This is a genomic window from Photobacterium aquimaris, assembly GCF_002954455.1.
Taxonomy (GTDB): Bacteria; Pseudomonadota; Gammaproteobacteria; order Enterobacterales; family Vibrionaceae; genus Photobacterium; species Photobacterium aquimaris.
In genome coordinates this window covers 615,891-673,561 of sequence record NZ_MSCC01000001.1, presented here as the reverse complement: position 1 = coordinate 673,561, position 57,671 = coordinate 615,891, and the positions used below count along the sequence as shown (strand labels likewise).

At 40.6% G+C, this 57,671-nt stretch carries 50 protein-coding genes (2 of these 50 cut by a window edge); 18 read left to right on the top strand and 32 right to left on the bottom strand.

From position 1 onward, the window contains the following. The 3 genes from BTN98_RS02905 to BTN98_RS02895 all read right to left on the bottom strand — a co-directional run. On the bottom strand, positions 1-71 hold the start of the coding sequence (locus BTN98_RS02905) for a hypothetical protein (protein WP_146107001.1). Its footprint begins 190 nt before the window's first position; the window shows 71 of its 261 coding nt (coding positions 1-71); it begins with the start codon at positions 69-71; the stop codon falls past the left edge of the window. A gap of 77 nt (positions 72-148) precedes the next feature. Further along, positions 149-850 carry a tRNA (adenosine(37)-N6)-threonylcarbamoyltransferase complex dimerization subunit type 1 TsaB gene (gene tsaB / locus BTN98_RS02900; RefSeq protein WP_060996961.1) on the bottom strand — a complete coding sequence of 234 codons (702 nt, stop codon included), beginning with the start codon at positions 848-850 and terminating at the stop codon, positions 149-151. A gap of 15 nt (positions 851-865) precedes the next feature. Then, positions 866-2,809: a DNA repair helicase YoaA gene (locus tag BTN98_RS02895; protein WP_060996962.1), complete on the bottom strand. Its 1,944-nt coding sequence runs from the start codon at positions 2,807-2,809 to the stop codon at positions 866-868. A 206-nt stretch (positions 2,810-3,015) separates the two neighbouring features. Here BTN98_RS02895 and purU point away from each other — a divergent pair, with 206 nt between their 5' ends. Beyond that, a complete protein-coding gene (gene purU / locus BTN98_RS02890; protein WP_060996963.1) occupies positions 3,016-3,849 on the top strand; it encodes a formyltetrahydrofolate deformylase in 834 nt (277 codons plus the stop codon). A gap of 77 nt (positions 3,850-3,926) precedes the next feature. Here purU and BTN98_RS02885 read toward each other — a convergent pair whose 3' ends face one another. Beyond that, the gene (locus tag BTN98_RS02885) at positions 3,927-4,511 is read right to left on the bottom strand and encodes a VOC family protein (RefSeq protein ID WP_060996964.1); all 585 of its coding nucleotides are present in this window, start codon (positions 4,509-4,511) and stop codon (positions 3,927-3,929) included. Positions 4,512-4,922: 411 nt separating this feature from the next. Between BTN98_RS02885 and argS the strand changes: the two genes are divergently transcribed. Further along, positions 4,923-6,653 (top strand): arginine--tRNA ligase, encoded by a 1,731-nt coding sequence (argS, locus tag BTN98_RS02880; protein ID WP_060996965.1) that lies wholly within the window; start codon positions 4,923-4,925, stop codon positions 6,651-6,653. Positions 6,654-6,750: 97 nt separating this feature from the next. On the opposite strand, the gene BTN98_RS02875 is transcribed toward argS, so the two are convergent. After that, on the bottom strand, positions 6,751-7,356 hold the full coding sequence (locus BTN98_RS02875; protein WP_060996966.1) for a DUF924 family protein: 606 nt from the start codon (positions 7,354-7,356) through the stop codon (positions 6,751-6,753). Between the two features lie 127 nt (positions 7,357-7,483). Between BTN98_RS02875 and BTN98_RS02870 the strand changes: the two genes are divergently transcribed. Next, entirely contained in the window at positions 7,484-7,918 is a 435-nt protein-coding gene (locus BTN98_RS02870; protein WP_060996967.1) for an HIT domain-containing protein, read from the top strand. A 107-nt stretch (positions 7,919-8,025) separates the two neighbouring features. On the opposite strand, the gene BTN98_RS02865 is transcribed toward BTN98_RS02870, so the two are convergent. The 5 genes from BTN98_RS02865 to znuA form a co-directional block, all read right to left on the bottom strand. Continuing rightward, positions 8,026-8,268 carry a FeoC-like transcriptional regulator gene (locus tag BTN98_RS02865; RefSeq protein WP_060996968.1) on the bottom strand — a complete coding sequence of 81 codons (243 nt, stop codon included), beginning with the start codon at positions 8,266-8,268 and terminating at the stop codon, positions 8,026-8,028. After that, positions 8,265-10,550, bottom strand: coding sequence for a Fe(2+) transporter permease subunit FeoB (feoB, locus tag BTN98_RS02860; RefSeq protein ID WP_060996969.1), 2,286 nt, complete (start codon positions 10,548-10,550; stop codon positions 8,265-8,267). The genes BTN98_RS02865 and feoB overlap by 4 nt, the downstream gene beginning before the upstream one ends. A 2-nt stretch (positions 10,551-10,552) precedes the next feature. Then, positions 10,553-10,777, bottom strand: a complete 225-nt coding sequence (locus tag BTN98_RS02855; protein WP_060996970.1) for a FeoA family protein — start codon at positions 10,775-10,777, stop codon at positions 10,553-10,555. A gap of 252 nt (positions 10,778-11,029) precedes the next feature. Continuing rightward, complete coding sequence (mepM, locus tag BTN98_RS02850) at positions 11,030-12,391, bottom strand: murein DD-endopeptidase MepM (protein ID WP_060996971.1); 1,362 nt, start codon at positions 12,389-12,391, stop codon at positions 11,030-11,032. A gap of 2 nt (positions 12,392-12,393) precedes the next feature. Further along, complete coding sequence (znuA, locus tag BTN98_RS02845; protein WP_060996972.1) at positions 12,394-13,335, bottom strand: zinc ABC transporter substrate-binding protein ZnuA; 942 nt, start codon at positions 13,333-13,335, stop codon at positions 12,394-12,396. A 161-nt stretch (positions 13,336-13,496) separates the two neighbouring features. Here znuA and znuC point away from each other — a divergent pair, with 161 nt between their 5' ends. The 3 genes from znuC (at position 13,497) to BTN98_RS02830 (ending at position 17,247) form a co-directional block, all read left to right on the top strand. Beyond that, positions 13,497-14,261 carry a zinc ABC transporter ATP-binding protein ZnuC gene (gene znuC / locus BTN98_RS02840; protein ID WP_060996973.1) on the top strand — a complete coding sequence of 255 codons (765 nt, stop codon included), beginning with the start codon at positions 13,497-13,499 and terminating at the stop codon, positions 14,259-14,261. Then, entirely contained in the window at positions 14,261-15,046 is a 786-nt protein-coding gene (gene znuB / locus BTN98_RS02835; RefSeq protein WP_060996974.1) for a zinc ABC transporter permease subunit ZnuB, read from the top strand. Before znuC ends, znuB begins: the two co-directional genes overlap by 1 nt. A 143-nt stretch (positions 15,047-15,189) precedes the next feature. Continuing rightward, positions 15,190-17,247, top strand: a complete 2,058-nt coding sequence (locus BTN98_RS02830) for a PhoX family protein (protein ID WP_060996975.1) — start codon at positions 15,190-15,192, stop codon at positions 17,245-17,247. Between the two features lie 70 nt (positions 17,248-17,317). On the opposite strand, the gene sucD is transcribed toward BTN98_RS02830, so the two are convergent. The 8 genes from sucD to sdhC form a co-directional block, all read right to left on the bottom strand. Next, positions 17,318-18,190 carry a succinate--CoA ligase subunit alpha gene (gene sucD, locus BTN98_RS02825; protein WP_060996976.1) on the bottom strand — a complete coding sequence of 291 codons (873 nt, stop codon included), beginning with the start codon at positions 18,188-18,190 and terminating at the stop codon, positions 17,318-17,320. Continuing rightward, entirely contained in the window at positions 18,190-19,356 is a 1,167-nt protein-coding gene (gene sucC / locus BTN98_RS02820; protein ID WP_060996977.1) for an ADP-forming succinate--CoA ligase subunit beta, read from the bottom strand. Before sucC ends, sucD begins: the two co-directional genes overlap by 1 nt. 154 nt (positions 19,357-19,510) lie before the next feature. Further along, the gene (gene odhB / locus BTN98_RS02815) at positions 19,511-20,725 is read right to left on the bottom strand and encodes a 2-oxoglutarate dehydrogenase complex dihydrolipoyllysine-residue succinyltransferase (protein WP_060996978.1); all 1,215 of its coding nucleotides are present in this window, start codon (positions 20,723-20,725) and stop codon (positions 19,511-19,513) included. Between the two features lie 26 nt (positions 20,726-20,751). Continuing rightward, entirely contained in the window at positions 20,752-23,583 is a 2,832-nt protein-coding gene (gene sucA / locus BTN98_RS02810; RefSeq protein ID WP_060996979.1) for a 2-oxoglutarate dehydrogenase E1 component, read from the bottom strand. 106 nt (positions 23,584-23,689) lie between these two features. Further along, positions 23,690-24,403 (bottom strand): succinate dehydrogenase iron-sulfur subunit, encoded by a 714-nt coding sequence (locus tag BTN98_RS02805; protein WP_060996980.1) that lies wholly within the window; start codon positions 24,401-24,403, stop codon positions 23,690-23,692. 19 nt (positions 24,404-24,422) lie between these two features. Beyond that, the gene (sdhA, locus tag BTN98_RS02800) at positions 24,423-26,189 is read right to left on the bottom strand and encodes a succinate dehydrogenase flavoprotein subunit (RefSeq protein WP_060996981.1); all 1,767 of its coding nucleotides are present in this window, start codon (positions 26,187-26,189) and stop codon (positions 24,423-24,425) included. After that, the gene (sdhD, locus tag BTN98_RS02795) at positions 26,189-26,536 is read right to left on the bottom strand and encodes a succinate dehydrogenase, hydrophobic membrane anchor protein (protein WP_060996982.1); all 348 of its coding nucleotides are present in this window, start codon (positions 26,534-26,536) and stop codon (positions 26,189-26,191) included. The genes sdhA and sdhD overlap by 1 nt, the downstream gene beginning before the upstream one ends. Continuing rightward, a complete protein-coding gene (gene sdhC, locus BTN98_RS02790) occupies positions 26,530-26,931 on the bottom strand; it encodes a succinate dehydrogenase cytochrome b556 subunit (RefSeq protein ID WP_060997142.1) in 402 nt (133 codons plus the stop codon). Before sdhC ends, sdhD begins: the two co-directional genes overlap by 7 nt. 391 nt (positions 26,932-27,322) lie before the next feature. On the opposite strand from sdhC, the gene BTN98_RS02785 reads away from it, so the two are divergent. Then, positions 27,323-28,612: a citrate synthase gene (locus BTN98_RS02785; RefSeq protein ID WP_060996983.1), complete on the top strand. Its 1,290-nt coding sequence runs from the start codon at positions 27,323-27,325 to the stop codon at positions 28,610-28,612. A gap of 147 nt (positions 28,613-28,759) precedes the next feature. Here the strand turns inward: BTN98_RS02785 and BTN98_RS02780 are convergent, their stop codons facing one another. Together BTN98_RS02780 and BTN98_RS02775 are read right to left on the bottom strand one after the other, a co-directional pair. After that, a complete protein-coding gene (locus BTN98_RS02780) occupies positions 28,760-29,518 on the bottom strand; it encodes a Nif3-like dinuclear metal center hexameric protein (protein ID WP_060996984.1) in 759 nt (252 codons plus the stop codon). 189 nt (positions 29,519-29,707) lie between these two features. Then, complete coding sequence (locus tag BTN98_RS02775) at positions 29,708-29,911, bottom strand: DUF2517 family protein (RefSeq protein ID WP_060996985.1); 204 nt, start codon at positions 29,909-29,911, stop codon at positions 29,708-29,710. Positions 29,912-30,037: 126 nt separating this feature from the next. Between BTN98_RS02775 and BTN98_RS02770 the strand changes: the two genes are divergently transcribed. Then, positions 30,038-30,820: a DUF1853 family protein gene (locus tag BTN98_RS02770; protein ID WP_060996986.1), complete on the top strand. Its 783-nt coding sequence runs from the start codon at positions 30,038-30,040 to the stop codon at positions 30,818-30,820. A gap of 77 nt (positions 30,821-30,897) precedes the next feature. Here the strand turns inward: BTN98_RS02770 and pgm are convergent, their stop codons facing one another. Both pgm and seqA read right to left on the bottom strand, forming a co-directional pair. Continuing rightward, positions 30,898-32,544 carry a phosphoglucomutase (alpha-D-glucose-1,6-bisphosphate-dependent) gene (gene pgm, locus BTN98_RS02765; protein ID WP_060996987.1) on the bottom strand — a complete coding sequence of 549 codons (1,647 nt, stop codon included), beginning with the start codon at positions 32,542-32,544 and terminating at the stop codon, positions 30,898-30,900. Positions 32,545-32,574: 30 nt separating this feature from the next. Continuing rightward, positions 32,575-33,120 (bottom strand): replication initiation negative regulator SeqA, encoded by a 546-nt coding sequence (gene seqA / locus BTN98_RS02760; protein WP_060997143.1) that lies wholly within the window; start codon positions 33,118-33,120, stop codon positions 32,575-32,577. A 104-nt stretch (positions 33,121-33,224) separates the two neighbouring features. Between seqA and BTN98_RS02755 the strand changes: the two genes are divergently transcribed. After that, positions 33,225-33,989: an alpha/beta fold hydrolase gene (locus tag BTN98_RS02755; protein ID WP_060996988.1), complete on the top strand. Its 765-nt coding sequence runs from the start codon at positions 33,225-33,227 to the stop codon at positions 33,987-33,989. A 327-nt stretch (positions 33,990-34,316) separates the two neighbouring features. After that, positions 34,317-34,844: a flavodoxin FldA gene (gene fldA, locus BTN98_RS02750; protein ID WP_060996989.1), complete on the top strand. Its 528-nt coding sequence runs from the start codon at positions 34,317-34,319 to the stop codon at positions 34,842-34,844. A gap of 73 nt (positions 34,845-34,917) precedes the next feature. Here the strand turns inward: fldA and BTN98_RS02745 are convergent, their stop codons facing one another. Further along, positions 34,918-35,421 carry a DUF4442 domain-containing protein gene (locus BTN98_RS02745; protein WP_060996990.1) on the bottom strand — a complete coding sequence of 168 codons (504 nt, stop codon included), beginning with the start codon at positions 35,419-35,421 and terminating at the stop codon, positions 34,918-34,920. A gap of 195 nt (positions 35,422-35,616) precedes the next feature. Here BTN98_RS02745 and fur point away from each other — a divergent pair, with 195 nt between their 5' ends. Together fur and BTN98_RS02735 are read left to right on the top strand one after the other, a co-directional pair. Continuing rightward, on the top strand, positions 35,617-36,063 hold the full coding sequence (gene fur / locus BTN98_RS02740) for a ferric iron uptake transcriptional regulator (protein WP_060996991.1): 447 nt from the start codon (positions 35,617-35,619) through the stop codon (positions 36,061-36,063). A gap of 171 nt (positions 36,064-36,234) precedes the next feature. Then, positions 36,235-37,275 (top strand): linear amide C-N hydrolase, encoded by a 1,041-nt coding sequence (locus tag BTN98_RS02735; protein WP_060996992.1) that lies wholly within the window; start codon positions 36,235-36,237, stop codon positions 37,273-37,275. Positions 37,276-37,352: 77 nt separating this feature from the next. On the opposite strand, the gene glnS is transcribed toward BTN98_RS02735, so the two are convergent. The 3 genes from glnS to nagE form a co-directional block, all read right to left on the bottom strand. Then, on the bottom strand, positions 37,353-39,017 hold the full coding sequence (gene glnS, locus BTN98_RS02730) for a glutamine--tRNA ligase (RefSeq protein ID WP_060996993.1): 1,665 nt from the start codon (positions 39,015-39,017) through the stop codon (positions 37,353-37,355). Between the two features lie 233 nt (positions 39,018-39,250). Next, a complete protein-coding gene (locus tag BTN98_RS02725) occupies positions 39,251-41,914 on the bottom strand; it encodes a beta-N-acetylhexosaminidase (protein WP_060996994.1) in 2,664 nt (887 codons plus the stop codon). A 175-nt stretch (positions 41,915-42,089) separates the two neighbouring features. Continuing rightward, positions 42,090-43,562: an N-acetylglucosamine-specific PTS transporter subunit IIBC gene (nagE, locus tag BTN98_RS02720; RefSeq protein WP_060996995.1), complete on the bottom strand. Its 1,473-nt coding sequence runs from the start codon at positions 43,560-43,562 to the stop codon at positions 42,090-42,092. A 256-nt stretch (positions 43,563-43,818) separates the two neighbouring features. Here nagE and nagB point away from each other — a divergent pair, with 256 nt between their 5' ends. Next, complete coding sequence (gene nagB, locus BTN98_RS02715; RefSeq protein WP_060996996.1) at positions 43,819-44,619, top strand: glucosamine-6-phosphate deaminase; 801 nt, start codon at positions 43,819-43,821, stop codon at positions 44,617-44,619. A gap of 36 nt (positions 44,620-44,655) precedes the next feature. On the opposite strand, the gene BTN98_RS20745 is transcribed toward nagB, so the two are convergent. Continuing rightward, positions 44,656-44,790 carry a hypothetical protein gene (locus BTN98_RS20745; RefSeq protein WP_268875307.1) on the bottom strand — a complete coding sequence of 45 codons (135 nt, stop codon included), beginning with the start codon at positions 44,788-44,790 and terminating at the stop codon, positions 44,656-44,658. A gap of 291 nt (positions 44,791-45,081) precedes the next feature. Between BTN98_RS20745 and nagC the strand changes: the two genes are divergently transcribed. The 3 genes from nagC (at position 45,082) to asnB (ending at position 50,016) form a co-directional block, all read left to right on the top strand. Continuing rightward, on the top strand, positions 45,082-46,296 hold the full coding sequence (nagC, locus tag BTN98_RS02710) for a DNA-binding transcriptional regulator NagC (RefSeq protein WP_060996997.1): 1,215 nt from the start codon (positions 45,082-45,084) through the stop codon (positions 46,294-46,296). A 131-nt stretch (positions 46,297-46,427) separates the two neighbouring features. Beyond that, the gene (locus BTN98_RS02705; RefSeq protein ID WP_060996998.1) at positions 46,428-48,023 is read left to right on the top strand and encodes a cation:proton antiporter family protein; all 1,596 of its coding nucleotides are present in this window, start codon (positions 46,428-46,430) and stop codon (positions 48,021-48,023) included. A gap of 322 nt (positions 48,024-48,345) precedes the next feature. Next, positions 48,346-50,016 (top strand): asparagine synthase B, encoded by a 1,671-nt coding sequence (gene asnB, locus BTN98_RS02700; RefSeq protein ID WP_060996999.1) that lies wholly within the window; start codon positions 48,346-48,348, stop codon positions 50,014-50,016. Positions 50,017-50,084: 68 nt separating this feature from the next. Here asnB and BTN98_RS02695 read toward each other — a convergent pair whose 3' ends face one another. From BTN98_RS02695 to htpG, 4 genes are all read right to left on the bottom strand, one after another. Beyond that, positions 50,085-51,389: an inosine/guanosine kinase gene (locus BTN98_RS02695; protein ID WP_060997000.1), complete on the bottom strand. Its 1,305-nt coding sequence runs from the start codon at positions 51,387-51,389 to the stop codon at positions 50,085-50,087. Between the two features lie 151 nt (positions 51,390-51,540). Continuing rightward, complete coding sequence (gene hemH, locus BTN98_RS02690) at positions 51,541-52,512, bottom strand: ferrochelatase (protein ID WP_060997001.1); 972 nt, start codon at positions 52,510-52,512, stop codon at positions 51,541-51,543. Between the two features lie 215 nt (positions 52,513-52,727). Further along, entirely contained in the window at positions 52,728-53,372 is a 645-nt protein-coding gene (gene adk, locus BTN98_RS02685) for an adenylate kinase (protein WP_060997002.1), read from the bottom strand. Positions 53,373-53,514: 142 nt separating this feature from the next. Further along, entirely contained in the window at positions 53,515-55,416 is a 1,902-nt protein-coding gene (gene htpG, locus BTN98_RS02680) for a molecular chaperone HtpG (RefSeq protein WP_060997003.1), read from the bottom strand. 192 nt (positions 55,417-55,608) lie between these two features. Here htpG and BTN98_RS02675 point away from each other — a divergent pair, with 192 nt between their 5' ends. After that, positions 55,609-56,487, top strand: coding sequence for a winged helix-turn-helix domain-containing protein (locus BTN98_RS02675; protein WP_060997004.1), 879 nt, complete (start codon positions 55,609-55,611; stop codon positions 56,485-56,487). After that, positions 56,478-57,026, top strand: a complete 549-nt coding sequence (locus BTN98_RS02670; RefSeq protein ID WP_060997005.1) for a regulatory protein ToxS — start codon at positions 56,478-56,480, stop codon at positions 57,024-57,026. Before BTN98_RS02675 ends, BTN98_RS02670 begins: the two co-directional genes overlap by 10 nt. A gap of 88 nt (positions 57,027-57,114) precedes the next feature. Here BTN98_RS02670 and recR read toward each other — a convergent pair whose 3' ends face one another. Beyond that, a protein-coding gene (gene recR, locus BTN98_RS02665; RefSeq protein WP_060997006.1) for a recombination mediator RecR crosses the window boundary here: on the bottom strand, positions 57,115-57,671 show its 3' portion. Its footprint extends 43 nt past the window's final position; only the last 557 of its 600 coding nucleotides appear in the window; its start codon lies off the right edge, out of view; its stop codon occupies positions 57,115-57,117.

Genomic DNA, 57,671 nt, shown 5'->3' with positions numbered 1-57,671 from the left:
GTTGAAGGGGTAACTGTAACACGTGAGGAGATAGATGTTGCTATTGGCATTATTGAAGACAAACTCATCATCACCATTACACCTAATAAAGATATAAAGAGTGACGCTATATACGCGGCACTCTTTTATATTAACTTATATTGTTAGATCACTCACGACCTGGCAATTTTTTCCAAGTCACAGTATCACGTAAGTAAACAGGACTCGCAGCTTCTGCTGCAACCATGTCACCACGGGCAAAAGCGTATTTAGCTAAATGTACCATATCTTGTGAGTCAGGATATAACACCTTGCCGACTTGAGCAGTTAAAGGAAGTTGACTTAGTAATTCAGGGTAAGCTTCCCATCCAGTACCAGCTGTTAACCATAAATTAGGATCAGCCTGTACATTTGCTAATAACACATCAGGTGCAATTACTTGCTCATTACCAATCAAAAGCCAATCACCGTCGGTTTTACGTTGGTATTGTCCCCAATAAAGTTCACCCATACGCGCATCAATTGCCGTCAACACATGCTCTGCTTGGTGTAAACGGAATGAACCTTGCGCCATCGCAGCTAAGGTAGAAACACCAATCATTGGTAAGTTAGCACCAAAGGCTAGACCTTGTGCAATACCAATACCAATGCGCACCCCCGTAAAACTACCAGGACCACGTCCGTAAGCAAGGGCATCAAGCTGCTTTAATTTAACGCCAGCTTCAGCCATTACAGCGTCAATCATTGGTAAAATTTTCGTGGTGTGTTCGCGAGGTGCATATTCACAACGAGAAATAACATCATCGCCGATCATCAGCGCGACAGAACAGTTTTCAGTTGCAGTATCTACTGCCAGAATTTTGGTGCTCATTCAAGCCTCTGAATGTTAGGTATCGTCACTTATTGATACTTGAGTATCGGTTAAGCTCGACAAAAATTCGCTAACCCCAGCAACACTACGCGTGCGCGGAATTGGCGGTAAACTTCTCAAAAATACAGCGCCATAAGCACGAGTAACTATACGATTATCGCAAATCACTAGTACCCCTTTATCTTTAGTATCACGAATCAATCGACCCACACCTTGCTTTAAGGTAATCACTGCATCTGGTACTTGTACCTCCGCAAAAGGATCACCTCCTCGCAAGCGACAATCTTCAATTCGTGCTTTTAATAATGGGTCATCTGGCGCCGTAAACGGTAATTTATCTATGATAACACAGCTAAGGGCTTGGCCTCTAACATCAATGCCTTCCCAAAAAGCCCCTGTTGCGACTAATAATGCGTTACCACGCTCAAGATACTCAGCTAATAATTTTTGTTTACTGGTTTCGCCTTGGGCTAATACTGGCAGATCAAGTCGAGATCGAAAACCTTCAGCAAGATCGCGCACCATCTGATGCGAAGTACAAAGGAAGAAACATCGCCCTTCATTGGCTGCAATTATTGGTGCTAGCATCTCAACAAGTTTATCAGCTAAGCCATAGCTATTTGGCTCAGGCAAATGTCGTGGCACACACAATAAAGCTTGAGTGGCGTAATCAAATGGACTTTCAAGCGAGAATTGCTGCTTTGGTTGCAGCCCTAAACGGTGACTAAAATGGCTAAAATCATCATCAACAGCCAGTGTTGCCGAGGTGAAAATCCAGGCTCCCTTTTGCTCTGCCATGCGTTCACTAAATTTATCAGCAACTGAAAGCGGGGTTATATTTAAACTAAATTGGCGAGGTGTACATTCATACCAATATGAATAGCCAATAATACTGGTATCAACCACCCGTTTTAAGCGTGCCTTTAACAAGGTTGCGCGCTCAAAGGCTGCGTCTAATAACTGGCTACGTCCTAAGGCTAATTTCAGCACATCATAAATTAAATCAAGCGCATCATTTAGGCGCACTAATTCACGTTGTACCGCAGGTGTTTGTGATGCTTCACGCCAGTTACCACGAAATCCAGGATCACCTAAAATAATCCGCATCTCAAACGCGGCTTGCTGTAACCTTGCTGCGGCTTTTTGCAATTGGCGCATGTCTTTAGCTTCGGTGCGATAACCAATTTCGATGTCTTTTGCCAGCTCTATTAATTGCCGACTAGATAAGTTTTGACCAAAATATTGGCTAGCAATATCAGGCATTTGATGCGCTTCATCAAAAATAAACACCTCAGCTTCAGGAATCAATTCACCAAAACCATTGTCTTTCATTGCTAAGTCAGCCAGAAATAAATGGTGGTTAACTACTACCACATCCGCTTCCATCGCTTTACGACGTGCCTTGACGACAAAACAATCATCAAAAGACGGGCATTCACGGCCAAGACAATTGTCATTGCTTGAGGTGATCATGGGGATCGCTGGGCTATCTTCGGCGATATCTTCACATTCGCCAAGATCACCGGTTTTAGATGCTGATGACCACTGTCGAGTCTTAATTAATAAACTTAGCATCACGGGATCAGAATGATCGCCATGGCTTTCGGTTATTTGACGGCTAAGGCGATCAATACATAAATAGTTTGAACGTCCTTTTAATAACGCCACTCGCCCTGTAAATCCCAATGCGCTCGCCATTAATGGTAAATCACGATGAAATAATTGCTCTTGGAGGTTTTTTGAACCAGTACTAATTATGGTTTTCTTACCGCTGACTAATGCGGGTACCAGATAGGCAAATGTTTTACCTGTGCCGGTACCGGCTTCAACCACTAATTGTGATTGCAACTTGATAGCATCAGCCACTGCTTTAGCCATATCTATTTGAGATTGTCGAGCTTGAAATCCGGGAATGGCCTTATCTAACGCACCACCAGCGGCAAAAAACTTAGCTATCATTCACTTCGCACTATTGGTTATTTATACAGTATCAATGGCTCTATTATGCCTATTTTATTAGCTCGCGACCAGTTATCTAAAATGCTATTTCGCACCAATGAAACAGCACATTCAATAAACTATTTGACCCCAACATAGAATAAGCGTAATAGTGATAAATTATGATTTTTAGGCTCTGCACTGCGTTGCCGCCATCAGGAACACATATGGAAAAGAAAACACTATTAACGGAATGCCCTGATAATATGGGTCTTATCGCCAAAATTACCAATATCTGTCATAAACATCAGCTCAACATTATTAATAATAAAGAATACGTTGATAACGCTAAGAACCACTTTTTTATGCGTACCGATCTTGAAGGCTATTTCAATGATGAGACCTTATTAGCAGATCTTGATCGTGCTTTACCAGCAGGAAGTAAACGTCGCTTAATTAGCTCTGAGCGTAAGAAAATTGTCATTATGGTGACCAAAGAAGCCCATTGCTTAGGGGATATTTTAGTAAAAACCTTTGATGGTTCGTTAGATATTGAGATTGCGGCAGTGGTCGGTAACTACGATAAGCTACAAGATTTAACTGAAAAATTTAATGTGCCATTTCATCATGTATGTCATGAAGGGCTCACGCGTGAGCAACATGAAACCCAATTACTGGCAGCCATACAACAATACTCACCCAATTATGTGGTGCTTGCAAAATATATGCGGATTCTTACGCCGAATTTTGTTGCTCAATTCCCACATAAAATAATTAATATCCATCATAGCTTTCTACCTGCATTTATTGGTGCTAAACCTTATCAACAAGCTTTTGAGCGTGGTGTAAAAATTATTGGTGCTACCGCCCACTTTGTCACTAATGATCTCGATGAAGGGCCTATCATTACTCAGAACGTGATTCCAGTTGATCACACGTTTAGTGCTGAAGAAATGGCAAAATCTGGGCGTGATGTTGAAAAATCAGTACTCAGCAAAGCATTGGGGTTAGTAGTTGATGATCGCGTCTTTGTGCACGGAAATCGAACTGTGATCCTTTAAATAAACAATCCAGAAATAAATGCCACTGCTTTCTTTAACGGTGGCATTTTTTGTTTAATTGACAGCAACCGACTAGGTTACTGTTGCTCACTCGCAATCACTGCTGCTAAAGAGTGTGAATGTAATTTAATGCAGATATTATCTTTTTTAAAAGCATAAGTCGGATTTGGCAAGCGTTCATGCTCTCCTGCTGGAGAACTGGCTTTAACCTTAATACCTTTGTTCGCTAACTGCTGCCAATCTAATGTTGGAAAAGTGGTATTGATAGTCTGTTGTAATTGTTCTATCGACATTGCATTACCTGGAATAACAAACTCAACGTGCTCCCACCCCTGCTGTGGATAGACCTTATCACTTGGATAAGGTAACTCTAACGCCTCAATAGTCCAATCTCCGACTTGAAGCGGCTTATCAAAACCAATAACCACAATCGGACGCCCATTAATGAGCGTCTTTGACCATTCAGTACCATAAGCTAACCACGCCTGATGCAGCTCCAGAGCAATATCCCGTGAATTAACTCTTAATGCAATATGATCTGCTGTGTATTCTGAAAGCGAAATTCCGATCTCATTAGCTAACTGAATAATGCGATTCATAAACAAGGGTAAATCAGCTAGCATTTGCTCAGGATCTAAGCCTAATTGTTTCAAACTTTGCATTTTGTCTCTCCAACCACGTAACATTTAACAAACAAGCGCATAATTACTCAGACTTTTCGCATTACCAATAGTTAAACTACCACGAGGTAGCCCTTATCAGGGCTGAATTTTGGCTTTATTTTAGTCTATTTGAAAAACTTTTAAAAAAATTGCTTACAATCTCTTTTTCCAGTTGCCAAAGTACCTAACTATGTGGGTATTATTAGGGTAACGCACGCTGCCTATTCAAGATATTGGTGTTTAAACAAAATTAACACTACCATCAAAAAATACTCACGTAGCTTTGGCCGCTTTTGAGTTAAGCAAAAAACACTTTAGCTCCGTGAGTATTTTTGGCGGCATATTTTGCTATACGCAGACGTTTTTGCCACATATATATGATTGGCGTTACAAACGATTAAGGAACAGCGAGTGAATATTCAAGCACTTATTAATGATAAAGTATCACAAGCATTAGAAGCTGCAGGCGCACCTGCCGGTAGTCCAGCAGCAGTTCGTCAGTCAGCAAAAGCACAATTTGGTGATTACCAAGCAAACGGTGTTATGGGTGTTGCTAAAAAATTGGGCATGAATCCACGTGAATTCGCTCAAAAAGTTATCGACTGCTTAGAACTAGACGGTATTGCTGAGAAAGTTGAAATTGCAGGTCCTGGTTTTATCAATATCTTCCTTGATAAAGCATGGCTAGCAGCGCGCGGTGAAGAAGCACTAGCAAGCGATCGTCTAGCTGTTGATACTGATGAAGCACAAACTATTGTTGTTGACTATTCAGCACCTAACGTTGCAAAAGAAATGCACGTTGGTCACTTACGTTCAACAATCATTGGTGATGCCGTTGTACGTACCCTAGAATTTTTAGGTCACAATGTTATTCGTGCTAACCACCTTGGCGACTGGGGTACCCAATTTGGTATGCTTATCGCTAACATGGAACGTAAAGAGAAAGAAGGTAGCGATGTTTCAATGAACATCAGCGATCTTGAAGGCTTCTACCGTGAATCAAAAGTGCTTTATGATGAAGATGAAGAGTTTGGTGTAACTGCACGTAACTTCGTTGTTCGTCTACAAAGTGGTGACGAGTACTGCCTAGAGAAATGGCGTCAACTTGTTGCAATCACACTTAAGCAAAACCAACGCAACTACGACCGTCTAAGCGTATCATTAACAGATGATAACGTAATGGGTGAGTCAATGTATAACGACATGCTTGCACCTGTTGTTGCAGATCTAAAACAAAAAGGTCTAGCAGTAGAGAGTGATGGCGCAACCGTTGTTTTCCTTGACGAATACAAGAATAAAGATGGCGAGCCAATGGGTGTTATCATCCAAAAACGTGATGGCGGCTACCTATACACCACCACTGATATTGCTTGTGCTAAATACCGTTACGAGCAACTTCATGCCGATCGTGTACTTTACTTCATTGACTCACGTCAGCACCAACACCTAATGATGGCTTGGTCTATTGTACGTAAAGCAGGTTATGTACCTGAAGAAGTTTCTCTAGAGCACCACGCATTTGGTATGATGCTAGGTAAAGATGGTCGTCCATTTAAGACCCGTGCTGGCGGTACTGTACGTCTTGCTGATCTTCTTGATGAAGCAGAAGAACGTGCTAACAAGCTAATCGAAGCAAAGAACCCTGAGCTAAGTGCCGAAGAAAAAGCAAAAATTGCGACAACAGTTGCAATGGCTGCGGTTAAGTACTCTGATCTTTCTAAGCACCGTACTACAGACTACATCTTCGATTGGGACAACATGCTTGCATTTGAAGGTAACACTGCACCGTACATGCAATATGCATACACTCGTGTAGCATCTATCTTCAAGCGCGCAAATGTTGAACTAAAAGATCTAACATGCCCTATCGTTATCAATGACGAAAAAGAGCAAGCACTATTGTCTAAGTTACTTCAGTTTGAAGAAGCTGTTCAGTCTGTAGCGCGTGAAGGTCAACCACACCTAATGTGTACTTACCTGTTTGAACTTGCAGGTCTGTTCTCTAGCTTCTACGAAGCATGTCCAATTCTTAATGCAGAAGAAGGTGTTAAGCAAAGCCGCTTGAAGTTAGCACTATTAACTGCTAACACGATTAAGAAAGGCTTGGATCTACTTGGTATCGAAACACTAGAGCGTATGTAATTAGCATGTAGTGTGATAGCTGTTTATGATAATAGATAGCTGGATAATAAAAAGCCTTCATTCGTGAAGGCTTTTTTAATGGTACTAACATCACTGATTATTGACCGAAACGTAAACCACCATCATGTAGCCAAGTTAATTCTTTTTTGGTCGATAACCGTCCTTTGACTGCATTGCGATGTGGAAAGCGCCCAAATTCTTTAATCACTTCAAAATGGCTATTAGCAAAGTCATAAAAACTATCAAACACCGCAATATTCTCAAGTTGTACATTTTTACGTAATAGATCAAATCGAAACACACTTTCTTCTTGATCTTCTAAATCTTCAGAATGCTCTAAGGGTAAATAAAAGAATACCCGTTCAATGGCTGTAAGTTCAGCATCTTGATTAAGAGCCAAACCTCGCTTACAAATAGCAAGTGCTAATAAATCATACCTAAAGGCAGCATTAAGTCCGCGATAAATATTACGTGGAAATTGATCCAATAGAATAATTAATGCCAGACGTCCTTGTGCAGTATCACTCCAATGATTAAGTTCTCCATTGCCAGCCATACTTACCCAAGGTTGAAACGTAGAGGTGATTTCAACATCAACCTCAGTAGCCCCTAAAAACCATAGTGCATTTTTATTTTCACGGGTTACTTCGCCGTTTAGCTCACCAAACCAGTAATCAAGAATAAATTGATACTCAGTTACCATTTAAGCCCCCCATTAATACACTTTAACTACGTTTTTATAGGATAATACCAATTGCGCCAAATTAAGCTTACTATAATAAATATTGCTCAAGCTTGTGAGCTAGAATGTACTGTTAAGGAATAATTACATGAGTTTCACTCTTCATCCTCGATTAATGGCAGATACAACGGTACTTGGTGATTTACCTTTATCACGCGTATTACTGGTAAAAGAAGCCCTTGGTCCATGGCTTATCTTAGTGCCTCGTTATGATGCGCTACGTGAAATCCATCATTTATCAGAGCAAGATCAACAACAACTTATGCGTGAATCATCAGCAGTGGCGGCTTTGTTAGAGCAAGACTATCAAGCTGAAAAAATTAATATTGGTGCGCTTGGTAATCTTGTGCCTCAACTTCATATTCATCATATCGCTCGTTTTAGCAATGATATCGCATGGCCAGGACCTATTTGGGGTAATACCCAAGGCATTCAACGTAGTGAAGAGGTACAACAAGCGCTTGCTGAAGAATTACGTCAAGAACTGAGTAATATCGCAGGTTTTAGCATCATTAACGCTTAATCACAGTGTTAAATTAGCATAGCTGTCACAGTTACGCTGCTGATTGATGATATAAAAATAGAGATAAAAAAAGCAGCCCGTAGGCTGCTTATTAAGAACACATTGTATTAGCGCATAACAGTTACAGATAACTCATTTGCAGCTAAACATCGATACCACACATCTTTGGCGGTTTGACAACATTGAGTGCTATCACAGCCAACCAATTCTTTGCCAATAGCGCCTTTTTTGACCCACACAGCAAGCATGGCATCGACACCATCTTCTGACATACCAAAATGGGTAGCAAGCTGGTTACGACTTACTCGACCATGATCTGCAATATACTGTTTTAATTGTTGTAAGATCATTCAAACAATAATCCTTCTAAATGAGATTGCTTTTTACCTTGGCGTTTCATCAGCAAGTATATGCCGACATTAATCACAATGAAGAATGCTATCCAGAACGAACTACTGGCTGGATGCAAAGCAAAGTCTGCAATCTGATAGAACAATGATGCAAATGTATATGCCAATAACATTGTCCACCCGGCAATAAAGCCAGCAAATTTCTTACCAAATTCACGTACATATGCACCCATTGCTGCCGCACATGGTGTATAAAGTAGAATGAAGATGAGGTACGACATTGCTGCAGCACCGCTCACAAAGCGTGACTGAATATTACCGTAAACAGATTGATCAACACCTTGCTCTTCCGCAACCGCGGTTTTATTTTCAAGATCGCCAACTTCAATCCCCAAAGGATCACTGAAGCTTAACGCGGATAAATTATCGCCAATAGAGGCAACAGCTTCTTTTAAACTACTAACAAGATCATATTCTTCACTTTTACTAGCAATAGCAGGCGCATAAAGGCTGTTTAATGTTCCCACTACCGCTTCTTTAGCAAAGATACCAGTAATAATACCCACCGTTGCAGGCCAATTATCAGCTTTAACACCAATCGGCTCTAGAACAGGAGTCACTACTTGTGCTGCATGTGATAACACAGATTTTGGCGTGTCTTCATTACCGAATGAACCATCAGTACCAAGAGAGTTAAAGAAACTTAAAATCGTTACTACAACCACAATTGTTTTACCTGCACCAAATACAAAACGCTTTAGTTTCTGCCATGTTTTAATGACCACGTTACGTATTGTTGGTAACTCATAATTTGGCATCTCCATGATAAAACTATCACTCGTACCAGGGTAAAGTGTGTTGCGCAGAATAAGGCCTGTCATTACTGCGGCAACAATACCTAAAATATACAGAGTGAAAACAACATTCTGACCATTATCAGGAAAGAAAGCGGCTGCAAATAATGCATACACTGGTAAACGCGCACCACATGACATAAACGGTGCCATTGCCGCTGCAAGTTTACGCTCACGCTCTTGTTCTAACGTACGTGTTGCCATGATGGCGGGCACATTACAGCCAAAACCAAGCACCAGTGGAACAAATGCTTTACCCGGTAAACCTACTTTTTGCATCACTTTATCAAGTACAAAAGCGGCACGTGCCATATAACCAGAGCTTTCCAGCACAGCAAGGAACAGATATAAACAGGCAATCACAGGAATAAAGGTCGCAACGGTTTGAATACCACCACCAATACCATTAGCAATAATTGTCACTAACCAAACCGGTAAATGGTTATCTAATAGATAATGACCGCCATCAACCAATACTGCACCGAAACTAATATCAAAAAAGTCGATAAATGCACTACCAATGTTTATAGCAAACATAAACATTACGTACATTACTAAGAAGAAAAATGGGATACCAATAGCACGGTGTAATAATACGCGGTCAATCTTATCAGTTAGACTATGGCTTAAACGGCCTTCCTGACGACGTACTTTCTGACATAATTGATGTAAAAACGTATAGCGCACATCAGCCACTTGAATATCAGCATCAACTAATTCAATCAGTTGGCTACGAATAGCACACGCTTGTTGTTTATGTTCTTCTGATAACGTGTGAATCACTAAGGTGTCATTTTCTAAAACACGAATTGATTGTGCCCGCGCATTTAACTTTTCATTTTGAATAAATAATGGCTTTAACTGTTCAACAGCCGCTTCAAAATCATGACCATAATCCAATGAAAAATCTGAAACAACCATGCCTTGAATCAGCATTTTATGTAACTTTGATTTAAACTCGCCAATGCGTTCCATATTATTGGCAGATAATGCAACAACAGGACAACCCAAAGCTTTTTCTAATGCTTTAAGATCTAACACTTGTTGCTGACGTTTCAATACATCCATCTTATTAAGTACAACCACCATCGGTCGACCTAATTCACGCAGTTGTAACGTCATGTATAAACTGCGTTCAAGTGATGATGCATCAACAACGTTGATAATAACGTCAGCAGGTGTTGTTAAAATTGCGCGTGACGCGATAGCTTCATCAAGGCTGTTAGCATCGTTTGCACTGTCAAGGTTATAAATACCAGGCAGATCTGTCAGAGAAAAATCATCGCCATTATGCTGATAATGACCAGTCTTCTTTTCAACCGTCACCCCAGCCCAGTTACCTACTTGCTGTTTTGCTCCCGTTAATCCATTAAATAACGTTGTTTTACCGCTATTTGGATTACCCACGGTAAGGATGTCATATTGCATTACTAAACCTCAACTTCAATGTCTTCAGCAATTTTTTTACGAAGTGCAATATCAACACCTCGAACTCGAACCTGAAGCGGATCACCTAAAGGAGCTAAACGGACAACAGTAATTTCTGTGTGTGGTAAAAGACCCATCACCATTAATTTTTTTCGCGTTACAGCTGGCAACGCAGACATATTAATCACTGTACCGCTGTGACCACACGACATATCTGACAGTTTCATAACTAAACGTCTACCTTAATAAGAATTATTTTCATTACGATGTAGCGAAGTTTACACTTTGATACGAAATTAGTCTTGTCTTAAATCAATTATTCTATGACTGATTTAAAACAATATCTTTCACTTATCGAATGAAGGGTTTCGATACAAATAACCAATAAATCTACATTGTTACTCATTTTACGTTGTTTTTTACACGCATAAAAAAGCGTACCTTTCGGTACGCTTTAAGAACAAATAGTTATGTTTATTTTAACTCGACATCTGCGCGGTTAATTGTTTTTTATATGCTTTAACATTACGCATAAACTGAGTTCGAGTGCTACCTCTTAACGGTTCAGCTTGCGGTAATGGTACTTTCATTGCATTAACTGGTCGCCCGTTCTTTATTAGCTCAAAATGTAAATGAGGGCCTGTTGAACGTCCCGTATTACCACTTTTTGCAATACGTTGCCCCATTTTGACTTTATCGCCTACTTTGACTTGCCGTTTGCTCAAATGCAAATAACGCGTCATGTATTCGCGTCCATGTTTAATCACAATATAATTACCCGCTAACGGATGGTAACGTGATTTAACCACCACACCATCACCAGCAGCCAAAATAGTCGTACCAACAGGCACAGCAAAATCAGTACCATTATGTGGCGAACGACGTTTGGTAATTGGATGCAAACGATTAGGATTAAATGACGAACTAATTCGATATGACTTAAGCGTTGGTACGCGTTTAAAACCACGATTTAAACTGCGTCCATCTTGATCATAAAATTGATCATCAGCACCACGAGCAATAAATATAGAATGTCCACGGCGTTGGCTTTTATAATAAAAGGCATTCATTTTGCCTTTGCCAACCGCTTTACCATCAATAAATTCACGATCTAACACCACCCCGAATGAATCCCCTTTTTGAGCATCACGGCCAAGGTTCATCTTCCATTGTAATGCTTTAACCACATTACCTATTTGTGTTGGTGTTAACCCTGCATCACGTGCTGAATTGTAGAAACTACCGAATACTTGCCCTGTAAGTACAACTGGCTTAATAACGCCTTTCTGTACAACTTCTTTATAGCTGTAACCTTTTTTACCGAGCGTATAAGTGTCAGTTACTTTTTTACTACGAATAATACTCAGTGATGTCAACTTACCATCGCTATCAACATCCCATTCTAATGTTTGACCAACACGCAACTGTTGTACTGATTTATTAGCATCAATTAAACGGTACATCTCTGAGATTGGTAAACCATATTGAGAAAATATAACCCCTAAGGTTTCGCCTGATGCGACGCGGTGTTTTGATTCAGTTTCAGCATGGGCCTGTACTAATTGCCGCTCAATTTCATCCTTTGGTGCTTGAAATTCAGGATCATTTTGATCTAAAGACGCACCCATTGGTTCACTATCAGGTTCTGAAACCTCTGAGGGAGTAATATTAACCGGCACTGCAATTGGCGCAGGTTTTTTAAATGAGGGGATATGTATTGTATGTTTCGATGGCTGCCATGCAATAGCAGCCACCATTAAAACTGTCGTTGAGAATAACGCTATTTTATGTTGCAGCGGTAACATCTTCAATGATGCCACCGCAGCGATATAATATTTCATGATTAATTAAGACACTTACTAAATCGTTGTCCAAGTTCATTAAGAAAACGGACATACCCTCCCTTGCCCTCAACGATATCAGTTGCCATTGGGTCAAGAGTCCCTATTTTAACATTCGTTCCTTTAATCACAGATTTCACAACAGCAGGTGAAAACTGTGGCTCACTAAAGACACATTGTGCCTGATTATTCGTTAACGCCTGACGAATAGATAACAATGTTTTTGCACCTGGACGACGATCAGGTTCAACCGTAAAATGACCAAGATTATCAAGCTTAAATTGTTGCTCAAAATAGCCATAGCCATCATGAAAAACGTAATAACCTTTATTATTTAAAGGCTGTAATTGTTTATTAAGCTTAATAACCGCTTGTTGAACATCTGTAGTGAATGTAGAAAGATTAGCTGTATATGTGTTTTTATGCAACGGGTCATACTTGATCAATGCCTTAGTTATGACATTTGCTGCTTGTATTGCTTGATCTGGTCCCAACCATAAATGAGGATCAATACCATTATGTTCGTGGTGATGGTGACCTTCATGTTCAGCTGCCGCACTATGATCGCCATGCTCATGCTCATGCTCAGCATGTGACTCATCTTCAGCATAATAACGGAAATTAATTCCTTGCTGTTTACTGAGCGCAATATTTTCAGGTTTTGAATCCATGGTTTTCGTTAAAAAGGATTCTAACTCTGGACCGATCCACACAACCAAGTCGGCCTGCTTTAATTTTTTCACATCTGAAGGACGTAAGGCATAATCATGGGGGGATGAGCCTGCAGGAATAACAAACTCACTGGTTGCTGCGCCTTGAGTTAATTCACTAACAATCAAATTCAGTGGCTTAACCGTTGTAACCACGTTAAAAGTATCATCAGCAAACGCTGAACTAGAAACAACAATAGCAGTAGCGCAACATAAAGAAGTTAGACGGTGCATGATTTCCCCATAAAATGTGAACGGTAAAAAATTATTGATTATCAGCAAAGAAATTTTTCTCAATTGGCTATAATCAGCGCGTATTAACAGTAACACAACTATCTTAGCGATGTTATAATATAACATCACAATTATGCAAATTCTTATTTTAAGCACGCTTTATGACAACATTAGTAGAATTACAATCATTAACCGTCGCCTTTTCTGGCCGTAACGTTCTAGATAATATTGCGCTCAAATTAGAACGAGGTGAAATTACAACGCTTATTGGTCCTAATGGTGCTGGCAAATCAACACTTGTAAAAGTGATAACAGGCTTGCAAAAACCAACCTTAGGTAACGTTGTGCGTCTAAAGGGAATGCGCATTGGTTATGTACCACAAAAACTACACCTCAATGATACTTTACCACTTTCTGTTGATCGATTTATGCGATTAGCGGGGCGCTATTCTGTTGAACAACGACGTGAAGCACTAACAATGGTAAATGGTGCTCACTTAATCGATAGCGACATGCATCGATTATCTGGTGGTGAAATGCAACGCGTATTATTAGCGCGTGCATTATTACAAAAACCAGATTTATTAGTGTTAGATGAACCCGTACAGGGGGTCGATGTTACAGGCCAATTAGAACTTTACCGTCTAATTCAGCAATTACGCGACTTACTTAACTGTACCATTTTAATGGTTTCGCACGATCTTCACCTTGTGATGGCTAAAACGGATAAAGTGATCTGCTTACAGCATCATATTTGTTGTTCTGGTAGCCCATTTAGCGTGACTAATCACCCTAAATATATTGCATTATTTGGCCGTCAAGCCAGTGACCAACTAGCGTTATATCAACATCAACACAACCATCAACATGATGATTCAACAACACCATCAACATGCTGTAATAATCATCAGGATAATAAAAAATAATGATTGAGTTTTTACTTCCAGCGTTAATTGCTGGTATTGGGATCGCCCTATTAGCCGGCCCTTTAGGGTCTTTTGTGGTATGGCGCAAAATGGCTTATTTTGGTGATACCCTTTCACATGCGTCATTACTGGGGATTGCATTAGGCTTTTTATTTAATATTAATTTAAATTTAGCGTTAGTTATTTGTTGTTTAGTGCTCGCGGTTATTTTAGTGACCTTACAAAAACAACGCTATGTTGCGACCGATACTCTGCTTGGCATCTTAGCCCATAGCGCATTATCTCTTGGTTTAGTGGCAGTCAGCTTTTTAGATCATGTTCGTATCGATTTAATGTCTTATTTATTTGGTGACTTACTGGCGGTAACCACTAATGATTTAATGTGGATTTACGGTGGTGGCGCTATCGTATTAGCGCTACTTATTTATCTATGGCGCCCACTGCTATCAATGACAATCAGTGAAGAAATGGCACAAGTCGAGGGCGTAAACGTCGATTTAATGCGATTATTATTAATGCTGATGGTCGGTATGGTGATTGCAGTTGCGATGAAATTTGTTGGCGCATTAATTATTACGTCATTGTTAATTATTCCAGCAGCAACCGCACGTCGATTTGCCAATAGTCCAGAGTCAATGGCCGTTATTGCCTCTGTTATTGGATCGATTTCAGTGGTGCTCGGCTTAGCGATGTCATGGCACTATGACACACCAGCTGGCCCTTCTGTAGTCGTATCAGCAGCAGCATTATTTATGCTTAGCCAGCTAAAACGCACGGCACGTTAATCATTAAAATCTGATATGGGTAGCTGACAAGATTATTTAAATATAAATGTCATAATAATAGACAAATTCTGTCACTACCCGTCTTTACTCTTTTCCTGCTCACACATTAAATCAATAATGACTGAACACAGGAAAGTAAAGCTATGAGTAAGGAAACGTTCGACCCTACCCGCTACAATACCAGCAATAACAAAGCATTTGATGATGTACTACAGGCAAATTTTCAACGTCGAAGCATCCTAAAAGGCGGCTTAAGTATGGGGGCAATGACTGCACTTGGTGCATTAGGTGTTGCTGGTTGTAACTCATCCAGTCCAACAAAAACAACTGCAAAGGTAGCAGATCGTTCTCAAGCTGTATTAAATTTTAATTCTATTTCAGGCTCATTAACTGACGCCGTTTCTATTCCTTCCGGTTATACCGCACAAGTATTAGTTCCTTGGGGAACACCATTGAACGCTAGCGCCAATGCATGGAAAAACGATGGTACAAACACCAGTGGCGATCAATTAAATGCACTAGGTATGCACCATGATGGCATGCATTTCTTTCCTTTGAACCAACAATCTACTGATGGATTACTTTGTATCAATCATGAATACATTGATCAGCAAGCACTGCACCCAAACTGGGACAAATACGCTGAAAGAGCCAAAGATGTACGTATAGATATTGATGAGATCCGTAAAGAAATCAATGCTCATGGTATTTCTGTGGTGCGGATTCAACTTGAAAATAACCACTGGAAATTAATTGACAACGATCCACTAAACCGTCGCTATACAGGTGCGACAGTAATGGATTTATCTGGCCCTGTTGCTCATACTGAACTCACTACCACCCGATTCTCACCTGATGGTAGTCAGGCTCGCGGTACCCTTAACAACTGTGGTAACGGTTATACGCCTTGGGGGACTTACCTTACTTGTGAAGAAAACTGGCCGGGCTATTTTACTAACACCGGAATGCGAACTAAAGAGCAAGATCGTATTGGTGTTTCAGGCGTCGGTAAATATCTGCAAGGCCGCTATAAATGGGAAACGTTAGCTGGTCATGATGACGAACGTTTGGATGAATTTGGACGTTTTAATCTGGCACCGACAGGCAATTCATCGCTTGATGATTACCGCAATGAAGCTAATGGCCATGGCTACATTGTTGAAATTGATCCGTATACTAAAAATTCACGAGCGAAAAAGCGTACTGCATTAGGGCGTTTTCGTCATGAAGGCTGTACCTTTGGCAAACTCGAAGCAGGCAAACCGGTGGTGTTCTATTCTGGTCATGACTCGCGTTTTGAGTATTTATATAAATTTGAGTCAAACGCGCTATGGGATCCCGCCGATGCATCACCATCAAATCGCTTAGATATTGGTGATAAATACATGGATGACGGTACGCTTTATGTTGCTCGCTTTAATGAAGATAGCACCGGAACTTGGTTACCATTAACGCTTAATAGCCTAACAATGTCGGGCGATACCCTTGCTTCACAGTTTAATTCATTAGCAGAAATCATCGTTAATACCGCTGGCGCGGCGGACTTAGTTGGAGCAACGCCGATGGATCGCCCAGAATGGTCCGCCGTTGATCCATTTACAGGCTCGGTTTATCTCACCCTGACTAATAATACCAAACGTAAAGACAGCACTAACCCAGCTAACCCTCGCCTGAATAATAAATTTGGTCATATTATTCGTTGGGATGAAGGTGAAAGTCCTACAGAATTTAACTGGGATATCTTTGTTTTTGGCTCACCAAGTGATGGTGATGAGAAAACTAACCGTTCCGGTTTAACCGACCTGAATCAATTTGCTAGCCCTGACGGCTTAGCCTTTGATGCACGTGGAATTATGTGGATTCAAACCGATAATGGTGCCGATGAAGTTGAACAATACACCAATGATCAAATGCTAGCAGTTGTACCATCACAACTGCTAGATGAAGATGATAAACAAGTGGTGATCTCTAGTTCAAATCAAACCGAATTAAAACGCTTCTTTGTTGGTCCAAATGGCTGTGAAGTCACAGGTTTTACGATTAGTCCTGATTACAAGTCATTGTTTATCAATATTCAACACCCAGATAACTGGCCTTATAGTGATGATGCGACAGAAGCAACACCGAGTGGTACAGAGGTTCGCCCACGCTCATCAACCGTGGTTATTCGTCGTGAAGATGGCGGTGAGATTGGTGTTTAAATTTCTGCATTAGCAACTAACAAAAAGCCCTGCATTTGCAGGGCTTTGATTTTCAATAGTTAAATCTAAATTACCAGTTAGTCACTTCGCGTAATGCTTTACCAATATCGGCTAAGCTTTGCACCGTTTTAACCCCAGCCGCTTCCAATGCTGCAAATTTTTCATCTGCAGTACCTTTACCACCAGAAATAATGGCACCAGCATGACCCATACGTTTACCCGGAGGCGCTGTCACACCTGCGATATAAGATACAACTGGCTTAGTGACATTATCTTTAATGTAAGCAGCCGCTTCTTCTTCGGCGGTACCACCGATTTCACCAATCATTACAATCGCTTCTGTCGCTGGATCTTTTTCAAACATTTCTAGAATATCAATGAAGTTTGACCCCGGAATTGGATCGCCACCGATACCCACGCAAGTTGATTGACCAAAGCCTTCATCGGTCGTTTGTTTTACCGCTTCATAGGTCAATGTGCCTGACCGTGAAACGATACCTACTTTACCCGCTCTATGAATATGACCTGGCATAATGCCAATTTTACATTCATCAGGAGTAATAATTCCAGGACAGTTAGGGCCTATCATTCGTACACCAGCCGCATCTAAACGTACTTTAACATCCAACATATCTAAAGTTGGTATGCCTTCAGTAATCGTTACAATCAGCTCAATACCAGCATCAATAGCTTCTAGAATCGCATCTTTACAAAATGGTGCAGGCACATAAATGACTGTAGCAGTAGCACCCGTTGCTTTGACCGCATCACGGACGGTATTAAATACTGGTAAACCTAAATGAGAGGTTCCACCTTTACCCGGTGAAACACCACCGACTAATTGAGTGCCATAAGCAAGCGCTTGCTCTGAATGAAATGTACCTTGTCCACCGGTAAAACCTTGGCAAATGACTTTAGTCTGTTTATTAATAAGTACTGACATTATTTACCCTCCGCGGCAGCAACGACTTTCTCTGCGGCTTCAGTTAGCGAAGTTGCAGCAATAATATTGAGACCACTATCAGCCAGCTTTGCAGCTCCGACTTCAGCATTATTACCTTCAAGGCGCACCACTACTGGCACTTTTACACCCACTTCAGCAATCGCACCAATAATACCTTCAGCGATAAGATCACAGCGAACAATACCACCAAAAATATTCACTAAAACTGCTTTAACATTGCTATCTGAAAGAATAATTTTGAAGGCTTCTGTCACCCGTTCTTTGGTCGCACCGCCACCAACATCAAGGAAGTTTGCTGGCTGTCCACCATGAAGGTTAACAATATCCATAGTACCCATTGCCAAACCAGCGCCATTGACCATACAACCGATATTACCGTCAAGGGCAACATAATTAAGTTCCCATTGTGCTGCATGAGCTTCACGCTCATCTTCTTGAGATGGATCATGCATTTGGCGTAATTTAGGCTGACGATATAATGCATTTGCATCAATATTAATTTTACCGTCCAGACATACTAACGTGCCTTCTTGAGTAATAATTAATGGGTTAACTTCAAGCAGCGCTAAATCACACTCAGCAAACATATTGCCAAGCCCGAGGAATATTTTAGTAAATTGCTTAACTTGATCGCCTTGCAAACCCAGTTTAAACGCTAATTCACGTCCTTGATAAGGTTGCGGGCCAACTAAAGGATCAATGGCCGCTTTATGAATAAGATGCGGCGTCTCTTGTGCAACTTTTTCAATTTCCACACCACCTTCAGTCGATGCCATGAAAACAATACGTTGTGAACTACGATCCACAACTGCACCAAGATATAATTCATTAGCAATACTAGAAGCTGCTTCTACCAATACCTTAGTCACAGGTTGACCTGTAGCATCCGTCTGATAAGTTACTAAATTCTTACCCAACCAATGTTGAGCAAATTGTTTAATGCCTTCTTTATTGTCATGTAATTCAACACCGCCAGCCTTTCCTCGACCACCAGCATGAACCTGACATTTTACAACCCATTTTTCACCGCCAATTTTACCTGCTGCTGCTGCTGCTTCTTGTGGGGTATCACAAGCATAGCCTTCAGGCACAGGTAAACCGTATTCAGCGAATAGTTGTTTTGCTTGATACTCGTGCAAATTCATAATGTTCTATCCGTTTTTATCCCTTTGGGACTTGTTAAATCCATTTGAGATATTCTTTGATATCTCTTCATCATTGTCCATGTTTACTGTTCCCTTTACAGAGAAGAAAGTTAACCGAATAATGAGCACTTACACGGCTAACTCTTTTTGGTACTTATACGTCCAGTAATAGACGTGTTGGATCTTCAAGTAACTCTTTAATTGTCACTAAATAGCCAACAGACTCACGACCATCAACTAAACGATGATCATAAGAAAGTGCCAGATACATCATAGGTAGAATTTCAACTTGACCATTAACAGCCATTGGGCGGTCTTGAATTTTATGCATACCTAAAATTGCAGCTTGCGGTGGGTTAATAATCGGCGTTGACATTAACGACCCAAACACACCACCATTGGTGATAGTAAAGTTACCGCCAATAAGATCATCAACAGTTAACTTGCCATCACGGCCTTTAATTGCCAAGTCACGAATGCCCTTTTCAATTTCAGCCAAACTTAACTTATCACAATCTCGTAACACAGGGGTAACTAAACCGCGTGGTGTTGAGACAGCAATACTGATATCAAAAAAATTATGATAAACAATATCATCACCATCAATTGACGCATTGACTTCTGGATAACGCTTCAATGCTTCAACAACGGCCTTAACATAAAAAGACATAAAGCCAAGACGAATACCATGGCGCTGCTCAAACACATCTTTATATTGTTTACGCAGATCCATGATTGGTTTCATGTTAACTTCATTAAATGTCGTTAACATCGCAGTGCTATTTTTGGCTTCTAATAAACGCTCAGCAACACGTTTACGTAAGCGTGTCATCGGTACTCGTTTTTCACTGCGATGCGCTAACGGTGGCTCAATTTGAGTATCAACACTCTTGGTGACAGCTGGCGCTTCAATCGCTTGTTTCAAGTAGCTATCAACATCTTCACGAGTGATTCGACCACCAACACCTGTACCTTTCACTTTCTCAGCGGCTACGCCATGCTCACTTAATAAACGGCGAACAGCTGGACTTAACGCTTCACTATTTTCTTCATTTAACGAAGCAGTATTACGTTTGTTGGGTGACGATTCAGCATCAGTCAATACCGCAGAGGTTGGCTCACCAGCAACAGCATTAACTTTGATTTTACCAATCAATTGCTTGGTTAATACCGTTGTACCTTCAATTTCAAAGATAGCTTCTAAGACGCCATCTTCAGGTGCCGGTACTTCAAGCACAACTTTATCCGTTTCAATATCAACCAAGACCTCATCACGAGAAACAGTATCGCCTGGTTGTTTATGCCATGTGGCTACAGTTGCATCGGCAACAGATTCCGGAAGATCTGGAACCAGAATTTCGATTGTCATATCGGTATTGTCCTTTTGTTCTCGTTCTAATTATTAGAATGGTCTTGAGATTCAATAGTTAATGCGTCTTCAACTAACGCTTTTTGTTGTTTCAAATGTACAGACATATAGCCTACAGCTGGTGATGCTGATGCTGGTCGGCCTGCATAACGTAAAAGCGATCCTGCTGGTAATGCAGAATAGAAGTTATGCTGGCTAGAATACCATGCACCTTGATTTTGAGGCTCTTCTTGACACCATACAAAATCAGTAACATGGCTATAATCAGCGATCGCAGCTTCAACATCTTCTTTTGGAAATGGATATAACTGCTCAATACGCACAATAGCGACATCAGTTTGTTCATTTTTACGGCGTTGTTCTAATAAGTCGTAGTACACTTTACCAGAGCAGAACACCACCCGCTTCACCTGCTGTGCTGGCAGTTCATCAACCTCACCAATTGCAGCCAAGAAAGTGCCATTAGCAAGCTCATCCAATGTCGATGTACATAGCGGATGACGTAATAACGACTTTGGCGACATCACAATTAATGGACGACGCATTGGGCGTACAACTTGACGACGAATCATATGGTAAACTTGCGCTGGCGTTGATGGCACCACCACTTGCATATTTTGTTCGGCACATAATTGTAAGTAACGTTCAAGACGTGCAGATGAATGCTCTGGACCTTGGCCTTCATAACCGTGTGGCAATAACATGGTTAAACCACACATACGACCCCACTTTTGCTCACCAGAACTAATAAATTGGTCGACCACCACTTGCGCACCATTGGCAAAATCACCAAATTGCGCTTCCCAAATCGTTAATCCACTTGGCTCTGCGGTTGCATAACCATATTCAAACGCTAATACCGCTTCTTCAGATAACACCGAATCAATCACTTCAAATGGCCCTTGACCATTATGAATATGAGTTAACGGAATATAGGTACTGGCATCTTGTTGGTTATGTAACACGGCATGGCGATGGAAAAATGTTCCTCGACCTGAATCTTGACCTGTAATACGAATACGATGACCATCATCAACCAATGTTGCATAAGCTAAATTCTCAGCCATACCCCAATCAAGGGCTTTTTCACCAGCAATCATCGCTAAGCGATCGGTATAGATTTTTTGAACTCGGCTTTGCAACTGATGACTGGTTGGATACTGACATAAACGCATGCCTAACTCTTGTAGACGCTGCTCGTCAACTTTACTCTTCCAATCAACAGTCCAATCGTGACCTAAGTATGGTGCCCAATCAACTGAGTGCAGTTTCATTGGTCGCCACTCTTTAACTACACACTCACCACGATCTAATGCATCACGGTATTCATTAACCAAACCGGTTGCGACATCTAACCCAAATGCACCGATTTCAGTTAAATAATCAGCATATAACTTACGTGGAGTTGGGTGCTTTTTAATTTTTTGATACATCAATGGTTGCGTAGCTGTAGGCTCATCAGCTTCGTTGTGCCCATGACGGCGATAACATACTAAATCAATCACCACATCACGTTTAAACTCATGACGATAATCAAATGCAAGTCGAGTTACAAAAGCTACCGCTTGCGGATCATCAGCATTAACGTGGAAAATCGGGGCCTGTACCATTTTAGCGATATCGGTACAATATTCTGTTGAGCGGGTATCTTGAGGATTTGAAGTAGTGAAGCCAACTTGGTTATTGATAACAATACGTACGGTACCGCCAACGCTATAACCACGGGCTTGCGACATATTAAAGGTTTCAGCAACAACGCCTTGGCCTGCTATTGCAGAATCACCATGAATGGTAATGGGTAATACTTTATCACCAGTATCATCACCTAAACGATCTTGACGAGCACGTACAGAGCCAACCACTACCGGATTCACAATTTCAAGGTGTGATGGGTTAAAAGCTAAAGCTAAATGAACATCACCACCAGGAGTTGCAAAATCGGCAGAGAAACCTTGGTGATATTTCACATCTCCCGTACCCCAACTTTCACCGTGTTTACCTGCAAACTCATCAAATAAATCTTGCGGTTTTTTACCTAACACGTTCACTAACATATTTAGGCGGCCACGGTGAGCCATACCAACGACGACTTCACGTACACCTTGTGAACCTGCATGACGAATTAACTCTTTCATCATTGGAATCATGGCATCGCCACCTTCTAATGAGAAGCGTTTTGCACCTGGGAATTTCGCGCCTAAATAACGTTCAAGACCTTCTGCTGCGGTTAATTCATCAAGAAAACACAATTGTTCATCGGCAGTAAACGAACCTGTACCCATGACCGATTCAAGCCGTTGCTGAATCCAACGTTTTTCTTCGGTGTCGGTGATATGCATATACTCAGCACCAATTGACCCACAGTAGGTCTTTTTTAGTGCTGCATATATTTCACTGAGTTTCATGGTTTCTTGACCAATCGCAAATGAACCGACATTAAATGTTTCATTAAAATCATCGGTGGTTAGCGAGTGAAATTCAGGATCGAGATCGGCAACATGATCACGTTGCCATAACCCTAAAGGATCAAGGTTAGCATTTTGATGACCACGAAAACGATAAGCATTAATCAGCTGTAATACTTTAACCTGCTTTGCATCAACATCAGGATCGTTAACAACAGCACTTAAAAAATTGGTTTCTTTTGCTAAACGTCTAAAGTAATCACGTACACGAGAATGAGGTTGCTCAATAACTACGTCATTAACAACCGGTAAATCGACAAAAACCTCTCGCCATTGGGTATCAACTAACTCTGGATCGCTAAGATACAACTCGTAAAGATCTTCTATATAAGTTGCGTTGGCGCCAGCTAAATGTGAAGACTCAAGCCATGCCTTCATAACGCTATTCTGCATTATTTTCCCTTAACTACTAATTTATCGCCATTGGCATCGGTTTAATACCGAGCATTCCCGTTAGCGAGCCTGCAAACTGCATCGACTCACTAACATATCGATATTTTTAAACTGCTCGTTTAAGCAGCATCGATTTTATGTGTCCAATCGCTTTGGTCGGATTTAATCCCTTAGGACAGACATTTACACAGTTCATTATGCCATGGCAACGAAAAACACTAAATGCATCATCAAGATCAGATAATCGTTGATCGGTTGCAGTATCACGGCTATCAATTAACCATCGATAAGCCGCCAATAAGCCAGCAGGGCCAATAAATTTATCTGGGTTCCACCAAAATGATGGGCATGCTGTTGAACAACAAGCACACATAATACATTCGTATAGCCCATCTAACTGAGCGCGATCTTCTGGCGCTTGCAAATTCTCTCTTGCAGGCGGCAACGTCGCATCATCAATTAAAAAGGGTTTTACTTTAGCGTAGTTACTATAAAACTGCTCCATATCAATGATCAAATCACGAATCACCGGAAGCCCTGGCAATGGACGGATCACAATGGTATCGCTATGCATTAACGCAGATAACGGCGTAATACATGCTAAGCCGTTTTTACCATTCATATTAATACCATCAGATCCACATACACCCTCACGGCAAGAACGACGGAAAGACAAACTTGCATCTTGTTCTTTAAGCAAAATTAACGCATCTAACACCATCATATCTGAGCCATCTGGCACATCAAGTTGGTAGCCTTTCATGTGCGGAGCATCATCAACATCTGGGTTATAACGGTAAATTGAAAAATTCAGTTTCATCGCTGTTGTCTCCCATTAGTTAATAAACACGCGCTTTAGGCGGAAATGCTTCACGATGAATCGGCGTCATATTGACAGCTCGTTTTGTCATCGTTTCCGTTTCAGGGTTATAAATCGAATGACATAACCAATTCGCATCATCGCGTTCAGGGAAATCAAACCGAGCATGCGCGCCACGGCTCTCTGTACGGTAATTTGCAGCAATAGCCGTTGCCATTGCCGTTTCCATCAAGTTATCTAATTCTAAACACTCAATTCGCTGAGTATTAAACTCTGTTGAGGTGTCATCTAATCGTGCATGCTGTAAACGTTCACGAATAGCTTTAAGCTCTTCTAGCCCAGCAGCCATTGCCTCCCCCTCTCTAAATACCGAGAAGTTATTTTGCATGCAGGCTTGCAGATCTTTACGAATTTGAACCGGGTCTTCACCTTCTTGAGTGTTATTCCAACGATTAAGACGCGCAAGAGAAGCTTCAATATCAGCTTCAGTTGCTGGCATTGCTTCTGCTTGAGCAGCTAAGGTTTCACCAAGGTGTAAGCCTGTTGCACGACCAAAAACCACTAAATCAAGTAACGAGTTACCTCCTAAGCGGTTAGCACCATGTACAGATACCGAGGCGATTTCACCGCAAGCAAATAGGCCTTGAACTTCTTCATCTATGCCTGCTGCATTTTGTTTTAATGCTTGGCCTGACACTTGAGTCGGTACGCCCCCCATCATGTAGTGACACGTAGGAATAACCGGAATCGGCTCTTTAACAGGATCGATATGAGCAAACGTGCGCGAAAGCTCACAAATGCCCGGTAGGCGCGATTCAAGTACGTCTTTACCTAAATGATCAAGTTTTAACTTCAAGTGTGGCCCCCATGGACCATCACAACCGCGTCCTTCACGGATCTCAACCATCATCGATCGCGCCACCACATCACGACCAGCTAAATCTTTAGCATTTGGTGCATAACGCTCCATAAAGCGCTCACCATCTTTATTAAGTAAATATCCGCCCTCACCACGACAACCTTCAGTAACTAATACACCAGCACCCGCAATACCTGTAGGGTGGAATTGCCACATTTCCATATCTTGCATTGGCACACCGGCACGCAGTGCCATACCGACACCATCGCCAGTATTGATATGAGCATTAGTCGTTGATGCATAAATACGCCCTGCACCTCCCGTTGCTAAAATAGTGGCTTTAGCTTTGAAATAGCACACTTCACCTGTTTCCATGCACAAAGCAGTACAACCTAAAATAACGCCGTCTTGGTTTTTGACTAAATCAAGTGCATACCACTCAGAAAAAATTGTGGTTTGATGTTTAATATTCTGCTGATAAAGGGTATGTAATAGTGCATGACCGGTTCGGTCTGCTGCCGCTGCAGTACGCGCGGCTTGCTCACCACCAAACTCTTTTGACTGGCCACCAAATGGACGTTGGTAAATACTACCGTCATCAAATCGAGAAAAAGGCAATCCCATTTTTTCAAGTTCAATCACAGACTTGGGGCCATTTTCACACATGTACTCAATCGCATTCTGATCACCAATATAATCAGAACCTTTGACGGTGTCATACATATGCCACTGCCAGTTATCTGGGTGTGAATTACCCAGCGCAACAGTAATACCGCCCTGCGCAGATACAGTATGAGAACGGGTTGGGAACACTTTTGATAACAAGGCACATTTAAGACCTTGCTCTGAAATTTGTAATGCGGCGCGCATACCTGCACCACCTGCACCGATCACTACGGCATCAAATTCACGAACTGCAATGCTCACTACACACCCCACACAATCAAGAAACCTGAAAATAGGTAGATAAATAAAATCGCAACAATAACAAACTGAATGCACGCTCTTAACGCGGCGTGTTTTATATAATCAGTAATTACTTGCCATAAGCCAATCCACGCATGAATTAAAATCGATCCTAATGCTAGTAGCGTAAAAACTTTGGTCGTTAGTTGACCAAAAAAATCTTGCCACGATGCAAAGGTTATTTCTGGGCCAAAAGAAAAGAACCCCACTAGATAAATGGTGTACAACGTTAGAATAATGGCTGTGGCACGAATTAAAATAAAATCATGTACACCATTACGTCCAACAGAAGAAACATTGGCTACCATACTAATACTCCTGAAAATACCGATAATATTGCCACAATGACAAAACTTACCTTGGTACTAGCAAGGCCCGTTTCCATTTCTTCAAAATAGCCAAGATCCATCAATAAATGACGAATCCCAAAAACGATATGATAGAGCAGAGCGGTTAGAATCCCCCACAGTACAAATTTCACCAACCAACTATTGGTAATACTAGCTGCGGTAGTGAAACCGTCGGGGGAAGACAATGATAAGTTCAATAGCCACAATAAAATGGCAATAGAAACGAACGTAATCACGCCTGAGATTCGATGGAGGATTGACGCTATCGCTGTTAAAGGAAAGCGTATTGTTTGTAGGTCGAGGTTGACAGGTCTAGGCTTCTTTACTTTCACATTTTGCTCACTCAGCTTCATTAGAAGCATTTTATTTTTTATTAAACTCTTTGATTATTTCTATAGTGAGCCATCAATAAACCGTTTTAAAAATGCTACGCTATAATTAAAAGCAAAGTGTTGAGCAATATAATCGCTTTGTCTTTCAACCGCATTTCCTTCGCAGCTTGTTAACAACATGTCACCCATATAATAACCAAATGTCAATACAACTATACCTAGCGTAACATTTAAAAACAAACTTACTTACATAATAACAAACGCAAACCTCACAAAAACAACACAAAAATATAAAAGTTATTAACAAGCGCACATTGGTGAACACAAAAATTGACAATTGGCTCACCTAGCGGTACAACAAATATACATCCGCTTCGGATTCAGGATTATACAAATAACAAAGGAGATTGTTATGGCAGATAAGAAAGCTACTCTTCATATAGAAGGGAAAGCACCTATCGAACTGCCGATTATCGAGGGCTCAGAGGGCCAAGATGTAATCGATGTGCGAAAACTAGGCGCAAACGGTTTTTTTACATTTGATCCAGGTTTTCTAGCAACTGCCTCATGTGAATCTCAAATCACGTATATTGATGGCGATAAAGGAATTCTGTTACATCGTGGTTTTCCTATCGATCAATTAGCCAACAATGCTGATTACTTAGAAGTTTGTTACGTTCTCCTTTATGGTGAAGTACCAACACGTGCTGAATACGAAAAATTTCGTACCACAGTTACCCGTCATACTATGGTTCATGAGCAAATTGCCAGTTTCTTCCATGGCTTTCGCCGTGATGCTCACCCTATGGCAATTATGTGTGGCGTGGTCGGTGCATTATCAGCGTTCTATCATGATTCATTAGATATTAATAATGATCTTCACCGTGAAATAACGGCTTTTAGACTACTATCAAAAATGCCAACCTTGGCAGCAATGTGTCATAAATACACCACCGGCCAGCCATTTATTTATCCGCGAAATGACCTTGATTATGCTGAGAATTTCTTGCATATGATGTTTGCTACACCGTGTGAAGAATATGAAGTTAGCCCGGTCGTATCACGTGCAATGGATAAAATTTTCACTCTTCATGCTGATCATGAACAGAATGCATCAACCTCAACGGTGCGTTTAGCGGGCTCTTCTGGCGCCAACCCATTTGCTTGTATTGCAGCTGGTATTGCTTCACTTTGGGGACCTGCACACGGTGGTGCTAATGAAGCCTGTCTCAAAATGCTTGAAGAAATTGGTAGCGTAGAAAATATTCCAGAGTTTATTGAACGAGCCAAAGATAAAGATGATCCATTCCGCCTAATGGGCTTTGGTCATCGGGTATATAAAAACTACGATCCACGTGCAACTGTTATGCGTGAAGCATGCCACGAAGTGCTTGAAGAGCTTAAAATTGATGATCCATTGCTTGATGTTGCTATGGAACTTGAACGTATTGCGCTGTCAGATGAATACTTTGTCAGTAAGAAACTTTACCCAAATGTTGATTTCTATTCAGGTATTATTCTTAAAGCCATTGGTATTCCGGTATCAATGTTTACGGTGATTTTTGCAATGTCACGTGTAATTGGCTGGATTGCGCATTGGAATGAAATGCACAGTGATCCAACTAACCGAATTGGTCGTCCACGTCAGCTGTATACCGGTTATTCACAACGTGAGTTTAAGCCACTTCACGAACGTGAGTAACTGAGGTTCGAAGGTTCGAAGGTTCGAAGGTTCGAAGGTTCGAAGGTTCGAAGGTTCGAAGGTTCGAAGGTTCGAAGGTTCGAAAAATATAAAGGTTGAGACTAGATCTCAACCTTTTTAATACAATCAATAAGTTAAAATCATTCGTTATACGGGATTATTAATATCTATAAATTCAACCGCAAAACCATGTTCTTTCGCTAACCACTCACCGAGTGCTTTCACACCGTAGCGCTCTGTTGCATGATGCCCTGCTGCAAAATAATGAATACCTAATTCACGCGCAATATGGGTTGTACGCTCTGATACTTCACCTGAAATAAATGCATCGCAGCCTTGCTGTACTGCAAGTTCAATATAATCTTGACCACCACCAGTACACCAACCCACTTTTTTGATTAACGCTGGTGCATTATCGCCAATATGTAATGGTTCACGTTGTAATGCCATTGCAATCCGTGCTGCAAATTCTTCGCCTGTTAATGGAGTATCAAGATCACCATAAATCGCAATTGAGCGCGGATTACCAACTTCTAACCCACCGATAACACTCAAACCTAAACGCTGCGCTAATTGAACGTTATTACCTATCTGTGAGTGAACATCTAGCGGCAAATGGTAAGCATAGAGATTAATACCATTTTCAATTAACGCCTTAATGCGACGATATTTCATACCTCGAATTTCAGCAGGCTCACCTTTCCAGAAAAAGCCATGGTGAACTAAAATTGCATCAGCACCTTCAGCAACAGCACGATCAATCAGAGCTTGGCAAGCAGTCACACCCGTAATAACCTTCGTTATCTCAGTCTTACCCTCTACTTGTAATCCATTAGGACAATAATCTTTAATCAGCTGTGGTGATAAAAAGTCATTCAACAAAGCTTCTAATGCCAGGTTATTCATTGTGCATCCTTTTAAATAACGTCATGTTATTGATTCAACAACACCCTATATATTCAAAAAATATCAGCCTTTAATGACAATCTCAATCAACAAAACCAATCAAATGCTAACTCATGCATGATATGGAATACAAAAAAAGCCGCCATCGGCAGCTTTTTCAACAAGATATTGTCATACTGAGTCAAACCACTAACGGCGCTGAGTACCACAATCAAGTCGTGATAACCACAATGGTTTAGTGCTAGTCTGTGACCAACAACGATACATATAACTGGTTAACCGTGTACGTTTATTCACTGGCATACAAAGCAGGACCGGCAAACACACTAATCCTAATAAAACCGTATAAACACGACGAGAAATAATATTCGCCACTGAAAACTGCGTGTACATTGCTAACTCCTGACCCGATAAACCTAGTGATACTTTAATCCAATAAATGAAAGAATACTACAAAAATTAGGTCAATCATTAGTCAAAAACAGCAAGGAAAACGTTTACCTTGAGAGGTGTGTCAATATGTTACAAAAACATGGTATTAATCATCAAACCAATGCCGATTTTAATGCGCTACTAATAATGCCCAATATTGTTACAAGCTGTCATTATAGTATCAGTGACCACTGGTTGCAGAATTTTGCCAAACGAGCCGTTATTCCAACCGATGTCAGTTATCACGGTAACACTCGGTTAGGTTTTTATTATCAGTGGTTATGGCAACAATTAATTATTCATCACCCCGATTACAGTCTTATTGGTGAAGAAATCCAATTACAATCACAGCAGACTGTCGGTGCACTTGATTTTTTAGTGCATAACCATTGCAGCGATGAAATCGAACATTGGGAAGTGGCGATTAAATTTTATCTCAGCTTTGAGCATCAATGGCCAGGCCCCAATGCTAAGGATAATTTAGATAAAAAAGTGAATCGAATGGTTGATCATCAGCTTCAACTTACCGACCATCCTGCCTTTCAGAGTCTCAATTATCCATACCCAACCCAACGCCGATTAATTATGCAAGGGCGGTTATTTACGGCTTGGCCCGATTCACACTCAGGCTCAGATATGCCCATAAATCCGACCAGCCTTAAAGGCCGTTGGTGCTATTGCTCACAAGCAACTGCATTAGATTTAAAAATACTTAAAAAACGCCAATGGATAGCACCGCCGCTATTTTCTCAATTAACCACTCAGCTTAATGTGACAACAATAGATGTTCCCACCCAAGCCGTAGACGCAAATAATAAATTATGGTTTATTGTGCCAAATCATTGGCCACAGCATAATCGTCAGCTATAAAAAAACGCCCGAGTTCACTTTAATAACCAAGTGAACTATGGGCGTTTTTTCGTCTTTGGTATTGCTATAATGCTAAATTATAAACCAGCATCACTGAATACTTTGCTAACGATATCTTGTGCTTCTTGCTCGATAAGGGCTAAATGCTCTTTACCTTTAAAGCTTTCACAATAAATTTTGTAGATATCTTCAGTACCTGATGGACGTGCCGCAAACCAACCGTTTTCAGTGGTTACTTTCAAGCCACCAATCGCTGCACCATTACCTGGCGCATGCGTTAGTCGAGCAAGAATAGGCTCACCAGCAAGTGTTGTTGCTGCAACCATTTCAGGTGACAACTTACTCAATACAGCTTTTTGTTCTTTATTAGCAACAGCTTGTAGACGCGCATATTCTGAACTACCAAATTTAGCAGCAAGCTCATCATAATATTGTTGTGGATTCTTACCTGTTACCGCAGTGATTTCTGCTGCTAATAAACATAAAAGAATACCATCTTTATCTGTTGACCAAGGCGTGCCATCTTGACGTAAGAAAGAAGCACCTGCGCTTTCTTCACCGCCAAAACCTAAACTGCCATCGTATAGGCCATCAACAAACCATTTAAAGCCAACAGGCACTTCAACAAGTTCACGGCCTAATGCTGCCACAACACGGTCAATAATAGCACTTGATACCAATGTTTTACCAACAGCAACCTGATCACTCCAGCCACTACGATGGCGGAATAAGTAATCAATACATACTGCAAGATAATGGTTTGGATTCATCAAACCTGCCGGCGTAACAATACCGTGGCGGTCATAATCAGGGTCATTACCAAAAGCAAGATCGTAGTTATCTTTATAAGCCAGTAAACCTGCCATCGCGTAAGGTGATGAACAGTCCATACGCACAACACCGTCTTTATCTAATGACATGAAACGGAATGATGGATCGATAGACTCATTAACTAGAGTTAAGTCTAGTGCGTAGTGCTGTGCAATTTGACGCCAGTACTCAATACCTGAGCCACCAAGAGGATCAACACCTAACTTTAAGTTTGCTTTTTGAATTGCTTCAATATCAATAACATTAGCTAAGTCAGCAACATAGGGGGCAACAAGATCTTGCTCTACAACAAGATCTGACGCAAAAGCATCTGTAATTGAAACACGCTTTACGTCAACCATGCCGTTAGCAATAATGTCGTTTGCACGTTGTTCAATCGCAGTGGTTAATTCACTTTCAGCTGGGCCACCGTGAACTGGATTATATTTAATGCCGCCATCTTGTGGTGGATTATGCGATGGAGTAATGACAATACCATCAGCTTTGTCAGCATATGCTTTATTATGACAAAGAATCGCATGTGAAATGCCAGGTGTTGGTGTGTAACCTAACCCTTCTTGAACCACGACTTTAACATTGTTCGCCACTAACACTTCTAATGTTGAAGTGAATGCTGGTTCAGATAAAGCATGGGTATCCTTACCTAAAAATAGCGGGCCAGTTAAACCATTAGCTAGACGAACTTCAGCAATCGCTTGAGCAATAGCCCAAATGTGGTGCTGATTAAAGGTACCTTTGTCTGCTGTACCGCGATGTCCAGATGTACCAAATGCTACTTTTTGTAGCGGATCGGTAATATTTGGCTCAATCAGAAAATAATTAGCAACAAGTGCTGGAATATTATGCATATCTTCTTGCTGAGCGCGTTGACCCGCACGAGGATGGATTGCCATTGTCTTATCCTTGTAAAAACTCAATAGTGATTATATTTCACCACAAACCTTATCAATAATATCAGAACTGAAGCCCATCTTCGTCATTAATTGGTCAATCATTTGACGCTTTCGGTCAGTATTAGTATTAGTGATTACCCAAAATGGCGTTGTTGGGATTGATTTAGGCTTGGTTGTTTTACCACTTGCAAGCAACGTTTCTTCATCATGAGCAAAATAAACGCGTGTACGCCCTTTAATGGCTGCCGCTTCAGCAAAGCCGTCAGCATCAATGCGATAAAGAGAAGATAAGATCAGCATAAAACGGCCAATTGCTTTTTCTTGCGCTGCAAATTCATCAGAAATTAGCACAGTACGCATTTCTTTAACGCGATCCATGGTTGGTTCATTACCAGCGTCTCGACTCACAACGATGCCTTTAGGACGAACAGGCATCACAACAGCAACCTCTGGCTGCAATTGTTCTTCTGGCACCATAAGCAAGCGACGTAAAATATCAGAAGCGCTTTCACCAATGTGTTGAGTTTGGCTAGCAATAAAACGATATAGCTCTTCGTCTACCTCAATAGTCTTCATGGTATTATTCATTATCATTCCGTTTAAAATTCTGGGTACGATTATAGCCTGATCCGAGGTTATACTCTATGGTAAATACCACACCTAACTAGAGAAAATAGCCAGTGAATCTTCATTTTCGTGCTGAAGGCAAGGGTAAAACGATCGTTTTGATCCATGGTCTGTTTGGCAGCGCAGATAATCTTGGTCTTTTAGCCCGAGAATTAAAACACTATTACCAAGTGATCAGTGTCGATCTTCGCAACCATGGATTATCTCCTCACAGTGATCAATTTAGCTATGCTGATCTTGCACAAGATATTATTGAGACTCTCGATCATTTAGCCATTGATCAATTTGATGTTATTGGTCATTCAATGGGAGGAAAAGTCGCAATGACATTAGCATCAATAGTGCCTACACGAATTAACCACCTTATTGTTATTGACATCGCCCCCGTTACTTACACGGAACATCGCCATCAAAATGTCTTTAATGGTTTACGTGAAGTCAATCTTCACTCGATAACTAAACGTTCACAAGCTGAAGACTATTTAGCACGTTATGTTGATGATGCTGGTGTGCGTCAGTTTTTATTAAAATCATTAGCGAAAACCGACACTGGTTATCAATGGCGATTTAATGTCGAGGGGTTAATAGCCAACTACGCCACCATTATGGGCTGGCAACCAGCATCACAACCATTCACCGGCAAAACATTATTTATTAAAGGCCAATTGTCTGATTACATTGAGCCTCAATACCGCAGTGAGATTATGGCGCAATTTCCACACGCTAAAGCACATGTGGTTGCTAATAGCGGCCATTGGCTTCATGCCGAGAAGTCAACCACGGTTAATCGAATTATTAGTCAATTTTTAGAGCAATAAACGCAAATAACAGCTCATTAAAATCAGCCGTTAACTATAGTAGAGTACAAGAGTAATTATTAAATCCCGTACTCTACTGTGATATAGTGCGTTAAGTTTGATAGCTTTCACTGATCTGTAATGCGATTTAAACAGCCTATAAGTAAGCTGACGCTATTAATGAGATGCTATCACGCCTTACTTAGTCAAGGGCAACAATAACCAGTGATAATATTTGGGCGAAAAAACACCAAATCGTCATCAAACATTAATTATCATTGCGTCATTTATACTGATTTCTGTAAACTGCCAACAGCAGTTAACAATTTAATATGGGTAATATCTACTATGGCGAGCGTTGGACTCTTCTTTGGTAGCGACACAGGTAACACTGAAGCTGTCGCTAAAATGATTCAGAAGCAACTAGGTAGCAAACTAGTTGAAGTAAAAGATATCGCAAAAAGCAGCAAAGAAGATATCGACAACTTTGATCTGATACTACTAGGTATTCCTACTTGGTACTACGGTGAACCACAGTGCGATTGGGATGATTTCTTCCCTGAGCTTGAGCAAGTTGATTTCTCAACCAAGCTTGTTGCTATTTTTGGTTGTGGTGACCAAGAAGATTATGCAGAGTACTTCTGTGATGCGATGGGTACAGTGCGTGACATCGTTGAAGGCAAAGGCGGCACAATTGTTGGTAATTTTTCAACAGCTGGCTATGAGTTTGAAGCATCAAAAGCATTAGTTGATGATGCAAACTTCGTTGGTTTATGTATCGATGAAGACCGTCAGCCAGAGCTAACAGCTGCTCGTGTTGAGCAATGGGTTAACCAAATCTTTGATGAAATGTGTCTTGCTGAACTTGCTGACTAAGCATCGTTCCAACACACCAATAAAAACGCGCTTTGATAGCGCGTTTTTTATTGCCTTACAATCGTTACTCAGCCTACTCCATTTCAATATCAGCAGATGGTTCACACATTTGTGAACGGTATTGCGGCTTTTTCCTAACGTATAATATTCGTGTAACTTGCGCCACAACCTCATTATTTGCTTTGGTCACACTGACACGAAACTCTGGTAAATATTTACGTCCTTCTGCTGTTGCCGCAATAATCTCGGTAATACAAGATTGTGAAATAACAAACTCAGCAAATAAATCCCCATCACCAGGGCGTATAAAATCGATATGTGCTTGCTTATCCCAGACGAAATAATGTTTACCCAAAATTCCCATCAACATCAGTGAATAAACAGGATCGGTTAACGAAAAAATACTGCCGCCATACTGGGTTCGATTGGCATTTTTATTCCACCAGCGCAATTTTAATTGTAAACGTACATAACGAAAATCATCACTAATAAACAATATTTTAATACCAGCGCCCCAAAATGGAGGCCATAAGTTTAACGCTAGCTTAACCAAACTCGGCTTATAGTAATCAAACAAGGCAATACTCCATACAAGCTGGTATGATGAGTTAATTTATCACATAATATTTACAATATTGCAAACTAAAGAAAAGTGACACTTCTGCTAGATAACTGACCTTTTAAGGTTTATTGTTATTGTTGCGTCACTTATAATGAATCTAAATGAGAAAGACTACTGCTACATTTTGCAGGTAGCCAACAGGAAAATCGGATGTCAGATAATAATCACGCGCTCAAGCAAGCAGGTCTTAAAGTAACACTTCCTCGTCTTAAGATTTTAGAAGTGCTTCAACAACCTGATTGCCAACATATCAGCGCTGAAGACCTGTATAAAAAACTCATCGATATCGGTGAAGAAATTGGCCTTGCGACGGTTTACCGTGTCCTTAACCAATTTGATGATGCAGGCATTGTGACGCGTCACCATTTTGAAGGTGGTAAATCAGTATTTGAATTAGCCACTCAACATCATCATGATCACCTCGTTTGTCTTGATTGTGGAAAAGTAATTGAATTTTCTGACGAAATGATTGAGCAACGCCAAAAAGACATCGCGGCACGCTTTAATGTTCGTCTAACAAACCATAGCTTATACCTCTATGGTCATTGTTTAGATGGCGACTGCAATGCCGATGAAACGTTGCACGATGAAAAATAACAATGATTAGTTATTTTCACGCTAAGAACCAGTGAGCAATATCACTGGTTTTTTTATATTAAGCAAAAATAGAGACCCAGCTCACCATTCAAATAACGTTACAATTGACCACGTGACAACCACTGATTAATTACATATATATCAATTATTTAATTATATTGAGAATTAATCATGAAACCGCATTCACTGACTATCGCTTTAATTTCAGCCTTATCGTTAGGCTCTATCTCTTCTGCTGCTAATGCTTGCACCCGTGTTTTATGGCAAACCCAAGATCAAGGTACCTTTGTCGCCCGTACCATGGATTGGTCGGAATCAACCCAACCAACATTGGTTAACTACCCTAAAAACAGTGAATACTCTACTCACCTCAGTAAACTCAACAATATTAATGCTAAGTATGCTGTTACTGGTATTACCGCCTACGGCATTCTGCTTGACGGCCTAAACTCACAAGGTTTAAGCGGTAACGTACTTTATGATGGTGGTATGGATTTAGGAATAGCCGATCCACAACAAAAAGTAGGCGCAATAACTTACTTACGCCATTTACTGTCACAGTATAAAAACGTCAATGAATTAGTTACAGCAATTAAAGATAGTGCTCCAATTGAAGAGTTAATCAATGGCATTCCAGTACGTATTGCACTGCATATCTCATTTCAAGATCCAAGTGGTGATAGTGCCATTGTTGAATGGCGTGATGGTAAACCACAAATTTGGCATGGTAAGCAATATACCGTACTGACTAACCAGCCAGGATATGATCAACATCTTGCAAATGTAAAACGTTCGCAGCGAGGTTGGGGCGAACAAGCTCAGCAATGGAGCCAAACGAACCTTGGTACTGGTGGTAATACCAATCCTGAAGATCGCTTTATTCACACCACTTATTTTTCAAAACACTTACAACAGCCAACCAGTGTCATTAACGGTATTCTAAAACTAGATTCGACCATGTTCCGTATTCCCCATGATGCCCCCAACCGCCCTATCAATGGCAAAATGGCTGGCTATGCAACGGAATACTCAGTTAATACTCATTTACAATCAGGTCAAACCTTTATTCGTTACCAATGGGGCGATACTTACACTCAATTTAACTATGACGTTAAAGCAATTCAACAATCACAAAAATTGATCGACTTTAATATTGTTAATAATGACTTAGCCGGTGATATTACCCAAAAAATCATCATTTCAGGAAAGTAAATCACAACTAAGCTGCATAAAAAAAGCACCTATTCCATCACTGAAATAGGCGCTTTTTAACAAAGATTAATAACTAATTAGTCACCAATCTTTGCCCAAGTATCACGCAAGCCTACTGTGCGGTTAAACACTAGGTGGTCTGCAGTTGAATCTTTATTGTCAGCACAGAAGTAACCCATACGCTCAAACTGGTAAGCTTTTTCTGCTTCTGCTGCTGCCAATGCCGGCTCAACAAAACCATTTAATACCGTTAGAGATTCAGGGTTAATCACTGATACGAAATCTTCTGCAGCACCAGGGTTTGGTACAGTAAATAGGCGATCGTATAAACGAATTTCTGCTGGAATACCCGCTTGTGCAGATACCCAGTGAATAACACCTTTTACTTTACGACCATCTGCTGGGTTTTTACCTAGCGTATCTTTATCGTAAGAACAGAAGATTGTTGTGATATTACCTTCCGCATCTTTTTCAATACGATCAGCTTGGATCACGTATGCACCACGTAAACGTACTTCTTTACCTAATACTAAACGCTTGTACTTCTTGTTCGCTTCTTCGCGGAAGTCTTCACGTTCAATGTAAAGTTCACGGCTAAATGGCACTTCACGCGTACCCATCTCTGGCTTGTTCGGGTGATTAGCGACAGTCAGTACTTCAGTTTCACTGTCAAAGTTTTCAATAACAACTTTAACAGGATCTAAAACTGCCATTGCACGTGGTGCATTTTCGTTTAGATCATCACGAATACAAGATTCTAGTGAGCTAATTTCAATGGTGTTGTCTTGCTTAGTTACACCAATACGCTTACAGAATTCACGCATAGAGCCAGGTGTAAAGCCACGACGACGTAAGCCAGAAATGGTTGGCATACGTGGGTCATCCCAACCATTTACTAACTTATCAGTCACTAATTGGTTTAGTTTACGCTTAGACATCACAGTATATTCAAGGTTTAGACGACTAAACTCATACTGGTGTGGAATGCAATCGATAGTGATATTTTCAAGAACCCAATCGTATAGACGACGGTTATCCATGAACTCAAGCGTACAGATAGAATGCGTAATACCTTCTAACGCATCAGAAATACAATGCGTAAAGTCGTACATTGGGTAAATGCACCACTTATCACCAGTTTGGTGGTGAGTCGCAAAACGTACGCGGTAAATAACCGGATCACGCATAACCATAAATGGTGATGCCATGTCGATTTTTGCACGTAGACACATCTTGCCTTCTTCAACTTCGCCATTCTTCATTTTTTCAAATAAGGCTAAGTTTTCTTCAACGCTACGATCACGGTAAGGGCTGTGCTTACCCGCTTGCGTTAACGTACCGCGGTATTCGCGCATTTGCTCAGGACTTAGCTCATCAACATACGCTAAGCCTTTATTAATTAATTCAATGGCAAACCCGTGAAGCTGATCAAAGTAGTTTGATGAGTAACAAATCTCACCACTCCACTCAAAGCCTAACCAGTTAACATCATTTTTAATCGACTCAACGTATTCAATGTCTTCTTTCTCAGGGTTAGTGTCATCGAAACGTAAGTTACATTGACCCTGATAGTCCTGAGCAATACCGAAGTTCAAACAAATAGATTTCGCATGGCCGATATGCAGATAACCATTTGGTTCTGGCGGGAATCGGGTATGTATGCTTGTATGTTTGCCACTGGCTAAATCCGCATCAATAATTTGGCGAATAAAGTTAGATGGACGAGCTTCAGATTCACTCATCTATTACACCTCGTGTACTTACAGGATTGAGAATTATGTACAGTCCATCAATATGAACTATGACTGCACACTATACCTTAATGCTGCTATGCAAAAAATCAAAAACACCGTTATCATAGACAATAGTTGTTGATTTCATAAATAACGCGCAATAAAAAGCCGACGATGGTTATCCCATCGTCGGCAATTAGCCAGATCAGACAGCGATCTGGTCTTATACTATCGTCACTAGATTATAGTGATGTAACACGACTGAAACGCTTACCGTCACCACTTACAGCACGGATTTCAACTTTACCCGTTACTGTTGGTTGTGCTTTTGCATCATAAGTGTTCCATGTTTTACCAGCATCTGTAGAGTACTGTAGTGTAAGACCTGGCATGCTTACGTTCATCGCAAGTTTACCGTTTTCAATCTTAGCACCAGGTACTGGTACACGGTACTGAATACCAGCAGCATCTAATTTAGCTAGCTCACGTTGACCTAATACGTTAGCAAAACGCTGCCATTCATCATGAAGTGCTTTTTTGTTTACTAGCTTAGAGTCTTGAGAATATTCAACACCTACTTGGTATTCATTTTCCCACTCACCTTTATGCCATGCACGCTCTGCTGCTGCTAGAACACGTGGGAATACCATGTATTCGTACTGCTCGTCATTACCAACAGTCTCACTCCAAAGTTGAGCTGATAGACCGTGGAAACCTTTTGACTTCACCGTACCTTTACTTGCAAAACCGTTACCATCACGATCAAGTGATGTTTCAGCATTTTGCGGTAAGTTCTCTGGTGCAAAACCAAACATCTTACGGGTATCTGTTGCACGTGTTGCCCAGTAGTAGCCACGCTCTGATGGGTCTACTTCGTATGGCATATCCATGTAAACATAATCAGGGTTAGAAACGACTACATCGTAGCCTTTATCAGCCCACTCGTATGCAGATGCACCGCCGCCCCAGTATAGAACGTCCCAGAAGTTTACACGTACATTATCAGTTTTAAACGCTGTTGAATCTTTAGAGTACTTCAAGCCATCTTGCCATGCTTGGAAGTTCTCAATACCTTTACCGTTAACCACTTCACTTACACGCTCTGCAAAGTAGCTTGGTAGACGGTCGTAATCACTAACCACACCTTCTGCGATCAATTTCTGACACATTGGTGATTTCTGGTATGGCTTATCTTGCTTAGATTGGTCAATAGAACCTGTCCAAGCAGTTTGATCAGCAGCATTAATATCTTGGAACCCAGCATTTAGCTTGATATTTTTCGCTTCATCACCACCGAAGTGCCATGTATTTAGCGGCATACCCGCTTCTTTGTGCATTGCTTGCATTTCAGTGATAACTTTATCAACGAACTTTGCAGAAGAATCCATACATGGGTTAATGAAGCTACGCTTATCGTAGAACTGTACCGTGGTTACGTTTGATGTATCTTGTGGATCCATCAAACGGTACTCATTCGCTTCATCCATTTTGCCTTCAGCAGCTAGACGCTTGTAACGCGCTTCCATTGCTACTACTGCTGCACGTGCGTGAGCTGGCATATCGATTTCAGGAATAACTTCAATACCACGTGCTTTAGCGTACTTAAGAATATCTAAGTAATCTTGCTTGCTGTAGTAACCAGAACCATCGTTATCAGATGTTGGACCAGAACCTAGTTGTGGTAGTAGACATGATGTCTCAGATAGATCGTGACAACGCTTGCCGCCAATATCTGTTAGCTCTGGTAAACCTGGGATCTCTACACGCCAACCTTCATCATCAGATAAGTGGAAGTGGAATTTGTTCATCTTGTACGCTGCCATTTGATCTAGCGTACGTAGAATAACTTCTTTTGAGTGGAAGTTACGACCTACATCAACCATTACACCACGGTAATCAAAACGTGGCGCATCCGTTACTTCTAGTGTCGGAATGCTGTTTTTAGCACCAGTGCTCATTAGCGAGATAAGTGACTGCATACCATAGAATGCACCTTGGTCATCAAAACCAATAACCGTTGCACCTGCTGGTGTTACATCTAACTTATAAGCGCCAGCAATTTGTTGATCTTTAGCAAACGAACCTGGTAGTAGGCTCACTTTTACTGGGTATTGACCTTTAGTATTAACACCTAATACATCAAGACGCTCATTCACTGCAGCCATCATATCAGCAGGTAGCGTAAAGTTGCTGATTTTAATACCGTTTGCTAGTGAAACAGTGTTACCTGTTAGCTTAGTGCTTAATGGCGTAGGAACAATCGTTGCTGCCACTTCTTCTGTTGCTAACACATTAATATCTTTGTTCTTTTCGAAACGCGTTTCTGCAGTTGCAAGCACGTTATTATCGGCTTTAACACGCTTGAATTGGTCACCTTTAAGTGGCACTAGGTAATCAGCAGGGTTTACTGAATCAGTGCTCTTAATAGTTTGTGGTGCAGCATCACCAGACGTTACATATGCACGTGGCATATAATCGTTTTCAAATAGCGTCCAGTATTCACCGATGTAAGGAATAACAACCTTCTCACCTTCTGCAAAACCATCAAACTTTTCAGTTGGCTCTAACGTATGAAGGTCACCTGTTACGTGTGTAACTTTAAATTGGTCGTTTTGTACTTCTAGAATTTGACGAATGCTGCTGAAGTAAATTTTCCAGTCAGTACCCGTCACTGCTGGACCATTATTTTCCAGCGTCAAATTAATTAGATCACAAGATGCCCACTCTGCGCCTAGCGTCTTACACTGTAGGCCTTCTTCTGCACCGTGCTGAGTAACAATTTCATAAGTAACATCAAGGTTATTAGCTAATTTTTTAACAACCTTCTCATCATCATTTCCTTGTGTTGCACAACCAGTTACTGCTAGTGCAATGAAAGATGCTAACGCCGTAAGTTTAATAGTCATGAAATATTCCTTTCTCCCGATATCCCTTTAAATGAAGGGAAAATCTATATAGAGCCCAAAAGTTGGGTACTCAAAATGCCGGTCTTGATATCTTACAACTAAAATATCAGGACCGGTCTAATTAAAAGTGTTGCGGTATTGAGTGTGTCGCTTAATTACTTAAGAATTTAAATAATTATGGAAGTTTTACTGCTGATAGGTCTTCTGATGCTGGGATTTTTTTCATTTCGCCAGCAACAATTTCAGCTAGAGGGCCAAGGATAACTTGTAGGTTATTTGTACCTAATTTAACCACACCCATTGCACCTAGCGCTTTTAATGTCTTTTCATTCGCTAGACTACTGTCTTTTAGAGTAAGACGTAGACGCGTAATACAAGCATCAATATTTTCTAGGTTACCGTGACCACCTAGCGCTTTTAAGTATTGCTTCGCTAGTTCACCAGTTTCAGCAGAACCTTTAGCTGATGATGTGTTATCTTCTTCGTCGTCTTCACGGCCAGGCGTTTTAAGATTGAACTTAACAATCGCAAAGCGGAAGATTCCGTAGTAGATACCAAAGAATACGATACCTTGAAGAATCAGCATGTACCAGTTCACTGCTAGTGGGTTACGTGCAGACAATACCATGTCAACAAGACCTGCAGAGAAGCCGAAGCCTGACATCCAGTGCATTGAAGCTGCAATGTATACTGAGATACCTGCTAATGCTGCGTGGATAACATATAGTGGCGGAGCTAGGAACATGAATGCGAATTCTAAAGGCTCAGTAACACCTGTGAAGAATGATGCAAAACCAGCAGCAATTAATAATGACGCTGTACGCTCTTTATTCTTAAGCTTAGCTGTGTGATACATCGCTAACGCTGCACCTGGTAGACCAAACATCATTACAGGGTAGAAACCAGCTTGGTACATACCTGTTACGCCTGGAACACCTTGACCGCTAAGGAAGTTAGGGATGTCGTTAATACCAGCAACGTCAAACCAGAATACTGAGTTCAATGCGTGGTGTAGACCAACAGGAATCAATAGACGGTTAAAGAATGCATAGATACCAGCACCTGCAGCGCCTAGACCTTGAATGCTTTCACCAAAGCTAACTAGACCGTTGTAAACAAGTGGCCATACGAACAGTAATACTGCCGCAATCACAATACCTGCAACAGAGGTTAGAATTGGAATCAAACGCTTACCACTGAAGAATGCTAATGTCTTATGCAATTCAACATTTGAGAAGCGGTTGTAGATTTCAGCAGATACGATACCAACCAAGATACCAACAAACTGGTTATTAATCTTCGCAAAAGCAGCTGGAACAGCACTTGCGTCGATACCTTGAATCATTGCTACTGTTGCTGGCGATAGCAATGTAGTTACTACGGTGTAACCTACAAAACCTGCCAGTGCAGCTGCACCGTCTTTATCTTTAGACATGCCGTATGCAACACCAATTGCAAACAATACTGACATGTTGTCGATAATTGAAGAGCCCGCTTTAATTAAGAATGCTGCAATTGCAGAGTTAGCACCCCAACCTGACGGATCAACCCAATAACCGATACCCATTAAAATCGCCGCTGCAGGAAGTACTGCAACTGGCACCATTAGTGCTTTACCTACTTTTTGAAAATATCCAAGAATATTCACCCTTAGTTCCCCCTATGGTTTTCTTAGATGCGATGGTGATAGCTTTTTTTTGCCATCTCTTTTTGTCCTTTGCAGTTTATGAATTTTATTTCGCTCCGCAAATTAAAACATCATCATTTGTGATCTTAATCACCGACCGAGGTTAGAACTGAGTGATTTTGCTAGCTCGATCATAAAACTTATTTTATCATTCGAAACAAAGGCGCTATGCCGCTCAGATTTTTCCTGTTTTAACTATCTTCAAAGAGGTGTCAACGTGAGACTAATCCCGCTTAATAACGCTCAAGATGTTGGTCTATGGTCTGCTCGCTACATTGCAGATCGCATCAATAAGTTCCAACCGACAGCAGAACGTCCATTTGTATTAGGTCTACCGACTGGTGGTACACCTCTCGCAACTTATAAGCGTCTTATCGAGCTATACCAAGCTGGTGAAGTAAGCTTCAAACATGTTGTTACTTTCAACATGGATGAATATGTTGGCATGGCAGCTGATCATCCAGAGTCATACCGTAACTTCATGTATAACAACTTCTTCAACCATGTTGATATGCAAGAAGAAAACATTAACCTGCTTGACGGTAATACAACTGATCACCAAGCAGAATGTCAACGTTATGAAGATAAAATCAAAACCTATGGCCGCATTAACTTGTTTATGGGCGGTGTGGGTAACGATGGTCATATCGCATTCAACGAACCAGCATCATCATTAGCTTCTCGTACACGTATCAAGACGCTAACCCATGAAACACGTATTGCAAATTCACGTTTCTTTGACGGCGACATCAACCTAGTACCTAAGTACTCATTAACAATTGGTGTTGGTACGTTATTAGATTCTGAAGAAGTAATGATTCTGATCACTGGTCACAACAAAGCACAGGCGCTACAAGCCGCTGTTGAAGGTTGTGTTAACCACCTATGGACAGTTTCTGCACTTCAGCTTCATCCAAAATCAATGATCATCTGTGATGAATCATCAACTCAAGAACTTAAAGTGAAAACAGTTAAGTACTTCCAAGAGTTAGAAGCAGAGAACATTGCACACATCTAAACAATGACAACGGTCATTGTGTAAACGGCATTAATATTAAATGTTAGCCGTCATCATAGATGAACAAACGCCGTCTTCTTGATGGCGTTTACTATCACAAACAGCATAATTATCACTATTGACAATACTGTCATGGCCTACGGTTCGATAATTAGCGATATTCACTCCCATCCACTTCCCATAACTAGCTTCCTGTCTTTTTACGTGACCAATGCCACAGCCCAAGCAAGCACTGACAACGATTACTTTATTTTTATTTATAAGAAAGTATATTACGATGATGTATCAACAATCACAGTACACCCATAAATTCGGCACGAGTAATCATCAAAATTAATAAAAAACAGTGCCGTACGATACATATTAAGTCGCGCTTTGATAAAGACGATAGATAATGGTGAAAATCATAAAAATCATCATCAAGCGATAATTATTAACGGTAAATACGAGCAGAACTAAACTATGACAGGCGGACAAATTGGTAACGTTGATCTGGTCAAGCAGCTAAATAGTGCTGCTGTATACCGACTCATCGACTTGCAAGGCCCTATTTCTCGCATACAGGTTGCTGATATTAGCCACCTAGCCCCTGCAAGCGTCACTAAAATTACCCGCCAATTATTGGAGCGCGGCCTGATAAAAGAGGTGGCGCAACAAGCTTCTACTGGTGGAAGAAGGGCAATATCTCTGACAACAGAGTCAGTCGATTTTCACTCTATCGCAGTACGCATTGGCCGAAATTACATTGAAATAACCCTTTATGACCTCAGCGGTAAACATATTACTGGTGCGGCTTACCCATTCTTATATTCAGATCAATATGTATTAGCTGAAGGCCTTATCAAATATATTCAAGAATTTATTGATAATAACCAGAATGTAATGAAAGAACTGGTGGCATTTGGCATTATCCTTCCAGGGCTTGTTAACCCCGAAAATGGCACCGTCACTTATATGCCCAATATTGACGTGCATGATTTTGAGCTAGCTCATATTATTCAAGACACCTTTGATATTATTACTTTTGTTGGTAATGACATTCGAGGCCTAGCATTAGCTGAACACTATTTTGGTGCTAGCCGCGATTGTAAAGATTCAATTTTAGTCAGTATGCATAATGGTACGGGTGCTGGCATTATTGTTAATGGTCAAGTATTTCTAGGCCAAAACCGTAATGTTGGCGAAATTGGACATATTCAAATAGATCCCCTAGGTGATAAATGTCAATGCGGTAATTTTGGTTGTTTAGAAACCGTCGCCTCAGATCCTGCGGTCATCAAACATGTACAACAATTGCTAGATCAAGATTACCCAAGCAGCTTACAAGCACTTGAAGAACTAACAATGCTCGCCATTTGTGATGCAGCTAATAACGGGGATGAGCTTGCAATTCAAGCACTACTTAACGTCGGCCATCACCTTGGTAAAGCGTTAGCGATGACAATTAATTTATTCAACCCTCAAAAAATCATTCTGGCGGGTAATATTACTCAAGCCCAAGCAATTGTATTACCGGCAATACAGCGTTGTGTTGAAAATCAATCTTTAGCAGCGTTTAATCAAGATTTACCGATTGTCGCGTCAGAGTTATTTAATCAGCCAACTATAGGTGCTTTTTCAATGATCAAACGCGCGATGTTAAACGGCGTATTATTACAACGTTTACTGGAAGATTAATCATCAATTAAGCCTAATTTAGGTAATAAAATCATCACATTCAAAGGGGGTTAATCACATTCGATTAATCCCCTTTGTGCTATCATCGGTATTATTTTTATACACTATCTTGCAAGGATGTAGTTTAAGGTATGGAGTTACTGTATATTAGCGCGGCATTTCTGGCTGGTTTCATCGCTCTCCGTTGTAAATTACCGCCGCTGGTTGGATTTTTAGTTGCCGGCTTTGGGTTAAATAGTTTTGGCTTCCATTCAACGCCAGCGCTAACCACGTTAGCCGATCTTGGCGTTACGTTATTATTGTTCACCATTGGTTTAAAACTTGATGTAAAAACGCTACTCAATAAAGAAGTATGGGGGGGCGCAACCCTACACAATTTATTATCGACTGCATTATTTACATTATTTTTAGTCATACTTAAACAATTAGGCTTAACGATGTTTGCCGAAATGGCATTCAATCAACTGGTACTGATTGGTTTTGCTCTATCATTTTCTAGTACTGTATTTGCGATCAAATTACTGCAAGAAAAAGGCGAATTAAATGCTAAATATGGCACCGTCGCGATAGGTATTCTGGTTATGCAAGATATTTTTGCGGTGCTCTTTCTCACGATATCAACAGGAAAGATTCCAGATATCACCGCTCTTGGTTTGTTTGCCCTGCCTTTATTACGCCCATTATTATATAAAATTCTTGATAAGGCCGGTCACGGTGAAATATTAGTACTTTATGGCGTTATATTAGCGCTGGTCGCAGGAGCTGGATTATTTGAAATAGTCGGCATGAAACCAGATTTAGGCGCTTTGCTATTAGGAATGTTAATGGCTGGCCACCCTAAAGCCTCTGAAATGGCTAAGTCACTTTTTAATTTCAAAGAGTTATTATTAGTCTGTTTCTTTCTAAATATTGGCCTTGCTGAGTCACCAACCCTTAATGGCTTTTTAATGGCACTGGTATTAATGCTATTACTGCCACTGAAAGGGATCCTTTATTACGCGGTTTTCCACTTATGCCGTTATCGGGTTCGCACCTCAATGCTAGCCACCTTAACCTTATTTAATTACAGCGAGTTTGGGTTAATTGTCGGTGGCGTTGCTTATAAAATGGGCTTATTACCCGGCACTTTTTTAGTGGCGATGGCAATGGCGGTCTCATTATCATTTTTATTAGCGGCACCACTGAATAGTATGAGTAATAAACTCTATACTGAAGCCGCTAAACGCTTAAAAGAATTCGATCCTGAACGGCTTAATAGCAATTATAAACTAATTGATTTTAATCATGCCAAAATAGTTATTTTAGGCATGGGTCGCATTGGCTCAGGCGCCTATGACGAACTAGAAAGCCGTTATGGCAAACAAGTACTTGGCATTGAAACCCGCACAGATTCGGTAGAACTACATTGTAAACAACAACGCAATGTAATTCATGGCGATGCAACCGATCCTGATTTTTGGGAACGGACGATTAATAATAATAACATTGAGCTTATTCTATTAGCGATGCCCAATGGAACTGCCAATATTTATGCCCTTGAGCAACTAAAAAGCCGCCATTTTCATGGAAAAATAGCTGCTATAGCTAAATATGACGATGAAGAAACTCAATTACATCAACAAGGTGTTGATGCTGCCTTTAATATTTATAACGAGGCAGGCAGCGGTTTTGCACGTGATGTCTGTGAGCATTTACACCTTCAAATAGCCACCATTAAAACCGATTAAATTACACTTCAAAAGTTAGATATTTCGCAGTGAAAAATAAACAGTAGCGCTCCTACTGTTTATTTTTAATTAAAAAACTGTTACAAAATAAATATTATTCATTTAAAAGCGATTTAAATGAATAACATTCACCATGCGGGCTTTATTTAAATTGAATTGAAATAAATGATTGCAATTGATTAGTGAATACGTAATTTTAACAAACAGAAGCGAAATAGAAGTGGCAGCAACATCAATTATCATAATGATAACTTCCCTGCTACATGATACATTTCCATTAATTATGGATAATTAAAAAGATAACATTTGGAGCGGTATTATTATGTGTTCAGTATTCGGTATTCTAGACATTAAGAGTGACTCATCAGCACTTCGTGCAACGGCGCTTGAATTATCAAAAAAAATGCGTCATCGCGGTCCAGATTGGTCTGGCATCTATGCTTCAGACAACGCAATCTTAGTCCATGAACGTTTAGCGATTGTTGATCTTAATAGTGGTGAACAACCACTATATAACGCAGATAAAAGTCATGTATTAGCCGTCAATGGTGAGATTTATAATCACAAGGAACTACGCGCTGAATTTGCACCTGACTACCCTTTCCAAACTGAATCTGATTGCGAAATTATTTTAGCGCTTTACAAAGAAAAGGGACCTGAGCTACTCGACTACCTTAACGGCATTTTTGGTTTTATTCTTTATGATGAGCAAGAAGACGCTTACCTTATTGGTCGCGACCACATTGGTATCATTCCGCTTTATCAAGGTTATGATGAGCACGGTAACTTTTATGTCGCTTCTGAAATGAAAGCACTGGTTCCTGTATGTAAAACAATCAGTGAATTTCCTCCAGGTACTTATCTTTGGAGTAAAAAAGGTGAGCCAGTTCGTTATTACAAACGTGATTGGATGGAATTTGATGCTGTTAGCCAAGCGAAAACCGACAAAGTTGCATTAACAGAAGCACTTGAAAGTGCCGTTAAACGTCAACTAATGACCGATGTACCTTATGGGGTATTACTTTCAGGCGGTCTTGATTCATCGGTTATCTCTGCTATCACCAAGAAGTTTGCCGCGAAACGTATTGAAGACGATGAGCAATCACAAGCATGGTGGCCAACATTACACTCATTTGCGATTGGTCTTGAAAATGCACCTGATTTAAAGGCTGCTAAAATTGTTGCAGATGCGATTGGCACCGTTCACCACGAATTAACTTATACCGTCCAAGAAGGGTTAGATGCTATTCGCGATGTGATTTACCACATTGAAACCTATGATGTAACCACCATTCGTGCTTCAACACCGATGTACTTAATGTCGCGTAAAATCCGCGCGATGGGAATTAAAATGGTGTTGTCAGGTGAAGGTGCTGATGAAATCTTTGGCGGTTACTTATACTTCCACAAAGCACCTAACGCTAAAGAATTCCATGAAGAAACAGTACGTAAACTATTAGCGCTTAACATGTTTGATTGTGCTCGCGCTAACAAATCGATGGCAGCATGGGGTATTGAAGCACGCGTACCGTTCTTGGATAAAGAATTTTTAGATGTCGCGATGCGCATTAATCCAGAAGATAAAATGTGCGGCAACGGTAAAATGGAAAAACACATTGTTCGTGAGTGTTTTGAGCATTACCTTCCAGAAGCGGTTGCATGGCGTCAAAAAGAACAATTCTCAGATGGCGTTGGCTATAGCTGGATCGATAGTTTAAAAGAAGTTGCTGCAGCAAAAGTGACCGATCAGCAGTTAGCAACCGCAGCATTCCGTTTCCCTTACAATACTCCAACAACTAAAGAGGGTTATGTCTACCGTGAAATTTTTGAAGAGCTATTCCCACTAGAAAGTGCAGCAAAATGTGTTCCTGGTGGACCATCGATTGCATGTTCTAGTGCTAAAGCGATTGAGTGGGATGAGAGTTTTAAAAATGCAGCCGACCCATCAGGTCGTGCAATTGCTGCGGTTCACAACCAAGCTTATACAAAATAGATAAACTGCAGTCATAAAAAAACCGCCACGAATGATGGCGGTTTTTTTTTGTTAATGACAATATGCCATTAACGCTCCCAGTAAGCTTCTTCTAAGCTATCTTCACGCTCAGGTAGACCGCGAGAAAGACGAGGAGAATATTGGGCTAATACTTCATAACTTACACGATTTGAATATAAACAAACTTGTGAGAATGATGAATAGGTCAGGAAAGAATATTGGTGCTTACTTGAATTTGGCACGTTTTCTTTATGGTAACGGTTAGCAGACATATCATGCAGTAATGCTGAAAGTGCACCATCACCTGCTCCGTTAGTATTTTTAATGCGCTCAGGACCGCCCATATAAGGTGCAATGTGTGAATATGCCTTAATTGGATTCTCACATGCAGCTTTTAGCATTGGTCGGCTAAATTCATAACGGTTAAATTCAGCAATATCACCAGGAAGTAATGGTAAGCTGGTTTCACGCTTAGCATTATCTTCAGTGTAACCTGCGGTGTACAAACCGACAGGACCTGCGGTACACAATACAAGATCAACCCATTCTAGAGTTTTATCTGCTGCAACTAACGGATCAGACTCACCCGTTAACGCTTCACCTTCGTCTTCGTTCATTGCAACCACAGTCACATGATCACGTAGGAAATCACGCCACCATTGTGGATCGTCTTGAATAACGAATTTAGTACCGAGGGTTAATACTACAGGCACATCATATTTTTTAGCGAATTCAATTGCTTTCATTGTTGCTGCTGGCATTGGATCGCCAGGCTTACAACGAACAAGGTATGCTGTTAGAACAAGAGCTGATGCATTTTCAAACACACACTCAGGAATACTCTCAGGCTTAAGTTGGTTCATGTTACCTTCGTTAATCGCGAAAGTACGTTCACCATCTTTAGAAATCAGCGCAAAACAACGGCCAATTGGACCATTAACAGGCTGAAGATAGTTCATATCCATACGGCTTGAGGTATTACAAAGATAACGGTAAGCATAACTACCAATTTCAATGTCTTTACTCATCACACCCAATAGTACCGATTTATCATCAGCTAATACTGAGTAGTTATGTAACGTGTTACCGATAGTGCCGCCAGCAAACTCATGCGTCACTAAATTGTTTTCTTTTAGCTCATTATAAAGCGCTTCGGCTTTTTCATCGGTAATCACCAATGAATGACCTTTACTTAACTCATAGCGTTCCAGGAATTCGTCATCCACATAGGCTTCAATATCAACCAATGTCTGATCAATACCCACCACATGAGTACGTGTTAAACGCTTCTCTACCTTAGTTTGACTTAAAAGTGGATCGCGAGCATGTACGGGAAAATAATGCTTAGATTTTCGTTGTCCTGGAAATTTCATGTCAATGGGCTATCAAGTTGTAAATTTTGCGAATTCTATCACAGAATTTGACACATAAAAGCAAAAGCTATCATCGGTTTTGCGAATAACAACCAAAAATAGCAACGCAAACGTTATCGTAAAAAGTATAGCAGTCATTACGAGCTCAAATTTACCACCCTTGTGTATGTTGCTTAATCAAACTTTCCATCATTAAAATATGTGCAGAGCTGTCATTTAAGCATGGGATCAAATTAAACTCTTTGCCACCTGCTTCCAGAAAAACCTCTTTACACTGCTCAGCAATCTCTTCCAGTGTTTCAAGGCAATCAACCGAAAACGCTGGGCACATTACATCTAAGCGCTTAATACCTTTTTCTGCCAATGATTTGATGGTGGCTTCAGTATAAGGTTTCAACCATTCTTCACGACCAAAAATAGATTGATAACTCATGCTCATTTTTTCACGAGCCATATTAAGCGATTGAGCTAATAGTACTGTTGTTTGATGACAGTGCTCTGGGTACGGATCACCATTATCAGCATAGCGTTGCGGAATACCATGATAAGAACAAAGTAGATAATCAGATTGGCCGTTCTGTGCCCAAAACGTGTCAACAGACTGCGCTAACGCAGCAATATAATCAGGGTGATCATAATAATGATTAATAAACCGCAATTCTGGTAACTCGGGAGTCTTTTTTAAATCTTTCGTGATACGATCAAAAACAGCTGCAGTGGTTGTTGCTGAATACTGTGGGTATAACGGTAACACAACGATGCGCTTACATCCTTGTTGCTGCAATTGTTGTAAGCCTGATTGAATACTCGGCTCACCATAGGTCATGCCTAATACAACGGGAACATTAAGTGTTTGTTGAAGTGTTTGTTGCTGACGACGAGAATAAACCATTAATGGTGAGCCATCCTCCATCCACACGGATTGATATAACTTAGCCACCTTAGGCGAGCGAATCGGTAAAATAACACCATGTAAAATTGGACACCATAACCAACGTGTCATATCAACCACACGTTTATCATGTAAAAAGTCACCCAGAAACTGCTTTACCCCCGCGGTTGTTGGCTCAGAAGGTGTTCCAAGATTTACTAGCAATACCCCATAGTTATTATTTATTGTCATCGGTATATGTCCTTTTATCATTCGTTCGCGACCGAAGATTATATTATCTTCAGCAAGGTGATCATACAATCTCGTAACCAAAATCACTCAATTGAACAACGATCGTGATATTGTCCTAATATTAAAACCAAAAAAACGAGCATTACCAATAGGTAAGCCCGTTTATTTATATCGTTATTAGCTATGATGAGTCATTAGCTAATTGGCAAAGCTATTTATGCTAATGCTTTCTCAAGCTGAGCACTTACTTCAGCAACAGGTAAAGTACCATCAAACTTAAGGTACTTAGTGTTACCAGCAGCAGCTTCTTTACCGTAGTATTCGATAAGAGGTGCAGTTTGCGTATGGTATACGTTTAGACGTGCACGAACAGTTTCTTCTTTGTCATCTTCACGAATAACAAGATCTTCACCTGTTACGTCATCTTTACCTTCAACCTTTGGTGGGTTGTAAACAGCGTGGTAAGTACGACCAGAAGCAAGGTGAGCACGACGGCCCGCCATACGCTCTACAATCACATCATCAGCAACATCAAATTCAATAACGTAATCAACAACAACGCCATTTTCTTTAAGGCCATCAGCTTGAGGAATTGTGCGAGGGAAACCGTCAAGTAGAAAACCTTTTGCACAATCTTCTGCAGTGATACGCTCTTTAACAAGACCAAGGATGATATCGTCAGATACAAGTTGACCTGCATCGATCACTGATTTTGCTTGCTTACCTAGTTCAGTGCCTGCTTTGATTGCAGCACGTAACATGTCACCAGTAGAAATTTGAGGAATACCAAATTTTTCCATGATGAATTGAGCTTGAGTACCTTTACCTGCACCTGGAGCGCCCAGAAGGATAATGCGCATTGTGTTCCCCTTTAAAATAGAGTGGAAATTTGCAAAAAACTGAAAATACACTGATTAGCGCTCAGTCGCAAGCTTGGCACTATGACCAAGCCGCGATTGAATGATTTATCAGAATAGTCTGTGACTTTGATGGTTTAATTGGTTATTTAACCAACAACTTGTTTACAGCCGCTAAGAACTGTGAAGGATCATCCATGGTGCCGCGTTCAGCAAGCATTGCTTCACCAAATAGTAACTCAACCCAACGGCCAAAGATTTCTTCATCGGCTTCGTCAGCCATTTGCTTCACTAGGCTATGCTCTGGGTTTAACTCAAAGATGTACTGCACTTCTGGCGCTTCGTGGCCCGCAGCTGCAAGCAATTTCGCCATTTGTGTGCCCATTTCGTTTTCGTCTGTCACCATTACTGCTGGCGTATCATGCAACTTAAACGTTGGACGTACTTCTTTAACGCGATCACCAAGGTAAGCTTTAGTGCGCTCTGTTACTGAAGTAAATTCTTTTTCAGTTTCTTTTTGCTTTTCTTTTTCTTCTGCATTATCAAATGAAGACAGATCAAGATCCGCTTTGGTGATTGCTTGGAACTTCTTACCATCAAATTCAGGTAAGTGGCCCATTAGGTATTCATCAATACGATCGTACATCAAAATAACTTCTAAGCCTTTAGCACGGAATTGCTCTAGGTGCGGGCTGTGTTTTGCTGCATTAAAGTTATCTGCAGTTAAGTAATAGATCTTATCTTGGCCTTCTTGCATACGGCTAACATAGTCAGCTAAAGAAACCGTTTGATCTAATGACTCATTTTCTGTTGATGAGAAACGTAGCAATGACGCAATTTTTTCACGGTTACTAAAGTCTTCCGCTAGACCTTCTTTTAATACCTGACCAAACTCTTTCCAGAATGACTGGTATTGCTCTGGCTCATTTTTAGCCATGCGCTCAAGCATTTGTAGTACACGTTTAGTACATGCTTTGCGTAGTGCTTGAGTGATTTTGTTATCTTGTAGAATTTCACGAGATACGTTTAGCGGTAAATCATTTGAGTCAATCAAACCACGTACAAAGCGTAGGTAAGTTGGCATGAACTGCTGCGCATCATCCATAACGAATACACGCTGAACATACAATTTAAGTCCATGTTGACCATCACGATTATTTAAATCCCACGGTGCTTTTGATGGAATGTATAACAAGCTAGTGTAATCTTGCTTACCTTCAACACGGTTATGGCTCCATGTTAGTGGTTCAGCGTAATCATGGGCAACGTGAGTATAAAATTCTTTATATTCTTCGTCACTAATATCAGATTTATTGCGAGTCCATAATGCTTGCGCTTTGTTAATTTGATCCCATTTAGTACCAGTAACCTCGCCTTCTTCATTTTTTTCTTCAGCTTGAATGAAAACTGGAATACCAATGTGATCAGAATATTTACCCACAATCTCACGTAAGCGATAATCATCTAGGAATTCTTGCTCATCTGCACGCAGGTGCAAAATAATGTCAGTACCACGCGTTGCTTTAGTGATTGTCTCAATGCTGTAATCACCTTCACCTGCAGAGGTCCAGCACACACCTTCATCAGCAGCAACATCTGCGCTACGTGTATTCACAGTCACACTGTCAGCAACAATAAATGCTGAGTAGAAGCCTACACCAAATTGACCAATCAGTTGCGAGTCTTTGGTTTCATTCTCATTTAACTGTGCAAAAAATTCTTTGGTGCCTGATTTCGCAATAGTGCCTAAATGCTCAATCGCTTGTTCACGTGTCATACCAATACCATTATCACTAATGGTTAAAGTACCCGCTTCCTTGTTAATTGATAGCTTTACACATAAATCAGCATCATTGCCGTATAAATCGGTTTTTGATAATGCTTTAAAGCGTAATTTATCTGCAGCATCCGATGCGTTAGAAATCAATTCACGTAAAAAAATCTCTTTATTAGAGTAAAGTGAATGAATCATTAGATGCAGTAGTTGTTTTACTTCTGATTGGAAACCACGTGTTTCCTTTTTATTATCAACTGTTTGCTCGCTCATTTCGACTCCAAAAAAAATTATGAGTAGTATATAAAGATAAATATGGTCAAACTGTATGATTTCAACCTAAAATAACATGTTTTTTATTTTTATATTTTTTGAGTTGTGGTTATATATTTTTATATTCAGACAACATTCAGAGCAAACATATAATAATATTGTTCATATAAAACCCTTGGCAAGGCTAAATCAATGACAACAAATGCAACTAAGTATTTGATTGGAAATCGTTTTATTTTCGATCCTAATGACAACAGCTTAATAGATAAATGTGATAATAATGAATTAACTCGACTTGGCAGTAATGAAAGTCGAGCGTTAAGTCTGCTCATTGAAGATCCTAGCCTAATTATTACTCGCCAACGAATTCATGATTATGTATGGCGTGAACAAGGTTTTGAAGTCGATGATTCTAGCCTTACGCAAGCAATTTCAACCTTGCGTAAGGCTTTAAAAGACTCAACTAAATCACCAGAATTTGTTAAAACTGTGCCTAAACGTGGCTATCAAATGATTGCCAGCGTGGAAAACTACATCTGTCAAAAAGCACCACTAGACGCGACAGTTGATATCAATGAGCCTGCGGTTATTTCGATGCCACCAGAGTTTGAGCCCGTGCTCTCTTCACCACGTAAAGAGGCATACCGTAACTTTTCAACATCTGAATATTACCAACAAGCCCAAGAGCAAACAGCAACCAAAGCAACCTTGATTTCTTGGAAAGGTTGGCTAGCGCTGATCATTGCTTTTATATTACCGATTCTTGTTAACATCAGTATGCCACCCAAATCTGCAGCGTTTACTCCTTTATTTGATGTTGACGGGGTAATGCTTTATACCCCAAATAATAATCCAGATATAAAACAATGGCATAGCATGATAAAAACCTGTGTTAGTAATTATCTGCAATACCATAAAAATCCCAATCAAAAACCATTTGAAATTATTGTTACAGGTGGCCAAAACAACCAATTGTATTTAAATTACTTGCATAGCAGTAAGGTACCAGCAGAAAACGTTACAGTGCGTTTACTCACAAGTGATAAGGATAATTCGAGCTTATGTCGCTAACCGCCTCCAACCCAATAACGCGTTTATTACGCCAATATTGGCCATTACTGATTTTAAGTAGTTCGATGGTGATTTGCTCATGGGTCTACTTTTCAACAGACTATAAACAACAGCAGTTGTTGATGTCGCGAGAATGGCAAAGTACCACCATTAGTCAGATAGAATCATTACCACAAGATTCTCTACAAGCGCTTCGTAAGGTAAAACAAAGCAGTAATATGGTATTTTTACCCAATCATACCTACTCACGGATCACCATACTTGAGCTTCATAGTGATGAGCCACGACCATTAACGATTCATATTTCAGAATCAGGACGTTGGGATGTCAGTGGCGGCTATTTACTGACTGAACCGTTAGAATTTAAAGATATCACTTCTGGTTCAAACCATGATTTTGATAGTAAGCAACTCAATATCATTAAGGATATCTTTAGAATGAATGCACAAGAAAGCCGTCGTATTGACGTTATTAATGAGCATACATTACTGCTTACCAGCCTCACTCATGGCTCAAAAGTATTATTCTCGACCAAATAAGTTTTAATAAATTCATCATTATTAAATAGCAGCCAATAAAAAACCGCGTCCAAAGAACGCGGTTTTTTTCTAGCAATAATAACCATAGTTACAATCGCTGTCGTCCAGCAAGAGAATGCGACAACGTGGTGCCATCAACTAACTCTAGCTCACCACCAACAGGGACACCATGAGCAATTCTACTCGCTGGCACGCCATATTCATGGCAAAGTTCCGCAATATAATGTGCTGTTGCTTCACCCTCAACGGTTGGGTTGGTGGCTAAGATCAATTCACTAATTGCTTCTTTCTGCAACCGAAACTCTAGCGTATCAAGGCCAATATCTGCAGGTCCAATACCATCAAGTGGTGATAAATGGCCCATTAATACAAAGTAACGCCCTGAAAATTGTCCCGTTGCTTCGACTGCTACAATATCTGCAGGGCTTTCAACCACACAAATAATGCCGTTTTCTTTTCGACGAGGATTGTCACAAATCGCGCAAACATCATCTTCAGTAAACGTACGACAATCACGGCAATGACCAATCTCAGTCATGGCTTGATTTAGCGCATCAGCCAGCTGTAAACCGCCCTGACGATTTCGTTGTAGCAAATTAAAAGCCATACGTTGTGCCGACTTAGGACCGACCCCAGGCAGACAAC

What these genes read in the sequence shown, in the direction of transcription:
- tsaB (WP_060996961.1), bottom strand. Translation starts at nt 850, where the DNA reads ATGAGCACCAAAATTCTGGCAGTAGATACTGCAACTGAAAACTGTTCT.
- BTN98_RS02895 (WP_060996962.1), bottom strand. Translation starts at nt 2,809, where the DNA reads ATGATAGCTAAGTTTTTTGCCGCTGGTGGTGCGTTAGATAAGGCCATT.
- purU (WP_060996963.1), top strand. Translation starts at nt 3,016, where the DNA reads ATGGAAAAGAAAACACTATTAACGGAATGCCCTGATAATATGGGTCTT.
- BTN98_RS02885 (WP_060996964.1), bottom strand. Translation starts at nt 4,511, where the DNA reads ATGCAAAGTTTGAAACAATTAGGCTTAGATCCTGAGCAAATGCTAGCT.
- BTN98_RS02875 (WP_060996966.1), bottom strand. Translation starts at nt 7,356, where the DNA reads ATGGTAACTGAGTATCAATTTATTCTTGATTACTGGTTTGGTGAGCTA.
- BTN98_RS02870 (WP_060996967.1), top strand. Translation starts at nt 7,484, where the DNA reads ATGAGTTTCACTCTTCATCCTCGATTAATGGCAGATACAACGGTACTT.
- BTN98_RS02865 (WP_060996968.1), bottom strand. Translation starts at nt 8,268, where the DNA reads ATGATCTTACAACAATTAAAACAGTATATTGCAGATCATGGTCGAGTA.
- feoB (WP_060996969.1), bottom strand. Translation starts at nt 10,550, where the DNA reads ATGCAATATGACATCCTTACCGTGGGTAATCCAAATAGCGGTAAAACA.
- BTN98_RS02855 (WP_060996970.1), bottom strand. Translation starts at nt 10,777, where the DNA reads ATGAAACTGTCAGATATGTCGTGTGGTCACAGCGGTACAGTGATTAAT.
- mepM (WP_060996971.1), bottom strand. Translation starts at nt 12,391, where the DNA reads ATGAAATATTATATCGCTGCGGTGGCATCATTGAAGATGTTACCGCTG.
- znuA (WP_060996972.1), bottom strand. Translation starts at nt 13,335, where the DNA reads ATGCACCGTCTAACTTCTTTATGTTGCGCTACTGCTATTGTTGTTTCT.
- znuC (WP_060996973.1), top strand. Translation starts at nt 13,497, where the DNA reads ATGACAACATTAGTAGAATTACAATCATTAACCGTCGCCTTTTCTGGC.
- znuB (WP_060996974.1), top strand. Translation starts at nt 14,261, where the DNA reads ATGATTGAGTTTTTACTTCCAGCGTTAATTGCTGGTATTGGGATCGCC.
- BTN98_RS02830 (WP_060996975.1), top strand. Translation starts at nt 15,190, where the DNA reads ATGAGTAAGGAAACGTTCGACCCTACCCGCTACAATACCAGCAATAAC.
- sucD (WP_060996976.1), bottom strand. Translation starts at nt 18,190, where the DNA reads ATGTCAGTACTTATTAATAAACAGACTAAAGTCATTTGCCAAGGTTTT.
- sucC (WP_060996977.1), bottom strand. Translation starts at nt 19,356, where the DNA reads ATGAATTTGCACGAGTATCAAGCAAAACAACTATTCGCTGAATACGGT.
- odhB (WP_060996978.1), bottom strand. Translation starts at nt 20,725, where the DNA reads ATGACAATCGAAATTCTGGTTCCAGATCTTCCGGAATCTGTTGCCGAT.
- sucA (WP_060996979.1), bottom strand. Translation starts at nt 23,583, where the DNA reads ATGCAGAATAGCGTTATGAAGGCATGGCTTGAGTCTTCACATTTAGCT.
- BTN98_RS02805 (WP_060996980.1), bottom strand. Translation starts at nt 24,403, where the DNA reads ATGAAACTGAATTTTTCAATTTACCGTTATAACCCAGATGTTGATGAT.
- sdhD (WP_060996982.1), bottom strand. Translation starts at nt 26,536, where the DNA reads ATGGTAGCCAATGTTTCTTCTGTTGGACGTAATGGTGTACATGATTTT.
- sdhC (WP_060997142.1), bottom strand. Translation starts at nt 26,931, where the DNA reads ATGAAGCTGAGTGAGCAAAATGTGAAAGTAAAGAAGCCTAGACCTGTC.
- BTN98_RS02785 (WP_060996983.1), top strand. Translation starts at nt 27,323, where the DNA reads ATGGCAGATAAGAAAGCTACTCTTCATATAGAAGGGAAAGCACCTATC.
- BTN98_RS02780 (WP_060996984.1), bottom strand. Translation starts at nt 29,518, where the DNA reads ATGAATAACCTGGCATTAGAAGCTTTGTTGAATGACTTTTTATCACCA.
- BTN98_RS02775 (WP_060996985.1), bottom strand. Translation starts at nt 29,911, where the DNA reads ATGTACACGCAGTTTTCAGTGGCGAATATTATTTCTCGTCGTGTTTAT.
- BTN98_RS02770 (WP_060996986.1), top strand. Translation starts at nt 30,038, where the DNA reads ATGTTACAAAAACATGGTATTAATCATCAAACCAATGCCGATTTTAAT.
- pgm (WP_060996987.1), bottom strand. Translation starts at nt 32,544, where the DNA reads ATGGCAATCCATCCTCGTGCGGGTCAACGCGCTCAGCAAGAAGATATG.
- seqA (WP_060997143.1), bottom strand. Translation starts at nt 33,120, where the DNA reads ATGAAGACTATTGAGGTAGACGAAGAGCTATATCGTTTTATTGCTAGC.
- fldA (WP_060996989.1), top strand. Translation starts at nt 34,317, where the DNA reads ATGGCGAGCGTTGGACTCTTCTTTGGTAGCGACACAGGTAACACTGAA.
- fur (WP_060996991.1), top strand. Translation starts at nt 35,617, where the DNA reads ATGTCAGATAATAATCACGCGCTCAAGCAAGCAGGTCTTAAAGTAACA.
- BTN98_RS02735 (WP_060996992.1), top strand. Translation starts at nt 36,235, where the DNA reads ATGAAACCGCATTCACTGACTATCGCTTTAATTTCAGCCTTATCGTTA.
- glnS (WP_060996993.1), bottom strand. Translation starts at nt 39,017, where the DNA reads ATGAGTGAATCTGAAGCTCGTCCATCTAACTTTATTCGCCAAATTATT.
- BTN98_RS02725 (WP_060996994.1), bottom strand. Translation starts at nt 41,914, where the DNA reads ATGACTATTAAACTTACGGCGTTAGCATCTTTCATTGCACTAGCAGTA.
- BTN98_RS20745 (WP_268875307.1), bottom strand. Translation starts at nt 44,790, where the DNA reads ATGGGAGTGAATATCGCTAATTATCGAACCGTAGGCCATGACAGTATT.
- nagC (WP_060996997.1), top strand. Translation starts at nt 45,082, where the DNA reads ATGACAGGCGGACAAATTGGTAACGTTGATCTGGTCAAGCAGCTAAAT.
- BTN98_RS02705 (WP_060996998.1), top strand. Translation starts at nt 46,428, where the DNA reads ATGGAGTTACTGTATATTAGCGCGGCATTTCTGGCTGGTTTCATCGCT.
- asnB (WP_060996999.1), top strand. Translation starts at nt 48,346, where the DNA reads ATGTGTTCAGTATTCGGTATTCTAGACATTAAGAGTGACTCATCAGCA.
- BTN98_RS02695 (WP_060997000.1), bottom strand. Translation starts at nt 51,389, where the DNA reads ATGAAATTTCCAGGACAACGAAAATCTAAGCATTATTTTCCCGTACAT.
- hemH (WP_060997001.1), bottom strand. Translation starts at nt 52,512, where the DNA reads ATGACAATAAATAATAACTATGGGGTATTGCTAGTAAATCTTGGAACA.
- adk (WP_060997002.1), bottom strand. Translation starts at nt 53,372, where the DNA reads ATGCGCATTATCCTTCTGGGCGCTCCAGGTGCAGGTAAAGGTACTCAA.
- htpG (WP_060997003.1), bottom strand. Translation starts at nt 55,416, where the DNA reads ATGAGCGAGCAAACAGTTGATAATAAAAAGGAAACACGTGGTTTCCAA.
- BTN98_RS02675 (WP_060997004.1), top strand. Translation starts at nt 55,609, where the DNA reads ATGACAACAAATGCAACTAAGTATTTGATTGGAAATCGTTTTATTTTC.
- BTN98_RS02670 (WP_060997005.1), top strand. Translation starts at nt 56,478, where the DNA reads ATGTCGCTAACCGCCTCCAACCCAATAACGCGTTTATTACGCCAATAT.